55 protein-coding genes, 1 tRNA gene and 3 pseudogenes (1 of these 59 running past the window's edge) are annotated in these 57,671 nt (G+C 44.1%); 38 read left to right on the forward strand and 21 right to left on the reverse strand.

The window, feature by feature from the left end; translation table 11 throughout:
• The 9 genes and pseudogenes from DW793_RS04330 to DW793_RS04370 form a co-directional block, all read left to right on the forward strand.
• Positions 1-213, forward strand: a pseudogene (locus tag DW793_RS04330) (IS3 family transposase); the annotation flags it as partial.
• Positions 214-231: 18 nt separating this feature from the next.
• Positions 232-3,318, forward strand: coding sequence for an SNF2-related protein (locus DW793_RS04335; RefSeq protein WP_252969663.1), 3,087 nt, complete (start codon positions 232-234; stop codon positions 3,316-3,318).
• A 14-nt stretch (positions 3,319-3,332) separates the two neighbouring features.
• Positions 3,333-7,253, forward strand: coding sequence for a YodL domain-containing protein (locus tag DW793_RS04340; RefSeq protein WP_181988282.1), 3,921 nt, complete (start codon positions 3,333-3,335; stop codon positions 7,251-7,253).
• A 16-nt stretch (positions 7,254-7,269) separates the two neighbouring features.
• The gene (locus DW793_RS04345) at positions 7,270-7,503 is read left to right on the forward strand and encodes a hypothetical protein (RefSeq protein WP_118157160.1); all 234 of its coding nucleotides are present in this window, start codon (positions 7,270-7,272) and stop codon (positions 7,501-7,503) included.
• Between the two features lie 133 nt (positions 7,504-7,636).
• Positions 7,637-9,637: an AAA family ATPase gene (locus tag DW793_RS04350; RefSeq protein ID WP_118157161.1), complete on the forward strand. Its 2,001-nt coding sequence runs from the start codon at positions 7,637-7,639 to the stop codon at positions 9,635-9,637.
• Between the two features lie 24 nt (positions 9,638-9,661).
• Complete coding sequence (locus DW793_RS04355) at positions 9,662-11,581, forward strand: UvrD-helicase domain-containing protein (RefSeq protein WP_118157162.1); 1,920 nt, start codon at positions 9,662-9,664, stop codon at positions 11,579-11,581.
• Between the two features lie 44 nt (positions 11,582-11,625).
• Positions 11,626-11,820: a hypothetical protein gene (locus tag DW793_RS04360; protein WP_118157163.1), complete on the forward strand. Its 195-nt coding sequence runs from the start codon at positions 11,626-11,628 to the stop codon at positions 11,818-11,820.
• Between the two features lie 16 nt (positions 11,821-11,836).
• Positions 11,837-12,409: a hypothetical protein gene (locus DW793_RS04365; protein WP_147342154.1), complete on the forward strand. Its 573-nt coding sequence runs from the start codon at positions 11,837-11,839 to the stop codon at positions 12,407-12,409.
• 18 nt (positions 12,410-12,427) lie between these two features.
• The gene (locus DW793_RS04370; RefSeq protein ID WP_118157165.1) at positions 12,428-13,123 is read left to right on the forward strand and encodes a pentapeptide repeat-containing protein; all 696 of its coding nucleotides are present in this window, start codon (positions 12,428-12,430) and stop codon (positions 13,121-13,123) included.
• Between the two features lie 247 nt (positions 13,124-13,370).
• Here DW793_RS04370 and DW793_RS04375 read toward each other — a convergent pair whose 3' ends face one another.
• Complete coding sequence (locus DW793_RS04375) at positions 13,371-14,798, reverse strand: relaxase/mobilization nuclease domain-containing protein (RefSeq protein WP_118157166.1); 1,428 nt, start codon at positions 14,796-14,798, stop codon at positions 13,371-13,373.
• Positions 14,747-15,085 carry a plasmid mobilization protein gene (mobC, locus tag DW793_RS04380; RefSeq protein ID WP_118157167.1) on the reverse strand — a complete coding sequence of 113 codons (339 nt, stop codon included), beginning with the start codon at positions 15,083-15,085 and terminating at the stop codon, positions 14,747-14,749. Before mobC ends, DW793_RS04375 begins: the two co-directional genes overlap by 52 nt.
• Before the next feature lie 529 nt (positions 15,086-15,614).
• On the opposite strand from mobC, the gene DW793_RS04385 reads away from it, so the two are divergent.
• The 5 genes from DW793_RS04385 to DW793_RS14555 are packed head-to-tail and all read left to right on the forward strand — an operon-like array spanning position 15,615 to position 16,923.
• Entirely contained in the window at positions 15,615-15,989 is a 375-nt protein-coding gene (locus tag DW793_RS04385; RefSeq protein WP_181988283.1) for a CHC2 zinc finger domain-containing protein, read from the forward strand.
• A gap of 59 nt (positions 15,990-16,048) precedes the next feature.
• A complete protein-coding gene (locus DW793_RS14550; protein WP_181988284.1) occupies positions 16,049-16,225 on the forward strand; it encodes a hypothetical protein in 177 nt (58 codons plus the stop codon).
• A 15-nt stretch (positions 16,226-16,240) separates the two neighbouring features.
• Positions 16,241-16,345 (forward strand): DUF3789 domain-containing protein, encoded by a 105-nt coding sequence (locus DW793_RS04390; protein ID WP_118157169.1) that lies wholly within the window; start codon positions 16,241-16,243, stop codon positions 16,343-16,345.
• Complete coding sequence (locus DW793_RS04395) at positions 16,332-16,730, forward strand: hypothetical protein (RefSeq protein ID WP_118157170.1); 399 nt, start codon at positions 16,332-16,334, stop codon at positions 16,728-16,730. The genes DW793_RS04390 and DW793_RS04395 overlap by 14 nt, the downstream gene beginning before the upstream one ends.
• 25 nt (positions 16,731-16,755) lie before the next feature.
• Positions 16,756-16,923, forward strand: a complete 168-nt coding sequence (locus tag DW793_RS14555) for a hypothetical protein (protein ID WP_181988285.1) — start codon at positions 16,756-16,758, stop codon at positions 16,921-16,923.
• 223 nt (positions 16,924-17,146) lie between these two features.
• Here DW793_RS14555 and DW793_RS04400 read toward each other — a convergent pair whose 3' ends face one another.
• The gene (locus DW793_RS04400) at positions 17,147-18,427 is read right to left on the reverse strand and encodes an IS30 family transposase (protein ID WP_118157171.1); all 1,281 of its coding nucleotides are present in this window, start codon (positions 18,425-18,427) and stop codon (positions 17,147-17,149) included.
• A gap of 363 nt (positions 18,428-18,790) precedes the next feature.
• Between DW793_RS04400 and DW793_RS04405 the strand changes: the two genes are divergently transcribed.
• Positions 18,791-20,005 carry a recombinase family protein gene (locus tag DW793_RS04405; RefSeq protein WP_118157172.1) on the forward strand — a complete coding sequence of 405 codons (1,215 nt, stop codon included), beginning with the start codon at positions 18,791-18,793 and terminating at the stop codon, positions 20,003-20,005.
• Between the two features lie 436 nt (positions 20,006-20,441).
• On the opposite strand, the gene DW793_RS04415 is transcribed toward DW793_RS04405, so the two are convergent.
• The 3 genes and pseudogenes from DW793_RS04415 to DW793_RS04425 all read right to left on the reverse strand — a co-directional run bounded on the left by DW793_RS04415 (position 20,442) and on the right by DW793_RS04425 (position 22,506).
• Entirely contained in the window at positions 20,442-21,014 is a 573-nt protein-coding gene (locus DW793_RS04415; RefSeq protein WP_118157174.1) for a hypothetical protein, read from the reverse strand.
• Positions 21,015-21,096: 82 nt separating this feature from the next.
• Positions 21,097-21,585 (reverse strand): annotated as a pseudogene (locus tag DW793_RS04420) (GNAT family N-acetyltransferase); the annotation flags it as partial.
• Positions 21,586-21,750: 165 nt separating this feature from the next.
• Positions 21,751-22,506, reverse strand: a complete 756-nt coding sequence (locus DW793_RS04425; protein WP_118157176.1) for a tRNA threonylcarbamoyladenosine dehydratase — start codon at positions 22,504-22,506, stop codon at positions 21,751-21,753.
• Between the two features lie 226 nt (positions 22,507-22,732).
• On the opposite strand from DW793_RS04425, the gene DW793_RS04430 reads away from it, so the two are divergent.
• From DW793_RS04430 to DW793_RS04450, 5 genes are all read left to right on the forward strand, one after another.
• Entirely contained in the window at positions 22,733-24,883 is a 2,151-nt protein-coding gene (locus DW793_RS04430) for a Tex family protein (protein WP_118157177.1), read from the forward strand.
• A 221-nt stretch (positions 24,884-25,104) separates the two neighbouring features.
• Positions 25,105-25,830, forward strand: a complete 726-nt coding sequence (locus DW793_RS04435) for a LytR/AlgR family response regulator transcription factor (RefSeq protein ID WP_117927824.1) — start codon at positions 25,105-25,107, stop codon at positions 25,828-25,830.
• Complete coding sequence (locus DW793_RS04440; RefSeq protein WP_118157178.1) at positions 25,830-27,155, forward strand: sensor histidine kinase; 1,326 nt, start codon at positions 25,830-25,832, stop codon at positions 27,153-27,155. Before DW793_RS04435 ends, DW793_RS04440 begins: the two co-directional genes overlap by 1 nt.
• A 122-nt stretch (positions 27,156-27,277) precedes the next feature.
• Entirely contained in the window at positions 27,278-27,874 is a 597-nt protein-coding gene (locus DW793_RS04445) for an accessory gene regulator B family protein (protein ID WP_118157179.1), read from the forward strand.
• Positions 27,861-28,076 carry a hypothetical protein gene (locus DW793_RS04450; RefSeq protein ID WP_118157180.1) on the forward strand — a complete coding sequence of 72 codons (216 nt, stop codon included), beginning with the start codon at positions 27,861-27,863 and terminating at the stop codon, positions 28,074-28,076. Before DW793_RS04445 ends, DW793_RS04450 begins: the two co-directional genes overlap by 14 nt.
• Before the next feature lie 432 nt (positions 28,077-28,508).
• Here DW793_RS04450 and DW793_RS04455 read toward each other — a convergent pair whose 3' ends face one another.
• The 14 genes from DW793_RS04455 to DW793_RS04510 form a co-directional block, all read right to left on the reverse strand.
• The gene (locus tag DW793_RS04455; RefSeq protein WP_147342155.1) at positions 28,509-31,763 is read right to left on the reverse strand and encodes an InlB B-repeat-containing protein; all 3,255 of its coding nucleotides are present in this window, start codon (positions 31,761-31,763) and stop codon (positions 28,509-28,511) included.
• A gap of 421 nt (positions 31,764-32,184) precedes the next feature.
• Positions 32,185-32,412 carry a hypothetical protein gene (locus DW793_RS14430; protein ID WP_147342156.1) on the reverse strand — a complete coding sequence of 76 codons (228 nt, stop codon included), beginning with the start codon at positions 32,410-32,412 and terminating at the stop codon, positions 32,185-32,187.
• Between the two features lie 224 nt (positions 32,413-32,636).
• Positions 32,637-33,023: a hypothetical protein gene (locus tag DW793_RS04465; protein WP_117925392.1), complete on the reverse strand. Its 387-nt coding sequence runs from the start codon at positions 33,021-33,023 to the stop codon at positions 32,637-32,639.
• A 179-nt stretch (positions 33,024-33,202) separates the two neighbouring features.
• Complete coding sequence (locus DW793_RS04470; protein ID WP_118157183.1) at positions 33,203-33,832, reverse strand: response regulator transcription factor; 630 nt, start codon at positions 33,830-33,832, stop codon at positions 33,203-33,205.
• Positions 33,829-34,848 carry a sensor histidine kinase gene (locus DW793_RS04475; RefSeq protein WP_252969664.1) on the reverse strand — a complete coding sequence of 340 codons (1,020 nt, stop codon included), beginning with the start codon at positions 34,846-34,848 and terminating at the stop codon, positions 33,829-33,831. The genes DW793_RS04470 and DW793_RS04475 overlap by 4 nt, the downstream gene beginning before the upstream one ends.
• Entirely contained in the window at positions 34,842-35,078 is a 237-nt protein-coding gene (locus DW793_RS15160; RefSeq protein ID WP_252967800.1) for a hypothetical protein, read from the reverse strand. The genes DW793_RS04475 and DW793_RS15160 overlap by 7 nt, the downstream gene beginning before the upstream one ends.
• Entirely contained in the window at positions 35,075-36,094 is a 1,020-nt protein-coding gene (locus DW793_RS15165; RefSeq protein WP_252969665.1) for a hypothetical protein, read from the reverse strand. Before DW793_RS15165 ends, DW793_RS15160 begins: the two co-directional genes overlap by 4 nt.
• 113 nt (positions 36,095-36,207) lie before the next feature.
• On the reverse strand, positions 36,208-36,747 hold the full coding sequence (locus DW793_RS15170) for a hypothetical protein (RefSeq protein ID WP_252969666.1): 540 nt from the start codon (positions 36,745-36,747) through the stop codon (positions 36,208-36,210).
• Between the two features lie 94 nt (positions 36,748-36,841).
• A tRNA-Arg gene (locus tag DW793_RS04485) sits at positions 36,842-36,918 on the reverse strand.
• A 238-nt stretch (positions 36,919-37,156) separates the two neighbouring features.
• A complete protein-coding gene (locus tag DW793_RS04490; protein WP_181988286.1) occupies positions 37,157-39,043 on the reverse strand; it encodes a substrate-binding and GGDEF domain-containing protein in 1,887 nt (628 codons plus the stop codon).
• Positions 39,044-39,361: 318 nt separating this feature from the next.
• On the reverse strand, positions 39,362-40,291 hold the full coding sequence (locus DW793_RS04495; RefSeq protein WP_117877871.1) for an acyl-CoA thioester hydrolase/BAAT C-terminal domain-containing protein: 930 nt from the start codon (positions 40,289-40,291) through the stop codon (positions 39,362-39,364).
• A 242-nt stretch (positions 40,292-40,533) separates the two neighbouring features.
• Positions 40,534-40,674, reverse strand: a complete 141-nt coding sequence (locus tag DW793_RS04500; RefSeq protein WP_181981505.1) for a FeoB-associated Cys-rich membrane protein — start codon at positions 40,672-40,674, stop codon at positions 40,534-40,536.
• Positions 40,671-42,677, reverse strand: a complete 2,007-nt coding sequence (feoB, locus tag DW793_RS04505) for a ferrous iron transport protein B (RefSeq protein WP_117896533.1) — start codon at positions 42,675-42,677, stop codon at positions 40,671-40,673. Before feoB ends, DW793_RS04500 begins: the two co-directional genes overlap by 4 nt.
• The gene (locus tag DW793_RS04510) at positions 42,674-42,880 is read right to left on the reverse strand and encodes a FeoA family protein (RefSeq protein ID WP_390624623.1); all 207 of its coding nucleotides are present in this window, start codon (positions 42,878-42,880) and stop codon (positions 42,674-42,676) included. Before DW793_RS04510 ends, feoB begins: the two co-directional genes overlap by 4 nt.
• A gap of 261 nt (positions 42,881-43,141) precedes the next feature.
• On the opposite strand from DW793_RS04510, the gene DW793_RS04515 reads away from it, so the two are divergent.
• From DW793_RS04515 to hypE, 18 genes and pseudogenes are all read left to right on the forward strand, one after another.
• Positions 43,142-43,387: a TM1266 family iron-only hydrogenase system putative regulator gene (locus DW793_RS04515; RefSeq protein WP_022287112.1), complete on the forward strand. Its 246-nt coding sequence runs from the start codon at positions 43,142-43,144 to the stop codon at positions 43,385-43,387.
• A gap of 166 nt (positions 43,388-43,553) precedes the next feature.
• Positions 43,554-44,777, forward strand: coding sequence for a [FeFe] hydrogenase H-cluster maturation GTPase HydF (gene hydF / locus DW793_RS04520; protein WP_118157185.1), 1,224 nt, complete (start codon positions 43,554-43,556; stop codon positions 44,775-44,777).
• Positions 44,755-45,795 (forward strand): [FeFe] hydrogenase H-cluster radical SAM maturase HydE, encoded by a 1,041-nt coding sequence (hydE, locus tag DW793_RS04525; protein WP_118157186.1) that lies wholly within the window; start codon positions 44,755-44,757, stop codon positions 45,793-45,795. Before hydF ends, hydE begins: the two co-directional genes overlap by 23 nt.
• Positions 45,795-46,558: pseudogene (locus DW793_RS04530) on the forward strand (nitrogenase iron protein NifH). The gene hydE and the pseudogene DW793_RS04530 overlap by 1 nt, the downstream one beginning before the upstream one ends.
• On the forward strand, positions 46,555-46,929 hold the full coding sequence (locus tag DW793_RS15175) for a hypothetical protein (protein WP_252969667.1): 375 nt from the start codon (positions 46,555-46,557) through the stop codon (positions 46,927-46,929). Before DW793_RS04530 ends, DW793_RS15175 begins: the two are co-directional and overlap by 4 nt.
• Positions 46,926-47,324 carry a hypothetical protein gene (locus tag DW793_RS15180; RefSeq protein ID WP_252969668.1) on the forward strand — a complete coding sequence of 133 codons (399 nt, stop codon included), beginning with the start codon at positions 46,926-46,928 and terminating at the stop codon, positions 47,322-47,324. Before DW793_RS15175 ends, DW793_RS15180 begins: the two co-directional genes overlap by 4 nt.
• A complete protein-coding gene (locus DW793_RS15185) occupies positions 47,300-47,845 on the forward strand; it encodes a hypothetical protein (protein ID WP_252969669.1) in 546 nt (181 codons plus the stop codon). Before DW793_RS15180 ends, DW793_RS15185 begins: the two co-directional genes overlap by 25 nt.
• The gene (locus DW793_RS04540; RefSeq protein ID WP_118157187.1) at positions 47,842-48,960 is read left to right on the forward strand and encodes a nitrogenase component 1; all 1,119 of its coding nucleotides are present in this window, start codon (positions 47,842-47,844) and stop codon (positions 48,958-48,960) included. Before DW793_RS15185 ends, DW793_RS04540 begins: the two co-directional genes overlap by 4 nt.
• Before the next feature lie 33 nt (positions 48,961-48,993).
• Complete coding sequence (locus DW793_RS04545) at positions 48,994-49,755, forward strand: nucleotide-binding protein (RefSeq protein WP_118157188.1); 762 nt, start codon at positions 48,994-48,996, stop codon at positions 49,753-49,755.
• On the forward strand, positions 49,748-50,536 hold the full coding sequence (locus DW793_RS15840) for a nitrogenase component 1 (protein ID WP_390624624.1): 789 nt from the start codon (positions 49,748-49,750) through the stop codon (positions 50,534-50,536). Before DW793_RS04545 ends, DW793_RS15840 begins: the two co-directional genes overlap by 8 nt.
• Positions 50,446-51,048, forward strand: coding sequence for a hypothetical protein (locus DW793_RS15845; RefSeq protein ID WP_390624625.1), 603 nt, complete (start codon positions 50,446-50,448; stop codon positions 51,046-51,048). The genes DW793_RS15840 and DW793_RS15845 overlap by 91 nt, the downstream gene beginning before the upstream one ends.
• On the forward strand, positions 51,045-52,112 hold the full coding sequence (locus DW793_RS04555; protein WP_118157189.1) for a nitrogenase component 1: 1,068 nt from the start codon (positions 51,045-51,047) through the stop codon (positions 52,110-52,112). Before DW793_RS15845 ends, DW793_RS04555 begins: the two co-directional genes overlap by 4 nt.
• A complete protein-coding gene (locus tag DW793_RS04560) occupies positions 52,109-52,510 on the forward strand; it encodes a hypothetical protein (protein ID WP_022287103.1) in 402 nt (133 codons plus the stop codon). Before DW793_RS04555 ends, DW793_RS04560 begins: the two co-directional genes overlap by 4 nt.
• Positions 52,511-52,520: 10 nt before the next feature.
• The gene (gene hypF / locus DW793_RS04565; protein WP_390624626.1) at positions 52,521-54,638 is read left to right on the forward strand and encodes a carbamoyltransferase HypF; all 2,118 of its coding nucleotides are present in this window, start codon (positions 52,521-52,523) and stop codon (positions 54,636-54,638) included.
• Positions 54,593-54,787, forward strand: coding sequence for a Kae1-like domain-containing protein (locus DW793_RS15850; protein WP_390624627.1), 195 nt, complete (start codon positions 54,593-54,595; stop codon positions 54,785-54,787). Before hypF ends, DW793_RS15850 begins: the two co-directional genes overlap by 46 nt.
• Before the next feature lie 274 nt (positions 54,788-55,061).
• A complete protein-coding gene (locus DW793_RS04570) occupies positions 55,062-55,271 on the forward strand; it encodes a HypC/HybG/HupF family hydrogenase formation chaperone (protein ID WP_022287101.1) in 210 nt (69 codons plus the stop codon).
• On the forward strand, positions 55,268-56,320 hold the full coding sequence (gene hypD, locus DW793_RS04575; RefSeq protein WP_118157190.1) for a hydrogenase formation protein HypD: 1,053 nt from the start codon (positions 55,268-55,270) through the stop codon (positions 56,318-56,320). The genes DW793_RS04570 and hypD overlap by 4 nt, the downstream gene beginning before the upstream one ends.
• A gap of 28 nt (positions 56,321-56,348) precedes the next feature.
• Positions 56,349-57,356, forward strand: a complete 1,008-nt coding sequence (gene hypE, locus DW793_RS04580) for a hydrogenase expression/formation protein HypE (protein ID WP_118157191.1) — start codon at positions 56,349-56,351, stop codon at positions 57,354-57,356.
• A gap of 294 nt (positions 57,357-57,650) precedes the next feature.
• Here the strand turns inward: hypE and hemL are convergent, their stop codons facing one another.
• On the reverse strand, positions 57,651-57,671 hold the end of the coding sequence (gene hemL / locus DW793_RS04585) for a glutamate-1-semialdehyde 2,1-aminomutase (RefSeq protein WP_118157192.1). It continues 1,239 nt past the right edge of the window; the window shows 21 of its 1,260 coding nt (coding positions 1,240-1,260); the start codon falls outside the window, past its right edge — the gene reads right to left on this strand; the stop codon is at positions 57,651-57,653.

A 57,671-nucleotide genomic window follows, 5' to 3' on the forward strand; every position in this document is an offset into this window, starting at 1 on the left:
CGCTGTGAAAGTATGTGGGCAAGAATGAAAGAAGAGCTGTTCTACAGCCGTGAGGACAAGCCGGAGAACTACACTATGAAAGAGTTGAAGACCATGATCTGGAGATATTTTATGAGTTACTGGGCCAACAGAAGAATCTGCACCGCCAACGGTGGTCTGCCTCCGGCAGCCCGAAGAAAGCTCTACTATGATCATATCTTTCTCGTTGCATAATTCTTGTTCGAATAAAATGTGTCAAGTGATATTGACAAAACCAGTGCGAACTGGATTGATGTTGAGGATTACAACAGATTTCTGAAAGAGTACGCAAAGGCTGATACAAGTATGTTCGGACATCCCGTAACCCGTACAAAAATGGGCGAATACAAGATTGAGGGTAAGTATCAAGACCACTCTATTGCCGCAAATCAGACCTACGGCACAAGCCGTATGAGCAGTTATCATATCTTTGAAAATCTGCTCAATCAGCGTGATGTGGTTATCCGTGACAGAAAAGAGGTTGACGGAAAGGTATATTATGAGGTCAATGCAAAGGAAACACAGCTTGCAAAAGAAAAGGCAAGACAGATGAAGGAAGCCTTTAAAAGCTGGGTATGGGAAGATATTGACCGCCGTGAAAAGTATGTTGAAAGGTACAATGAGCTTTTCAATGCAATTCGTGGCAGAGAGTATGACGGTTCACACCAGACATTTCCCGGTATGAACCCTGCAATTAAACTGCGACCACATCAGGAGAACGCTGTACTGCGTGGAAAGTTGGGCGGCAATACGCTTCTTGCTCACTGTGTAGGTGCAGGCAAGAGTTTTGAGATGATTGCAACAACAATGGAAAAGAAAAGGCTGGGACTTATCAACAAAGGCTGTGTTGTAGTTCCGAAGCACCTTACCTTGCAGATGGCAAGCGAGTGGATGAGATTGTATCCAAACGCAAAACTGTTGGTTGCCCGTCCCGAAGATTTTACAAAGGACAACCGACAGAAATTTATCGCCCGTTGCGTGACAGGAGATTATGACGCAGTAATTATGTCTTTCACACAGTTTGAAAGAATACCGATGTCAGACCAGTCCCGCAAGCAGTTTATGGAGCGTGAGCTGAACGAAATTATGGATGCTCTTGAGGAAGTCGATGATACCGACAGAGTTTCCGTAAAGGCTCTTGAACGTCAGAAAAGGCAGATTGAGGAACGCTTGGAAAAGCTGTTGTCCTCCAAAAAGGATAACTCCCTTTGCTTTGAAAAGCTGGGATTTGATTACCTTGTCTGCGATGAGGCTCACAACTACAAGAACTGCTTTGTAACAACAAAAATGTCAAACGTTGCAGGTGTGCAGACAACAGCCGCACAGAAGTCAGAGGATATGCTTATGAAAACGCAGTATCTCAATGACAAGTACGGCTGTAACAATATCCTCTTTGCAACAGGAACTCCCGTCAGCAATTCAATGGTAGAGTTTTACGTTATGCAGAGATACCTCCGCCCCGATTTGCTTAAAAACGCAGGACTCCAGACCTTTGACGATTGGGCGAGTACATTCGGTGAGGTGGTGTCACAGCTTGAAATCAAGCCTGCGGGCAACGGCTTTCAGATGAAGAACCGTTTCAGCAAGTTTGTGAATATTCCTGAGCTTATGCAGATGTATAAGGAATTTGCAGATATTCAGACGCCTGATATGATTAAACTCCCTGTGCCGAAGCTGAAAACAGGAGAGCCGATTGTTGTTACTGCGAAACCCGATGACAGACAAAAGGCATATATGAAAGAGCTTGCGGCACGTTCCGAAGCTATCCACAACGGCAATATTGACCCGTCAGTTGACAATATGCTGAAAATAACGCACGAAGCAAGGCTTTTGGGACTTGATTCACGCTGTATTTTCAAGGAAGCAGAGCCTACTCCCGACAGTAAGGTTATGAAGCTGCTTGATAACCTTGAACAGAACTACCGTGACACTATGGAGCAGAAAGGCGTACAGATTGTATTCTGCGACATTGCAATCAACGAGGATTCGGAACATTTCTCGGTATATGAAGCAATCAAGGCTGACCTTGTGAAGCGTGGTATTCCGAAAGAGGAAATCTGCTTTGCAGGTGACGCACAGACGGATAAAGCGAGAGCCGAAATGTTTGAACAGCTCCGAAAGGGTGAAAAGCGTTTTATCATCGCTTCGACCTCAAAGCTGGGAACAGGTGCTAACGTTCAGGACAAGATTTGTGCTATTCACCATTTGGATATTCCGTGGAAGCCTGCCGACCTTACACAGCAGGACGGACGAGGTATAAGACAGGGCAACAGCTTTGACGAGGTAGGTATTTATCACTATCTGACAGAGGAAACCTTTGACGCATATATGATGGGCATTATAACTAACAAGGCAAAGTTCATCAATCAGATTATGACATCAAAAGACCCTGTGCGTGTTTCCGAGGACGTGGACGAAATGGTGCTTACATATTCGCAAATGCAGGCAATCGCTTCGGGAAACCCTATGATTAAGGAGAAAATTCAGCTTGACAATGATGTTGCAAATCTGAAAAACCTTGAAGCGGAGCATAAGAAAATGGTGTTTTCAATGCAGGAGCTTGCGGAACGTAAGCTGCCGCAGACCATTGACAATTATGCGGATTTGCTCCAGAAGGCAAGCGGAGATTTAAAGGCGTTTCAGGAACAGCACCCTGACAATGCCGAATTTAAAATGGAAATCGGCGGAAAGATTTTTGATGAAAGAGCCGATGTAGGCGAGCAGATTGAAAAAGCAATCATAAAATGCTCAACTACGGGAGAAACGGTAAAGCTGGGCAAGTATTTCGGCTTTGACGTTTCCATTGAGAAAAATCCTGCTAACAGCAATTTCTTCAACAGTGGAACTCCTTGTATTGCGGTATTGCAGGGCAATCTGAAATACACCTCCGAGGTTTCCCTCGGAAACAATGTAGGTAATGTCCGCCGTATCGAAAACCTTGCAGGTATTCAGATAAATCAGAAAATTCAGCAGCTTTCCGCTAATCTTGATAAGGCGAAAAGCGACCTTGAAGAAGCAAAAGCGAATGTTGCAAAGCCTTTCGGACGTGCAGAGGAACTGGCAGAAAAATTAAAGCGGCTTGAATATGTAAATGCACAGCTCAGTACAGACAAAAATGATGATGAGCCTATGCCTGTATCGGATATTCCGACAGAGAATGAGCCTGTGCAAGCCGCAAGTGTTGTGGTTGCTATGCCTGTTTCCGCATATACGGCGGACAAGATAAATCCTAAACCGCAGACTCCGCCTGTTCCTCAGAACAATATTCCGAAGCCTGTGTATAACAAGATGAAACGATGATTGGAGGTAAAACTATGGCATACACAAGAAAAGAATACACCCCCGAAGAAAGAGCCGCCTATAACGCACAGAAACAGGCGGAAATGGACGAAATGATAGAACGTATCGACGAGGGTGTCAAAGCGGTATTTCAGTCCGAAAAGTACAAGGAATATCTGAAATTCGCTTCAAAGTTCACCGACTATTCCGCAAGAAATACGCTCCTTATAAACTTACAGCGTCCCGACGCTACTCTTGTAGCGGCATACGGGAAGTGGAAACAGCTTGGCAGACAAGTTGAACGAGGTCAGACAGGCATTGAAATCCTTGCACCTGTGGCATACAAGACAAATCAGGTGCTTGAAACGGAACGTCCCGCCGTTGACGAGTTCGGCAATCAGTTATACAACCCTGACGGAACAGAGAAAATGGAAACGGTTGAAAAGCCGATGACAGGACTTGCGTTCAAGAAAGTCTATGTTTTCGATGTTTCGCAGACAAGTGGCAAGGAGCTTCCCGACCCTGTTACTGAACTGACAGGGGATATAGACAGTGCAAGAAAAGAAGCTGTTTTTGCGGCTCTCAAAAAGGTTACTGGCATTGACATTGAGTTTAAGGACATCAAAGGCGGTGCAAAGGGATATTACAGCGCCACTAACAATGAAATTGTAATCAAAAGCGGTATGAGCGACGCACAGACCTTGAAAACCGCCTTTCACGAAGCCGCACATAATCTCTTGCACGACCCTGCAAAGGATATTGTAACGAACAAATCTCCCCGAAACGAAAAAGAGGTTCAGGCTGAATCCGTTGCCTTTATGGTAGCGGAAAGGTTCGGCATTGATACCTCGGAATATTCTTTCCCGTACATAGCTTCTTGGAGTGACGGAAAACAGCTTGAACAGCTTAAAAGTGCGTTACAGGAAATACAGGAAGCGGCGAAGAAGATTTCTTCCGAAATCGAATCGGAACTGCTGAAATTGCAGAAACGCAATCTCACAATGGACGAAAAGCTGGCTGATACAGAGCTGAACAATATTCAGAAAGCGGAGTTTCTTATTGAAGATTGTGCCGACAGAGGTGTGAATTTCTCAAAGGAAGATACCGACAAAATTCTTGATTTTGCAGGCAATCACGAAAATATATCCGATACGGTACAGCTTGTAACGGATATGGAAGAAATTCAAAGACAGCGTGACAGCTACGGCTATGATTTTACATATATGACGCCCATTGACACAAAGGAAGCTGCTCTTGAAGCCTATGACAGAGGTGAAGCGGTATATCTTCTTTATCCCGATAATACGGAGGGAATGGCAGAGTCACGCTCCGAAATTGAAAATTTTGAGGGATATTTCGGTATCGAAAAAGAGCCGAGCCGTGATGTTTCCCGTGAGCAGAACAGCGAGCTGATACCTGTTTCAAAGGAAATTGCCCTTGAAATGTGGGATAAGGATTTGGATGTATATGTTGACGGTGTTCGTGCTGAAAGCCGAGAAGATATTGAAAACGCTCCCGAAACTGCAAAGCTGTATCTGTCTGAATTTCAGTACACAGCACAGCTTGAATTTGAAAAGTCCCAGCGTGGTAATGTTGACAGAACAGCCGAACCCGCAAGCAAAAATCCGAATGTTATCGGTAATACACCATACAAGGAGCTTGGTGAAAAGGGTCAGCTTGAATATTTCAAAGACCTTAAAACCCGTCACGCTCTGAACATTGCAAAACAGCTTGACGAGGACGGGGTAAAATTCAGCGGACTTAAAAAGGGCAATGTTACTACAATAACCATAAACAAGGCTGATAAGGAAAAGTACGAAGCGGCTGTTGCAAAGGTCAAAGCAAGCTATTCCAAGAGTAAGGAGCAGGCTGCTGAACCGAAAGAGCAGAAAGTTAATGATAAAAAGCCAAAGGCTGAGCCTGTCAGCAAAAATCCCAACGTCATCGGTAATACCCCGTATGATGAGTTAGGCGAAAAGGGTCAGCTTGAATATATTACAAAACTCAAAACCCGTCACGCTCTGAACATTGCAAAACAGCTTGACGAGGATGGTGTAAAATTCAGCGGTCTTAAAAAAGGCACTGTTACCACAATAACCATTAACAAGGCTGATAAGGCGAAATATGAGGCGGCTGTTGCAAAGGTCAAGGAAAGCTATTCAAAGAGCAAGGAACAGACCGCCGAGCCGCTTGCAGACAAAGCTCCTGTTCCAAAGCCTGCACCCCAAAAGCCTGTGAACATAGCGGCTGATATTGACAAGGCAATTTCAGATAGCAATTATGAGTTGTACCGATATAACTTGAAACAGGCGGCTGCAACGGTTATTGAGGAACACGGTGCGGAAAAGGTAAGCAGAACCCTTGCGGAATATATTTCTCGTCACGATTATGACGGACGGATTTCTGAAAAGAACAAGGAATGGGCAAAGAGCTTTGATATTCCCGAAAACAGGTATCCTCCCGTATTCCATACGCACCCTGCTGTGCTGGATGGCTTCATTACAGAAGCACAGGTGCAGATAAAGGTACTTGAAAAGTCCGTCAGTCAGCCTGAGTTGCCTGACGTTTGCAAGGATAAGTTCCTGTTGCCTGTTGAACGTGTAGAGCTTCGTGACGATCATCGTGGTATTCCTGAAACAAAATACTACGATTCGTCAGTGAACGAATACTTTGTTGACGGTATAGGCTGGCTTGACAATGCCGCTTATGACCGTGAGCAGAAATTTTCAGAACTAAGTCCAAAGGACTTTTATGCAAAGGTTACTCAAATGAACATTTCCTATGTGGATACAGATGGCAGAACAGGGCAGATGGACGTTTCCAAAAAGGACTATGACATTTTGACCGAAAAGACCTATTCAAAGGAAAACAGCGAAGCATACAAGGCGGCAAAGGACAAGCTGGAGCAGAGAAAACAGGAAGCAGGGATAAAGCCGAAGCCTGTTGAGTATTACGCTGTCCGTCAGACCGCTGACCGTAAATTTGCGGTAGCAACAATAAGTGCAGACGGACTTGTAACAGTTGCAAGGTCGGGTATTGCTACTATTGAGGAAGCTAAAAAGGCTCTGCTTGATATTTATAAAAGCAAGAAGAGTACAGTTAAGTGTGAATTTGTTCATCCGCAGACCCTTGATGAGAAATCAGCGGAGATTTACAGAAGTCAGACAAAGGAGCTTCCTGCTGTAACATATCGCATTACTGCTAATCCTGATAAGAAATCGCCCGATACTCATATCTTGCAGGAGTATGTGAAAAAAGGTGATGATACCTATGCGGTGGGAAAGGTTATGGCAAAGGGGGATTATGAGAAATGCAACAGCAGGCTTGCAAATCTCATCAATCCTCCGAAGATTGAAGCACCCGTCAAGACCTTTGAAATCTATCAGATACGTCGAGTTGATGAAACCCGTGATGTAAGGTTTGAGCCTTACGAAAGGCTGTTAAAGGCAGGTTTGAAGCCTGATTTCAAGACTTATGACAAGATGTATGAAGCTGATGTTTCAATGTTAAGCGGCAAAAGCACGGGCGAAAAGCTGGAGTCAGCGTTCTATGTTTTCAATCAGGAGCGTCCCGAAGATTTTAAGGGACACTCGTTAAGCGTTTCCGATGTGGTAGTGCTTGACGATACGGCGTATTATGTTGACAGCGTGGGATTTAAGCCGCTGAAAGACTTTATACCGCTTGAAATTCAGCAGAGCCGTTTTCTTGATACGTTCCCACAGACCTTGCAGGGTATATACGATAATACCGTAGAACTTGAAGCCGTTTCAGATAAGGCTTTGAAGCTGAATATACCGCCCGAAATTATCCGAGAAGCCTGTGATATGGTAAAGGGCGGCGAAAACCTTGATAATATGGCAAATGCTTATGAAGAAAAATTCACAGAGAAAAATGCTCCTGCGGAAGAAGCTCCCGAAATCGAAAAGCCGAAGCCGCAGAAGAAACCGAAATTATGATTGGAGGATTGATAATATGATTATGATGAACAGCGTACTTACAGTCGAGGAAAGATGTATGTTACAGTCCCTCGGCTGCAAGGATAAGACTCAGGCTCTCTCAGTGCTTGGAGAAATGAAGATGATACTCCCTATTCGTTCAGAACTGTTCGCACAGGTTGTACGGCTCTCTGATAAGCTGGAGAAAGAGAAGATTGATTATGCTTACGAGATGTCGGCGGTTGGGGTATTAGATGATGAAATTGCATAAATAGTTATGGCGGTATCGTTTTTTGGCGATACCGCTATACTTTTGTTGAAATATGAGGGATAATGTGGTATAATAATATAATAAAATTACGAAATATATAACATTACGCTATTATATATATGAGGTGATAGTTGTGCATTTATCTAAATTGAGAATTGAAAATATGCGGTTATTTAAAAAACCTGTTACTATTAATCTGCACAAAGGGTTAAATCTTCTTGTCGGAGAAAATGGTTGTGGAAAGAGTACAGTTATTGATGCTATTCGTATGCTTTTAAATGAGTCGGAATTTTCTCATAAAGGGATAACTGCAGAAGATTTTAATTCTTCGGGATGTGCTGAAAATACGTCGCCTTGCCGACTTTTCATTATTGGTGTTTTTTCAGAGTTAACAGATGAACAGAAAGTGGAATATTTAACGTGGCTTAATCACAATTTTGATGCCAGACTTAATGTTGAATATTTACATAGCACTAATGTTAGAGGAAATTATAAACAGAAAAGATGGGGCGGTTGTTCAAGTAATAGCGCATTTGATTGGGAACCTTTAAATGATATTCAGTGCGTGTATTTACCGGCATTGCGTGATGCTGAGAGATACTTGAGAGCCGGTCGTGGTTCTAGACTTTCTAGATTATTAACTAATTTATCAGCGGATGAGTTAAAAGAAAAGCGTAAAAACAAAGAAAAAATGGAATTAGAAACAGAAGTTGCTGCTTTTAATCATACAATAGAACAGAAAACAGATATAGAGCGTGCCAATAAATTGATTAATGATAGTTTAAAAGAGTCAGCGGGTTCTGTTTTTGCTCAAAGTACCAGCATAAGGTTTAATGAGCTGTCATATGAACGCATTGTTGAGTCGCTTCAGCTATTGTTTTCAAATGAACTTGATGTAAAAGAAGATACTGCTTTTTTCAGTCTTTGTGAAAACAGTTTAGGATACAATAATTTGATATACATAGCTACTATCTTAGCTGAATTTGAGGGGTTGAAGGAAAAATATTCATCGCCTAGAATATTACTTGTTGAAGAATTAGAGGCACATTTACACCCACAGTTGCAGATAAAATTGCTTAAATATTTAAGTAAGCAGGCAGCGGAACACGATATACAAGTTATAATTACAACACATTCTGCAATTTTGGCAGCAGCAACACCTATAAATCAAATTATATGCTTTAATCGTTGTAAAGATGGAATATCAATAACTCCAATTTCAAAATGCGAATTAGAGAATGACAGCGAGAATTTTATAAATAGATGGCTTGATGCAACTAAATCAATGCTGCTTTTTTCAAAAGGTAATATTTTTGTTGAGGGAATTGCTGAAGCAATACTTGTACCAAAACTTGCAGAAATCTATTTAAAAAGCAAAGGGTCATTAGGAGTGACTTCATTAGAAGATGCGGGCGTTTCTGTAATAAATTTGAATGGAATTTATTTTCAACATTTTATTAAAATGTATAGTGGATATAGAATATCCATTCCTGAACAAGAAGAAAGAGAAACCAAGACAGCGTATAAGGAACGTGTGGATGAATTTAAGAAAAAGAATTCATTTGCCGAAGGCGAATTTAGAAAGGTAAAATATATTAAAGTAAAGTGTGCGGTAATAACTGATAATGACCCTGTTGATAATCAAGAAAAATTTATCAATCCTGATAATGGGGAAGAAGTAGTAAAAAAGGAACCAGCTACACCTACTAAGGATAACTGTTTACCGAGTGGAAATCCGCAAATTTATCTAAAGGAACAACTTGAAAATATGACCGATAATTGCCGTGTATATTCAAATTTAAAAACGTTTGAATATGATTTAGCAATCGAGAGTCACAGCAATGCAAGAATAATGCTTGAAATAATTCTTGATTTAATAACGACCAATGGAGATATTGCGGATAAAGCACAGAAATATATTGATGAGATTGACAAAGAAAAGCGTGAAGATGAATTTTCAATAAATGACGCTGAAATGGCATTGTTTATCTTAAAGCAAATTGATAGCTCTTATCTAGGCAAAGGTCTGTTTGCACAATTATTATGTGATAAAATAGATGATAGTTTTATTGTGCCTGATTATATATGTAAAGCTATTGATTTTGTCTTGGGGTTGGAGGAAAATAATGGCTAGAAGAAAAGCTTTGTTAGAGCAAATTTGTGGTTTTGTGATATTCCCCAAACAACGGGAATATGTAATGGGGTACTTGCAAACAAGAGCAAAGAAACAAATAAATGTATATTTGATTGTCTTTCAGAAGAACAAATTGATTATATTTACTCGGATATTAAGTCTAATGTGTATTTAAACGCCTGTCCCGGAAGTGGCAAAACAGAGGTAATAGGTTTAAAGGGTGCAATCGAAATAAAAAAATGGGATGAACCTAATTCTGGGATTGCTATATTAACTTTTACTAATTCAGCAGAAGATGAAATTAGAAGCCGGACTGTAGAGTATCTTGGGCACCAAATAGATTATCCCCATTTTATAGGTACATTTACAAGTTGGTTGCATGGATATGTTGCCAATCCATTTTTAAGTTTGGTTACAGGATATAAAAATAAAGAAACATTCGATAACAGCATTAAATTAATTGACTCAAAATGTACAAGTGATTTTCTCTTTTCTTTTGAAACAAAATATAAATATCACTCTCTAGGTAATATCAAAGCAAATGAAATCTATTTTGATTTGAAAAGCAAAAAATATATGTATTGCGGTTTTGAGTCTAATGGACAAAGTGTTTTGGATGGGCTACTATCTCAGGATAAATGGAGAGAGGAAGAATTAAGTGCATTAAAATCAAAATTTTGGAAAGCAGGATTTGCACTATATGAAGATGTGGAATATCTTTCTCTAAATCTATTAATTAAAGAAGAGAATATAGCAACATATATTGCCAAAAGGTTTCCTGTGATATTTATAGATGAGTGTCAAGATTTGTCATTTGTTGAATTGCAAATTCTAAAATGTCTTAACTCTCATGGTTGCAATATTCATATTATCGGAGATTTAGACCAATCTATTTATGGATTTAGGAATATTGATCCTTCTGACACAAATGCTTTTGTAAGTGAGTTATCAATGGATGAAATGCGTTTATCCCAAAATCATAGAAGTTGTAGTCCAATTGTTGAATCATCAATGTTTGTATTGAATAAAAAAGACAAGATTACTTCAACGCAATCCCAAAAATTAGATAGACCGTTAATCGCAATTCTTTATAAAAAAGGCGAAGAATCAAAAGTCGTTTCAAAATTTGAGTATTTAGTTGATGTATATGGATTGAATAAAAATAACAGTCGCATAATAGTTCGCAATAATAATTTAAGGAATAAAATGTATGGCTCAAAAGATGTAATCAAGTCCATTAATACCATTGAAGAATTTGCAAAAGCCTTATATTGGCATTATAATGGGTGTTCAGTTGAAGATTTTCAGCGTAGCACTCAAAGTTTAGCGAGAGCAATTCAAAGATCCTTTTTCTCTGAATCGGAACATCAAAATATTACATATTTATATAAACCGGTCGAGATGGAAAGTTCAGAATGGCGTAGATGTATAAATGATATAAAAAATGCACTTGTATCTAGTACGGAACTTAATAATTTTGACCTTACTTGGGAAAATTGGAAGAAAGCTTTACAAAAAGCCTTGACGTCCGATTGTGCAAGTAAATGGAATCAAGGTACATTGAAACTAGGAAAACTCAGAAATAATTGTACAAAGAAAAAAGTGCAAATTGATATCGGCTCTGGAAGACAAGCTGAATTTAATTGTGCCATTGAAACTATTCATAGCTGTAAGGGAATGAGTTTAGATGCCGTATTATTTATGTCGACATATCATAAAAGTAGTAGCGGCGAAAACTCACAGAATAATGGTTCGCATTGGCATAGCTGGTTTGTAGATGATAGTGGAATTGCAAGGGAAAGCAATAGATTAGCGTATGTAGCATTTTCTCGTGCAAAGCATTTACTTGTTCTTGGAATTCCTAACCCTCAGACATCACCGATTGATGAAGAACATAAACAGTTACTTATTGATGCTGGTTTTGAAATTATTTCAGTAAGTTAGCAACGGAAATAAATATTAATCTGATTAATTTAAGGAGAATTGTTATGTCAGCTGAAACTGAAATCAAATATTTGTTGGAAACATTGTCCGCAGTTAAGTATGATAGAAATAGATTTACATTGTTTTGTGGTGATAATAAATTTATATTTGGAGTTTTTTCGGCTAAAGGTGAAGATTTTCCCATTGCTAAATCATTGCAGTATAAGACGATATATGATACTTTGATAATTGCAGTATAAGACGATATATGATACTTTGATAGACATAAATCATAAGATACATTATTCTTTTAAAAAAGCTATTGAATATTCATATTCGGATGCTTTGCAAAATAATTTTAACATAATAAGTAATGAAATATCTGAAGAAGAAATGCTTGCTTTTTATTATCTTGAAAATGCTATGTTCAGGACATCAAGCTCTTGGGATATGCTTGCTCAATTATATCGTCTATATTTTGATATTGATATTTCAGCGGACAAAGTATATTATAAAAAGATTTTTAATCCTCAAGAGCGTTTTTGCAAAGGTTTTGAGGATAAGGCAAGGATAATACACGCATACATTGAAGAATCTGACGATACGGAATGTGATGGTATGTGGAAAGGAAATCATTCATTTGTAAATGGTATGCGAAATAAAATGACGCATAGAAATTCTCCGAATGTTTCAGTTGCAAGTGATTTTGATATGAATTTAAAATCGCACCCTTGTATTGTTTTAAAACGAACTATTGAAGATTATGCTGTTTCCTTTAAATACATAAGTGAGATATTAATTGATATTGAAGCGAAATGCCAAGAAGAAATCACGAAAACTCTATTGTAATTAAAGAAAGGTAAATATATGGGACGTGCAAAAAGAAAGAGGAAAGCAAAAGAAAAGGCAAAACGTAAGGCAAAAATTAAAGCAGGCAAATTGGTGAGGTTTGTTTTATCAAATTCTCCTGTAAAATATAATGGGTGGTCTAACAGATATAATTATCAAAGTAATCTTCACCATCTTATTTATAAAGATGCTACTTTTACAAATGATAAATTCCAAAATTGCATTATAACAGACTGCAACTTTAAGCAAACTTCTTTTACAGATGTTGACTTTGCACATTGCAACCTTAAAGGTTCTACATTTAAAAATTCTCGATTAAAAAATGTAACTTTTTTTAATTGTAAAATGAAATCGGTTGATTTTAGTGGAGCGACTTTTGATAATGTTGCATTTATTTGTATGAGTATTGATGCGACAAAAAATCTTCCGTCCAGCGGATATGTGATTATAAACAAATATCCGCAAATCACTCATCAGCGGTTGTTAGAAAATGCTATGGCATTATCGCAATATTCTCAATATTATAAATATCATATATTAAATGTAGATAAAAACAAGGTTAATAATTGGTATCTCTACTTATTAGCAGAGCAATATCAAAGCTATGATGATGTGGCAAGAGGTTTATATGCTTTGCGAAATAGATATAATAAGAGAGGCTTTATTACTGTTGGAGCATACAAAAAACACCTTGACACATATTTGAAAATATGATAAAATACTATTGTTCCGCTCCGGATAAGGATAACCTTTGAAACGCCATAGAACAAATGGGAACAAGTGATAGTGGCTAGTATTCAGGGAGGGATGCCTATGATAAATAACATTCTTACGATTCTTGCTTTTGCTGGTTTTGTGTTTGAAAAATTTTTGAATAGTTCCATTCCGTCCCGATTACTCGGGGTATGTTAATAGTACAAAAAGGTATCATTGAGAATTCAACAATGATACCTTTCTTTGTTTATAATGATTTCCTCTTTTTCTTATCCTGCTCCCGTTCCAGCCTACGTTTTTCTTCCTCAACGAGCTTGGAAATATAATCCCCATTAGAAATCTGATAATAGGTGCTGGCAATATCGGCATACACCTCATAAAGCTGTTTGCAGTTCTCAAAGCTATATTTGAGAGCTGCAATTTTTTTGTCCGTTTCTTGCTTGATAGATTTTATGCGTTCAAGGTCAGTACGGCTCTGAATATTGCTGCCGTTTACAGCCTGCCTGCAAATGTTCAGTTTCAACTTTTCTGACAGAGTAAGCTGCGGCTTGTCCGCAAGCTCAAAGTAGCGTTCAGCCTGTTCAATGAGGCTGTCCATACTGTCCTGTTTGGCTGTTAGCTGGTTCAGCTCTTTCCTTGCCTTTTCATATTCCGCTTTCAGATTTTCAATCTTGCCCTCCAACTCCCCAATAGAATAGATATTGTCACGGTTTATAATCGTAAGCTGGGCGGACAGCTTGTAAATATCCATATCATTATCAGGGGAGTGTGGCGCATTGAGGTCACGTTTCCTTTGAACCTTTTTGCCCATAGCGGCAAGCTGCGTCACTTCATCAATAGTTCTGATATAATCCGAACGAATCGGAGCAGGTTCTCCGTTCAGGGTAATACCTGCCCCTACGTCACGCCAACGAATACGGGAAATAAGACTTTCTGCTGTGTAATCTTCTCCGAGCGTTTTGGTTCTGACAAATCGCTGTTGTCCCTCTGCTTTTATGGAAATGTATTTTCCTTGTTTTATTGAGTATCCCATAAGTTCAAGTTCACACAACAGTTCATCAATGTTTTTTGCAGAACCTATAAGCCTGTCAATATCAAGACGGATTTTCTGTTTCCACGATGTGCCACGCTTTTTATGTTCCCATTCGTTGTAAGCAATATTTTTGCTTTGCCCTCTATTTTCCTTTATCGACTGAATGTCAAAGGCAAGGCATACTCTGTCAGAATATTCTCGCACCCTTTTCAAGGTGGTCTGATTATCATAAAATTTCTTTCCCGATACGGAGTAGCTGTTCAGAATAAAGTGGTTGTGCAGATGTCCTTTGTCAAGATGTGTGGCAATTACTATCTGACAATCATCTCCGAAAGTCTTTCTTGCAAAAGCCTTTGCAATTCGGTGAGCCTGTTCGGGAGTGATATTTTCGTTTGGGTCAAAAGACTGGATATAATGAATAGCCTTAACGCTGCCTTTGCCGTCTATCGGCGGAGGGGCGTTATATTTTTTGCCCGAAAAATATTCGTATACCATTTTCATATCATTATATGCGTCTTTAGCATTTGCCATACAGTTCAGGGCGGTGGTATAAATCATATCTTCCGTCTTTTCGAGATTTAATATGTAGGCTATGCTGCGGTTGACGGTAGAGTGGATAGGAATAGATTTAACGTATGGCATATATCTTCGTAGTTCTCCTTTAAATTTTCAATATCACTTGCATAAATGCTATTGATTTCATTTGCTTTTTTAGCAATCTGATTGATATTGTTGCCGATAATACGCAAAGCGTTCATAACGGGAGTGACTTCATTCAGGTCAATGACGTTGATTTTTCCGTTGAGGGATATTCGCTTTATATATGTACCTGTTTTGAGTGAAGCGGTTTCGGCAAGTCTTTTTATTTCTTCCCATTCTTCAATGCTGTATATTACTTCTTTGCGTTTAATCTGTTTTGTTTTTCTCAAAAATACACCTCCACTATTGTTTTCGGTCTTAGGCAGAGCCTAAAAATATGAGAGAGCCACATTCAGGGTAAGGGTTCCCTGAATGTGCATTTTTGAGGGGTAATCCTCGAAAATGCGGCGATTTGTGAAAGAATACGTATTCTTTCTGTGCTTGCTATGCATACTAAAAACAAAAAAATACGTATTCCTCATTTTCAGAGGATTTTGCCCGTATGGGCGGCACCTATAAATTCATTTTGCTGTGGCGAGTAGCGAAAAGATTTATCCCCTCTAATAGTTAAGGTCAGTTACACCGTTAAAATATAACCTGTTCCTGCAACTTTGTATAAAGCTACAATCAGAGTAAGCTGAATATATGTTTTTGTTGTGCAAATAGCGGAAATTGTAGATTAGGGTTATAAAACAGGGGTCTGAGTGACCGGAATATATGAAAGGGATAATTCCGCAGACAATCACTTGCCGAATTGTTCTGTACCTCGCCAAAATATTACCCCTTTCAGATTCAGAGAAAAAGAAAGGGGTTGTGTTATTGAATAATGTCTTTGGTGAAATAAGGGACAGGGTATCAATGCAGGACGTTGCAAAGTTCTATGGATTGCAGATGAACCGTTCGGGTATGGCTTGCTGTCCTTTTCACGAGGACGGTACACCAAGCCTGAAAATCTATGACGATCATTTTTATTGCTTCGGTTGTGGGGAAACTGGAGATTGCACAGGTTTTACCGCAAAGCTCTTTGGGCTTACACAGATTGAAGCCGCAAAGAAAATCAGCTATGATTTTGGTCTGCACCTTTTCGACGGGGAAATCGCCGTTCCTGTGAACAAGGTAATGCAGGCAGAAAATGAGTACAAGGCGTGGCTTAAAAATGCAACTGCCATTGTAGATGAATACCTTAATAGCTGATTGAATGGAGAAAAATATACGCTCCTAAAAATCCTTCTGAAAGTCTGCACCCGCTTTTCGTGGAGAGCCTGAAAAAGCAGGGTTACATAGAATACCTTTCAGATTATCTCAGGTTTGGTACTGATAAAGAAAAGCGTGAGCTTTTTAACGAGGATAGAAAAAGCATTTCGGATATACGGGAACGTCTTGACAAACTCGCCGCAGATGGACGAACCGTAAAACGCAAAGCAATTTAATGGAGGAATACCTTTATGATACATTTTATATTAGGTGCTGTTTTCGGCGGTACTGTCGGAATACTGACGATGGCATTGCTTGTTGCAGAAAAGAGAGGTGGCAAGTATGAAGATGAATAAAGAGGTTTGCAGCTTTATGAATACCATTAGTTATATTATGAGAAGCGATGGATATTATCTTCTGCACATCAGTAAGAAAGATGATGTTATTCGTCATAAAATCCTTGCTGGGTATTATGACGATAAATATGTTTATTTTATTCCGAGTGTGGTTATTGCCGCAAATGATATGGTTTCATTTGCCGAAAAGGAATGCAAGGTAAATATGCAGAGAGTTCTCAGAATGCTTGCAAAGGGTAGGTTTATAAAATCAACCAAACATAAGTCAGGGGAAGTGAGATACCGTTTAGAAAAGAGGATAGGTAAGACCCGATACAGATACATAACCTTTCATAAAAATATCTTCCTGATATGGATTGCCAAAGAAATGCTTGGCTGGGTGTGACGAAAAGGATTTGGAGGTGACGATTATGACGCACCAGACAGAGTATAAAGAAAATCTTTCTCAGGAAGAAATAGAATCACTGGCTTCTGTTTTGATGACAGAGATAGCTGCCTTTTATAAAACGGAACGTGGTAAGCGTTTTTGGGAAGAATATCTTCGTAAAAAGGAGAAAGAGGCTCAAAAAACAGCCTGAATTCTATCCTCTATGGTCAAATGCAAAAGTAAGTGCAACCCCTGAGATCAAAACGCAAACATAAACCATAAAAACAGGTAAAATCAGCAGAAAAAAGTAACGAACCCATCAAAAAAACGCACAAAAACGCCAAAAAGGGTATAGCAAAGCTGAGGTCAGCCCAAAGTTGTGCAAAAGTAAGTGCGACCCCTGATTTGATAATATTGAAATAATGATTTTTCAGTTATCTGAGCAGCGACGGACGAAGAGTAACATCATCCGGCTTGATTTTCCTCAGATCCAAAAGACGAATGGTTTTCGGTCCTAAAAAATCCTTCGCCATATCATATGGACAATTCATATTAAGGCTCTCCCTGATAAAGCTGTTGATATGATTGGTAAGCTTGGTAATGTCGTTCTGTGTAAAGCTGTCAAACGACTTTTCCTTTGGAATGACCTGACGTATATACTCATGGTTACGTTCAATATGAGGTTTCTGGTATGATGCCATAGGATCGCAATAGAAAATTTTAGTACGCATAATGCCATACTCCGAATTTTCAAGAGCATATGGATTTTTAAATTCACCGCCGTTATCTGTAAGTATCACCGGGAAAAGTCTGTGAAAAATCGTGCCGCCCAAAGCATTCCAAAGGAAATCAAACACTTCTTCAACACATGCCTGCGAGCAGTTGTCCAATAGAAAGATAAGCATAAAATCGTACTTGGTAAAAATCATTGTCAGCAGACATTTACCCTTTTCCCGCTTGCCTTTTACGGTATCCATTTCTACATAACCAAGCTCAGGATTATCAGACATATATGCTTTAAAATCTTCGTATGTACGTCCGACACGATATTGATAATTGACTGTATTCTTGTTCTTTTTCTTTCTGGGTTTGTACCTCACCTTGCGTGGCAAGTCGATGTTTTTAGCTTCGATAAGGCAGTTGTCAATGTAATTATACATTGTTCTTTTGCAGATCATCAGTTCATCTGAATGAGTTACAAAAATATGATTGACAGACTGTCCTTTTTTAATAAGCGGTGATACTAGCCTATCAATTTTAGCCAGCTGTTCATCATCTGTATGAACGCCTTTCCTTGATTCAGATAACTCTGAAAGATACAGAGCGTGAGCATTCTGTGCATGATAATATGCATGTTCAAATCTGCATTTATTCTGCCGTGAACAATTTATGCAGGTGTATGGTGCTTTGTTCAGACGAGGACAGATATTGAGTGTAAAATCGGTACACATTGTACTGCAATCAACAGATTTACATGATTTGCAGTAGTATGTGCAGCTGTCGTTGCCGCAAACAGAATTTTTACGGCAAAACGAAAAGTTTGCACAAGGGTGTTGACCGCTCTTGATAAATGTGCGGTGATTTTGGATTTCACGTGATACGGTAGAAGTGTGCCGTCCGATAAGTCCGGCAACTTCTTTAAAGCTGTATCCGTTGGACAGACAGCGCTCAATAGTGCATCGGTCTGTCAGAGTAAGATGTGTGTAGTTATTCATGGTATTTTCTCCTGTATAGATTTAGCCTGTCGGCTGTTTTAATTATACACGGGAAATTCGCCGCAGCATAAAGAAATTTCACTCGCCACCGGCTCGGAATTTTCTTTATGCTGCTTAGTACACATCCTGCTGTCTTTTGCATAACTTACTGCAACTGAACTTGTTCATTTTTAGGCACTTTTGCAAATGTTACTGCAACTTTTTGGGCTGCTTGTTGCACTTACTTTTGCATTTGACCTTCTATCCTCTATTAATTAAATAAAAAATGCGGTTTAGTGCTTTAAAGCGTTGACAAAATCTTTTGAAAGTGATATACTATTAAATAAAGAAAACCAACAACGCAACGACAATAAGGAGGTAGCAATGAAGGCAGTAATTTATGCTCGTTACTCATGTGATAACCAACGTGAAGAGAGTATCGAAGGTCAGCTCCGTGAATGTAAGGCATTTGCGGAACGCAAAGGTTTTAAACTGGTTGGTACATACATAGATAGGGCGATGTCCGCTAAAACAGACAACCGCCCTGAGTTCCAGAGAATGATTAAGGAGAGTTCAAATGAGCTTTTCGATGTAGTCATTGTTTGGAAGCTGGACAGATTTGCAAGGAACAGATATGACTCAGCACATTATAAGGCTACGCTTAGTAAGAACGGAGTTAAGGTAATATCCGCAACTGAGGTTATCTCGGAAGGTGCAGAGGGTATCATTCTTGAATCTGTGCTTGAAGGTTACGCTGAATATTATTCCGCAGAGCTTTCGGAAAAGGTTATAAGGGGTATGACGGATAACGCACTCAAATGTCAGTATAACGGCGGTTCTCTGACAATAGGGTACACAATTGACGAGAACAAACATTATCAGCTTGACACGTTGGTTGCACCTTTTATAAAGGAAGCCTTTGAAATGTATTCAAGCGGTAAGATGGTAAAGGATATTGTAAAATATCTGAATGACAATGGGGTGCGAAGCGGTAAGGGAAAACCTATAACCAAGACAAGTGCCACATCAATGCTCAGTAATGTAAAATACAAGGGTCAGTATAAATACCGTGACATAATTATTGACGGCGGTGTTCCGAGAATTGTTTCCGACGCTCTATTTAATAAGGTACAGGAACGATTGAAGAAAAACAAATACTCTCGTTCAAGATTTAAGGCAAAGATTGAGTATTTTCTTTCAACCAAGCTGATTTGCGGATACTGCGGTGAGTTTATGATAGGAGAGAGTGGTACAAGCAGACAAAAGATTAAGTACAACTATTATAAATGTACCAGTGTAAAAAGGCACAAAGGTTGTCACAAGAAAACTGTACGAAAGGCAGATATTGAAGAAATCGTACTGAATGATGTTATGGACAAGATGTTCAAGGAAGATTTGATAAACGATATTGCCGACAGTGTAATGAGATTACAGGAGAAAGAAAACACTACTATACCTCTTATGCAGAAGCAGTTGGCTGAAATTCATCAGAGTATAAATAATTTAGTCAAGGCTATGGAGATGGGTATTGTTTCAAGAGAAACCAAGCAGCGTTTTGAAGAGCTGGAAGCTCAGAGGACGGAACTGAAACAGATATAATCAAGCAGGAAATCCAAGAGGAGATAATTACGAGAGAGCAGGTGGTGGAATGGTTGAAAGAGATGAAAAGGCTTGACCTTTCATTAGATGACAGCAAACGCAAACTTGTAGATACCTTTGTAAATTCAGTTTATCTTTACGATGACAAGGTTGTCATCATCTTTAATTGCAGGGAAGGGGCGAGTACACTCGCCCTCCCTTTGGACGATACTTCGGCTTGTATGCGAATTGGGGAGCCAGAGAGCTGTAGCTTTTGCTATGGCTCTTTTTTGTATATATGATCTAGTATTGCAGTTTGTAAATGTAATGTATGGAAACAGTGCTTTCGTATGCTTACGTTAATGTAGGTGTGCGGAAGCACTGTTTGTCTAAAAATAATCACAGCACACGTCATGAGTGCTGTGATGAGGGAGCTGTTCGATAAATGGGAAACTATTTATGGATTGTCTTTGATTTCAATTTCTACTGAATAATCAACATTTTTTGAGTTGAGGTCTGTAAGCAGAATAGTATTATTATCAAAAGGAACTATTTCAATGTTGCTTTTTCTTTGGCATTTATCAATAAGTAAAAATTTCTTTCCATTTTGGTCTGTACAAACAGCATATAACAGCTTAGGCACTTTGAGTACATAAACTAAATTCGTAATATACGGCTGTACCCATTCTTCATTTCTTTCAGAAATTCTGATACGTAATTCTTTTGATTCATCACTGATGCGTTGTTCAAAATTCTGCTGCATATATATCTTTTTGAATTTTTTGTTGTTATAATAATCCATAATCAATACATATGGCAGGAGCCACAAACCATAATCAATGAAGCCCAGAAAAGCTAACCATTTAATAGGAGAGAATAGAAATGCAACAGCAAGAATAAACCCACCGAAAAATGGAAATCCAGATATGTGTTTTTTGCTTTTTTTGCTTTGATATAATGCGGCATATGTAACAGCTATCAAAAATACTCCGATTATTCCAAGCGTTATAGTCATGAGCCATTCTTGCATAACAGTTTTTCCTTTCTGAAAAATTCAAATAATAGTGCTGCGATAAGTGAATTGCTTGATAAATGGAAAGTTTTCAGTTAAGTTATAATAACTTGTTTTGAAAATAATCAGAATTCAAAATTGAATAGCACACCGCATCAAAAACTTGTCCATCGTATCTTGTAGAGCCTTGTTCTATTGTAATCTCATACTCAAACCCACATTTTTCAAGGACTTTTTTGGACTGATCATTATTAGGATAATGGAAAGCGGAAAGTAAATCTATATTTAATTCTTCAAACAAATATTCAATAATCCGTTTAACCGCCTCCGTCATATATCCGTTTCCCCAATAATCTTCGGATAAAACATAGTTAATAGTTTTAGCGAATAATTTACCACGATTATTGTCAGGATAAACCCTTATACTGCCAATTACTTTTCCAGTATCCTTTAGCTCAACAGCCCATCGTTCATCACTTTCAATATACTCATTCAAAACCTCGATAGAAGTATTTATGTTTGAATGAGGTTTCCATCCGCCGATGGTGACAGAAGGATTTTTCATAATATCAAATAAATCTTCAACATCATTTTTTTGCCATTATCGTAAAAATAATCGCTCTGTTTCTAATGCTTTCATTTACAAACCACCTCAATGGTTATCGCAAAAATTTCGATTTGTCTGGCAGTTTATTCCGACCAATTTCCGAAACCATTATACCATAGCTGATCAATGGTTCGTCCTTTGTTTGTATTATTTCTTTGCAAGATCTTTAATAACTTCTCCTGCCACGATAAGTCCCACAACTGACGGCACAAATGCTGTTGAGCCTGGAATATCACGGCGCACTGTGCATTTTCTTGCCGTACCAGGAGGACAAATGCAGTCCTGACGGCATGAAATAGCCATATCTTCTATCGGTCTGATAGGCTGTTCTTCTGAGTAAACAACTTTAAGCGACTTTATGCCTGCCTTTTTAAGCTCTCGTCGCATGACTTTCGCAAGTGGGCAGACCTTTGTCTCATAAATGTCCGCCACACGGAATGCTGTAGGGTCAAGCTTGTTGCCTGCACCCATTGAGGATATAACAGGTACTCCTGCGACGTCTGCTCGCTTTATTATCTCCAGCTTGCCTGTAACAGTGTCAATGGCGTCGATAATGTAATCATACTGAGTAAAATCAAACTGATCCGCTGTGTCAGGCATATAAAAACACTTGTATGTGTTCACTTTTATGTCAGGGCAGATGTCGTGAACACGCTCCTCCGCCACGTCTACCTTGTATTTTCCTACTGTTTTTCTTGTGGCAATTATCTGACGATTGATGTTGGTCAGACACACTTTGTCATCATCTATAAGGTCAAGCTCGCCTACACCGCTTCGTGCAAGGGCTTCAACTGCATATCCGCCTACACCGCCTATGCCGAAAATCGCAACCCTGCTGTTGCTGAGCTTTTCCATTGCTTCTTTGCCGAATAAAAGCTCGGTTCTTGAAAACTGATTTAGCATATAAACACTCCTGAATACTGTTTTATTCTTTTATGATAACATATCCAAGTCCTTTTTTCAAGTGCATTTTTGCCTGCTTTTATTAATTTTCTGATAAAACCTATATGTATTATATAATATCTTTGTTACAGTTTTCGACCGCATTTTCGTTGCGTTTTTATCGAAAATGTGCTATAATATTATATATGATAATACGCAAAAAGTAATAAAAAGGATTGGTAAAAACATGGACATTAACAAGACCCTTGCGGAAGAATTTAAGCTCAGACAGGAGCAGATCGACAACACTGTAGCACTCCTTGATGACGATAAAACTATACCGTTTATTGCACGATACAGAAAAGAGCTGACAGGCTCGCTGGACGATCAGGTGCTTAGAGAGATCGCTGACAGGCTCACATATCTTAGAAATCTCGAAAAACGTAAAGGCGAGATAATCTCTTCTATCACTGAGCAGGAGAAAATGACAGATGATATAATGTCTGCTATCGAAAATGCAAAGACCCTTGTGGAGGTGGAGGATATCTACAGACCTTTCAAGCCGAAGCGTAAAACAAGGGCTTCGGTGGCAAGAGAAAAGGGGCTTGAACCACTGGCTGAACTTATCTTGACCCAGGATAAGAAATGCGACCCGCAGGTCGAGGGGTCAAAATTTATCAACGAGGACAAGGGCGTAAAGTCTGCGGACGAAGCTTTGCAGGGTGCAATGGACATAATCGCAGAGGATATCTCTGACGACGCTGACCTTAGAAAATACATAAGAACGCTGTTTTCGCAGATAGGCGTGATAAGCTCAAAGGCGTCTGACGAGAACGCCGAGTCAGTGTACGAGAACTATTACGACTATGCCGAGGCTGTGGGAAAGATAGCAGGTCACAGAGTTTTGGCTTTGGACAGAGGCGAAAAAGAGGGCGTTCTGAAAGTATCAGTGAATGTCCCAGAGGGTGCAGGAGAGAGAGCATGCGTTTCAAAATATGTAAAAAACAAGTCAGAGTGCGGACAGCTTGTTACGGCTGCCTGTGAGGATGGCTATAAAAGGCTTATTTATCCGTCCATAGAGCGTGAGATAAGGGCGGAGCTTTCGGCAAATGCTCAGGAGGGGGCAATAAAGGTGTTCTCTTCAAATCTCAGACAGCTTCTTATGCAGCCGCCTGTTAAAGACACTGTTACCCTTGGTCTTGACCCAGGATATGCTCACGGCTGTAAGACCGCTGTAGTGGACGCTACGGGCAAGGTGCTTGACACTGCGATAATCTACATTACTCCGCCAAAGAAGGATACAGAGCGTGCTAAGCGTATTCTGACGGGCTTTATAAAGAAATATGGAGTTACGACTATCTCCATAGGCAATGGCACTGCTTCAAGAGAAACGGAGCAGTTCACAGCCGAGCTTATCAAAGAAATTCCGCAGAAAGTTTCTTACATGGTGGTATCTGAGGCTGGCGCTTCCGTTTACTCCGCTTCCAAGCTTGCGGCTGAGGAGTTTCCTGAATATGACGTTTCACTGCGTTCAGCAGTATCAATAGCACGCCGTTTGCAGGACCCTCTTGCAGAGCTTGTAAAGATAGACCCAAAGGCAATAGGCGTTGGACAGTATCAGCATGATATGCCAAAGGCGAGAATGGACGAGGCTTTAAAGGGCGTTGTTGAGGACTGCGTAAACTCAGTAGGCGTTGACCTTAATACGGCTTCATACTCATTGTTGTCATATATATCGGGCATAAATATGACAGTTGCAAAGAATATTGTTTCCTATCGTGAGGAAAACGGAGCTTTCACCGAAAGAAAGCAACTTATGAAAGTTCCGAAGCTTGGCGCAAAGGCTTTTGAGCAGTGCGCAGGCTTTTTGAGAGTGCGTGGCGGAAAAAATCCGCTGGATAACACCGCTGTTCACCCTGAGTCATATAAGGCAGCGCAGGCGCTTATTGACAGGTGCGGGCTGAGCCTTGCGGACATGGGCGACGTAAAGCAGATAGCTGAGAAAGTCAATGCAATGGGCATGAAGAAGCTTGCCACAGATATCGGCATTGGTGCTCCGACGTTAAAGGACATAGTAGGGGAGCTTGAAAAGCCGGGTCGTGACCCTCGTGACGAGCTGCCTCCACCGCTTATGAGAAGCGGCGACATCATGGAGCTTAAAGACTTGAAGCCGGGCATGGAGCTTATGGGCACTGTGAGAAACGTTATAGACTTCGGAGCGTTCGTTGATATCGGCGTCCATGAGGACGGTCTTGTACATATTTCTCAGATGTGCGACAGATATATAAAGCACCCTCTTGAGGTCGTAAAGGTCGGGGAGGTAGTTAAGGTTTGGGTACTTAACGTTGATCTGAAGAAAAAGCGTATTTCGCTTACTATGAAAAAGCCTAAGGTGTAGGGATCCAAAACGAAATAAGTTGGAAAAGTCCTAAATAAGTGGGACGTTGGTTTTACACTTTTGCGGCAGACTAAAGGGCTGTTAGAGCAGCCCTTTTTTTGTTTGCCGCCAGGTGTGGTCTTGCCGCAGGGAGCTGTGAAACGCCTTATGGCTTGACCTTACGGTATAATTATGGTAATATAAAATCGTACATAGACTATGTTATAAAAGGACGTGAAAAAATGCGGATCGCAGTTTGTGATGATAATGCTGTTTTTCTTCAGTTTTTTAAATCTATGCTGGCAAATGAACTTGAATCAAGGTCGGTCAAGGCTGATATAGAAACGTTTACCAAAGCTGAGAGCTTTTTTTACTGCCATGGTAAAAAGCCTTTTTCGGCTATATTTCTTGACCTTGATATGCCTGAAATGACCGGTTTTGAAGTCGCACGGCAGCTAGGTCAGAATGGTAATTGCTTCGTGATCTTTGTGACAAGTCATCAGGAGCTGGTTTATGACAGCTTTAATTTCAGACCGCTGAATTTTATATGCAAAGATCCTGACGCTGATGTTATGAAGGATAGGCTCCATATGGTAGCAGGACAGTTGACGGACGCATTGAAGCAGGAAAAGACAGTGGTTTTGGAGAACAGGGAGCAGGGAAGGATCTCTGTAAAGCTTCGGGATGTAACTTATATAGAGAGCAATAGCCACAGCATCATATATCATTTTGCAAATAATAAGGATACTATTGCAGTCAGAGATAGCATTGGCGAGATAGAAGAAGCTTATCGTAAATTTGATTTTATACGGGTGCATAAAAAATATATCGTCAATCTGAAATATGTTTTTAACATAAGCCGTTCAAATGAAACAGTGATCTTCAAAAGCGGTTCAGAGCTTCCCATGAGCCGAGGATATAAGAATGCAGTTGACGACGCTTTGACTGAATATCTGAGGAGAAAGTGATGACTATTACATTGTGGACGATATTTGAGATCTTGATAAACTTTTATCAGGGCGGTCTGGAAACATGGTTTATATATAGATTTCTTACGCCAAGATCTCATGAAAGGGCTAAGATATGGGCTGTTATATTTGCAGTTTGTGAAGGCTGTCTGGTCACTGTTTTTAATTATTTCACTGTATTTGAGGGCTTTGGAAGTGCTTTGTACTGGGCAAGTCTGCTTGTTTTTGCGTTTTGCTTTTTTAGTGACAATGCAGTAAAGAAATTTCTTTCCATATCCCTCTCGCAGGTTGCGATCTTGTTGATAACGTCATTGGAACTAAATGTTGTATCGTCATTTTTTAAAATATCCCTCAGGGAACTTGTGGTCGAACAAAGCTTGCTTAGATTTGTGACGCTTATAATGATCCAGATCTCTATATTCATTGTATTTAGATTAATACTGATGGTATTTAAACACACAGATGATTATACGGCTTCAGATTGGGTTACGATAATTGCAGTGCTTATTATTTCGTTTTCTCTCGTTATGGTAATACATGAACTGTCCCTTTTGGCAGACGATGGCCATAGGCTGTATATAAATCTGTCATATATGCTTGTCTTTGTTCTTAATATACTTATATTCTGGATAATAAATTCTTTGATAAAAAAGAATCGGAAGCTCAAGGAAATGGAGATAGTCAAACTAAGAGAGCAGTATCTTGAGCAGTTTATCGGAAACGCCGAGTCGCAATATGACGCCATGAGAAAACTAAGGCATGATATAAAAGACAAATATGAAACGGTCAATGAACTGTTGAAAGTCCAAAAAATAGATGAAACGAGAAAATTTATCTCAGAAAGCTTTGACCTTATCGAGAAGTCGGAGTCCTATGTTAAAACGAAAAATAATATTGTAAATGCTATCGTTAACGCAAAGCTTACGATGGCTTCTTCCTTGGGGATAAAAATATCGTGTATAACAGTTTCGGATTTTGAGGGAATAAAGGGAACTGACCTTTGCGACCTGTTGAGCAACACGTTGGAGAATGCTATAACGGCATGCAAGGAAATAGCCGACGACGCAAATAAATTTCTGTATCTGAAGATCGACCGAGAAACGGATACATATACGTTTTTGATAAAAAATTCAATAGATCATTCTGTTATGGATAGTAATCCAAGGCTTACGACCACAAAGGCTGATAAAAAACAGCATGGTCTGGGGACCTCCATAATCAGAGAGATAGCAAGAAAATATAATGGCAGATGCGATTTCTATGAGTCGGAGGGAATGTTTTGCTGTCAGGTAACATTGATGGCAGATACAACGGTCCTGAACTGATTGTTCTGGGCCGTTGCTGCATTTCGTGACAAAAACCTGCAACTCATTCCAAAAAGCTTGACATATTGCTGTTATTCTATTAAAATTCAAATTAGGGTAAGACAAAAGCGAGGCGATAGTTTATGGATCTTGTTGTATCGGGTATACTTAATTTTTTGACCGAGCAGGAAGCTATCGGCAAAGCAGGTGAGGTACAGGATTTTTATCGGTATGGCATAGAAATAACTATCTCATCAATGTTAAACGTTGTGCTTGTATTGCTTATGGGAGCATTGACAGGGCATTTGCTGGAAAGCGTAATATATTTGGCAGTGTTTATTGCTGTCAGGGTTATTACCGGAGGGTATCATGCAGATACATATTTCAGATGCAATCTGTTGATGTGTTCGACATTTATTGCCACAGCTTTTCTTAATGACAAGGTATGCGGATATATAAATATATGGGTGATCGCTGCCTTGGTTGTGTTTGAAGAGATAATAGCTTTTGTATTCTGCCCTGTGGAGAACAAAAATAAGCCTATAGAAAAAGAAAAAAAGCCAAAGTTCAAAGCGATGGGAATGATAGTTTTTCTGTTGCTTGATCTGTTTGGCGGGGCGATTATCAATAGATATCAGACGGCTGGATCTATGATCCTGTTAACAAATCTATTAATTGCAGTTTTAATAATATCAGCGAAGATCAAAGAAAAGAGGTGTGATAAGAATGAGATCATTTAAGAAATTGCTTGCCAGCCTTATTGCCAGAGCAACTAAGAGAATGGGTATAGCTGCCTGCGGATGTGCATCAATGTATGGTGGCTATCAAACTAAAGAGCCAAAAAACATTTACAAGAATTACGATAAGCATTACAAAGACTTTATCATTTCCCCTTTAAATCTTGTGATACTTGTAAATGAGGTAACATTAGCAGGAAGATAACTTCCTGCTGGTGTTACCATTTTTTGTAGTGAGTTCAAGCTTTTGACAGTGAGTAAATTTGCTTTTAGGTAACAAAAAAATCCGCCATACAAAAGGATGCGCTGTACTATTCGGTTTTCAAAGAACGGGCGGAGGCTATAGAGAAAGCCCCCTCACTTTCCATGACGAAAAGTTGAGGGGGCTACAACCAAGCTTTTTAATTTTCTAAAAGATTTTTGAGCTTTGCTCTGATTTTTGTCGAAGGCATAAAGAAAGAGCGTCGGAGATTGCCGTCCCCGTTCGGCTGGGGATATATGGTCAGAATGTGGGTGTCGCTTGCCGCCTTTCGGAAAGGGACTTGCTGCCAAGCCCACTTTCAAGAAAATAGGCGGTGGCGGAATGATCCGTCACCGCCTATTGTGTTTAGGCTATTTCGATTTCGGAAGCGTCGGCTTATTTAACCTCGGATTTCTTTCTCTTTTTGCCGCTTACGCCTAGCAGAGTCAGAACGCCGCCGCTGACGTACAGAGCAGCCAGCCAACCCATGTGGTTGCTGCTGTCACCGGTCTGAGGACACTTGGTGGAGTCGTCATTTCCTGTCTTATTGGTGTTATTATCACTGCTGCCTGTATTGTCGGTATTGCCGCCGTCGGGGAGCTTGTCGATGACCGTATTCTCGCTGCGCTTGGCGCCGCAAACGGTGCATTCCTCGTGCTTGATGCCGGTGGCCTCCTTGGTAGCGGCCTTGTCGATCACCCACTGGAAGCTGTGTGCTGCCGTGTCGGCCTTGTCGCCGCACTCGCACTCATGCCAGTGGTTGGTGCCGTCATACTTCCACTCTGTACCGTAGCTGTGGGTATGATTGCTGCCTGTTGCGGGGATCGGTGCGGTTTCAAGAACCTTCTTGCAGACGGTGCATTCCTTATGCTTAGTGCCGTCGGCGGTTTCGGTAGCTGCCGTGTCAACGATCCATTCGCTGGCACTGTGAGCCTCAATATTGGCCTTATCGCCGCATTCGCACTCATGCCAGTGATCGGTGTCGTCATACTTCCACTCGGTGCCGTAGCTGTGGGTATGGCTTGGAGGAGCATCCTTATAGGTGACCTCGAGCTTCACATCATTGCCGGGCATGGTGAAGGTGGTAGTCGCCTTGGTGGCGTCTGCCAGAGTGACATTGCCCTCCAGCACGACCCACTTGTCAAAGACCTTGCCTGCTTCCGGTGCGTCCGCCGTAACGGTCACAACGGTGTTCTGCGCGATCTTGTCTGTGATGAGTGTCCCTGCGGCAAGGGAGGCCGTGCCCTTGATGACCGTGACCGTGAACTCGGTCGCGGCGGAGCTTCTGACGAACCTTGTCTCGCCGCAGTCGGCACGCTGGCAGGTGTAGAGAATTCCTTCGCTCTTGCCCTGTTTTGCGGGTTTGCCGCCGTCCCAGTCGTGGCTGAGCTTATTAACGACATGACCGTAGCGGATAATCTGTCCGCAGCCGGCTGTGCACTGCTGGTCGCCGCTATAGCCTGAGGTGGTGCATCCTGGCTTAACCTCATTGATCAGCTTGTAGTTATCGGCAATTTCGTGGAGGGACGGGGTAGAGACGCCCTTCTGCGCGATCCTGTCGCACGATGTGCAGTACTGGTTGCCGGAATAGCCCCTCTCTGTACAGGTCGCCGTTCTTACATCCCGCAGTTCAAGGGGACCGCTATGCCTGAAGTCGCCGGTCTCGCCCTTTACGGTGCCGCCGCAAGCCGTGCAGCGGTAGTCGCCCTCATAGGCGCGGTGTCGGCAGTCTCCCGATTTGGCGTTATAGCGTTTGCCGCCATGGCTCGCGTCTGTGGTTGCCGAGTTGGCCGTGCCGTAGTAGTACAGCGGCTGCAGTGGACCGGTATGACCGGCGTTTGCAGGTGGGTAGATGTCCGAACCGGCACTGATGACATGGCCGCAGTCTGCGCAGGCGGTGTCGCCGGTGTAGCCCTTACGGTCGCAGATCTGCTCCTTCGCATTGAGCACCGTGGTGCCGCCGCTGTGGTCACAGCCTGCATAGACAGGCTCAAAGAAGAAACTGCCGCCGCCGGGGGCACCCATGGCGCTGAACTCTGGGATCGTGCAGCCCCACTCAAGGGCGGAGCCGTTGGTCACCAGCTTGAACAGGGTCTTTGCCTCGTTGACGCTCCAATTTTTAGAAACAGGTAATCCCGTACCGCTGATGATGTCATACTCATTGTATTCGCGGCGATACTCCACCTTCCAGCCTATGGCTTTCTGACCGGTTCTCTCCTCGGGATAAAGCCTGATCTTGTCGCCTGGCTTGACGATCATACGGGTTGCCCGGCCGTTTTTCACCGTCACAAGGGCGGTGTCCTTTGTCCAATCGCCGTCAATTTCTTTCGTCTCTTTGTATTCGCATACGCTGCATTCAGCTTCCATGCCGCCTTTATCGCCCTCGGTATCAGGGTTTTTGACCACATTCCAGCGGCCCCAACTATGGGGAACCATGATGAACTCCTCGCAGCCGGGAACCTTGCACTTTTCTGGGTGGGCATAGCCGGATTCAAGGATGAGCTCCTCCACCGTCTTGGTCGAGCCGCCGATGTTGAAGGTATACTCATAGATACTGCCGAAGCCGGTGCAGTCCCAGTTCCAGCCGTAATCATGGACATGGCTCTTCACAGGAACGATATAGTCGCAGACGGAACATCTGAGCACATCGACTCTGCCGCCGCCTACCGCGTCAAGGCTTCTGTCAAGCTCAAAGGTATGCGGGAAGATGCGCTCCTTGGAGCCGGTGGTCATATAATGCGCTTCGTAAGAGCCTGCTTCAAACAGACACGGGAGCTTGTGGCCGTCGCATTTCGGGTCGCCGCCCACGACACCGTCATGGGTAACCCCATGCTTATCGACCCAAGTGACATTGTATTTCGGCGTTCTCTCGCTGTCTTCCGTGGGCACACGCACACCCGCCTGCTTATGGCTGTAGGCATGGGTGGCAGTCAGCTTTGCCTCCGCCGTTTTCATGGTGTCCGAAGGGTCACCCTTTCTGCCGATGACGCAGTAGTAGGAGTAGTCATCCATGCAGGCCTCGGCGGAAACCGACAGCCTCAGCGTTGGGGTGTTCACGTCCACATAGTAATCTTTCTCCGGCAGCTTGTAGGGCGCCGCCGTGGGATTCGCATTATTCTTCTGATACCACTGATAGGTCAGCTCGTCGCCTTTCAGGCTCTTTGCCGAGACAGAGAAGGTGACCCAGTTATGTTCGCTGTACAGCAGGTCGTTTTCCGGCTCTTCGTCATAATCGCCGCTGCTGTAGATAGAGGTCTTACACTTGACGCCCCTCGGCTGGCGGTTGATGACGATGGAACTGCCGCTGATGTAGCCGCAGACCTTGCACACGCCCTTGGCGTCAAATTCATGGTTGGCGGCATTCAGCTTTTTATCGTCACAATAGCGGCAGGGGTGCCAGTGCTGCGTTCCGTCAGCCGCCCAGGTGGCGGAGGCTATGTGGGTATGTCCGGCGCCGGAATGCTCCGTCTTCAGATGATCCTCAAAATCAGAGTCGCTGAAGCACCAGTCGTCATGATCGCAGCCCATAGCGCTTACGGCATCTCGGCAGCAGTCCTTGCAACGCTGATCGCAGCCGTCCTCGCAGGGATCGCTGTCGTGGAAGCACAGGCCGCAGTCCTCACAGAAGTGATCCGCATAGTCAGTGTCCATTGCGCACATTCCCTCGGAGCAGTCGGAGTTGCCCTCGCAGCACTCCTTGCACATCTCGCAGGTTTCGCAGACTCGTCCTCGTCCTCCTTATCCGTGACCCAGCCGTCGCAGCCCTGACAGATGTGCTCGTCCCACTCGGCGCTTTCCACGCAGGTCTCGCCGTCTGGGCAGCCGCCGCCCTCGGAGTTATCTCGGCAGCACTCAAGGCACAAGCCGCAGTCCTCGCAGGATTCCTGGTTCAGCAGGCATTCCTCACACTGCTCGCAGGCCGTGTGGCAATCGATGCAGTGGATGACGCCGGTATCATCGTCGTCCACGCACTCGTCCACCGAACCGAAGCAGGCGTTACACAGTGAGCAGTGCATCGGGTCGCTGTCATCGTTTGCGCAGTCATCGCAGAAGCCGCAGGAGTCGCAGATGGTTATGGAGCAGCAGGGACCCTTATGGCATTCGCCGCACAGCTGGTCATCCTCGCCAATGTAGCACTTGGCGCAGGTGGAGCAGTGCGTGTCCTCCATGCACTCTGCGCATTTATAGCACTCCTCGCACCAGTAGGCGTGTCGCCCAGGCACACACCGCAGTCGTTGCAATGGGTTTCAACCCAGCAATCGTAGTTGCAGTCAATGGTGCAGAACTGGCAGTCGCACAAATTCTCACCCCAGTGGTAGTGGTCGCAGTTGGGGCAATCTCCGCCGGTGTCGTAGTCATCCCAAAAGGCGTGGGCGGGAAGCTCCAGACCCGGCATCAGTGAGAGCAGCATCACAAGCGCCAACAGGACGCTGGCGACGCGCCTTCGTTTGTTCGTTTTTGTCATACTATTATTCCTCCCTCATAATTATTTTGAAGATTTTTATGCTTTTTGTGTTGCCTGATTTAAACACTGTCGATGACCGAAGCAAAGTAGTTTTCGGATACCGAACCGAAGAGAAAAGCGTCTATCAGCCCCTCACGCTTTGCCTGCCGTACCTTTTCGGTCAAATCTTCATCTGTATCATCATCCACAAAGAGAATGACACGACAGCTTTCCGTGTTCCGTTTTACCTTGTCACGGATCGCCATTCGTTCTTTGAACATCCATGGCGAATACGCCTTGACTTCCATTAAAAGCACATCCGGTCGATGCGTTTTGCACCACTCGGCGGTTGCGTCCGGCGACTCGGAAATCACAACTTGGCAATCGTCCAATTTTTGCATCAGCATTCGCTCCATGGTGTGCGCATGGATATCGCTTTGAATGTCCAGAACGATTTTTTTCATCATTCATCACCACCTTCTAAAAGCACAATCCTAATCTTACATTATCTATTATACTGATTTTTTGGCGTTTGTCACTGGCACTTGTGCCAGTAACAGAAGAAAGATCTCGATTTTTTAAAAAAATTTTTGCCTTTTGGGCGCGAAAAACCCCTTGACCGTACAGCCAAGGGGTTCAGTTTTGCTTATTCGTCTTTTAAGGTGATCACCATGAGCTTGTTTTCAATGGCGGTTGCAACCAGCGCTTCTCTGCTTTCAAAGCCGCTCTTTTCCACCATATCGTCCAGGTTCCAGCGAACGCCGTTTTTGGAGATGCCCAGTTTATCGGCAATTTCCTGATAGGTAAAGCCCTTTATATAAAGGCGTAGTATGTCTAACTGCCGGGGCGAGAAGACATCGGACATCGTACCCTCCATTTCAATGGCCGGAGCGGTATCGGGGAATACCTTTTCGCCTGCCAGAGTGCGCTTTACCACGCTCATCAGCTCCTCTGTTCCGTGGTCCTTATACCACAGGCTGTCGGCAGCACCCATTTTGGCTCTTTGCAAAACTTCGGGATCGACAAGCGAGGTAGCCACAACGATTTTGATTTGCGGAAAAGCCTTTTTGATGCGCTCTGCGGCGGCAAGACCGGAATGCTTATGCTGCGTCTGCACATCCATAAGGACGAGCTTTACGGTGGCGTCGCAGTGCTTTTCCGCTTCAAAGGCGTCACGGAAAACGCCGACAAGATGAAACTCGCCGTCTGCCGCAAGACGATCGACAAAGTGCTTTTGGATGTATAGATCATCTTCTACAAGTATGGTGTTTATCATAGGCTCATCTCCTTTGTGGGAATCGTAATAAGAAGAGCAAAGCGTGGATTGTGCGAAATATGCATTTCACCGCCGGAGCTTTCAATACTGCGGCGAAGCGTTGACAGGCCGCTGCCTTCCTTTATCGGCTCTGTGGGTATTTTGCCATTGTTGGTTATGGTAACATCATAGCGTTCGCCGCGCTGGGCAATGCGGATATATACCTCATTCCCGTCTGCGTGCTTGATGCAGTTGGTCACGCACTCCTTGGCGGCAGCAACGGTCAGCTCCTCGGCTGCGGTATCACGGGGCAGGTAGCCGTCGATTTTTACAGCCACGCCAAGCTGCTGTGCGGTTCTTTTTACCTCGTCCATTGTGCTGACAGAGGTGACACGGTTGCTTGCCAGCATACCGATGGCATTTTGCAGCGCCTCAAGCTTTCGCTCGGTATCCTCTCCACTGTCTATGATGTCACGGATGGTCAGGAGGCTTCGCCCGATGGTATCGTGAATATAGACCTTTAGGTCAAGGCTTTCCTTCTCTTTGACATCGTTCTCCATGCGAGCGTACATTTTCCTGAGCTTTCGATTGACTTCTGCCAGTTCTTCATTTATTTCCTCTTGCTTTTGGTAGCCGTTATACAGCTCGGTTACATTGTGCGCCGTTATCTGCTGCCAGCGGTCATCGCTGTCCACGGTGATATTTTGTGTGCGAAACTGCCAGACGGTCTTGTCGGGCAGGATGTAGCAATCATCCTTGACGGTTACGGATCTGTCCGGTGCGCTCAGGGCATTTTCCATATCGCTTTTGATTTGCAGCTCGTGGCCGCAAAGGGCAAAGGAGAGCCTGCGCATACGGTTGTTGCACAGGATGATCCTGCCGTTCGGGTCGGCAAAGCAGATGCCCATAGGCAGCTTATCGGTTGCTTCCTTAATGGAGAACGGCGAGAGCTCGTTCTTTTTACGGCGGTATTCCCGCGGCAGAGCAATGGCAAAGTGAACTGCCGCAAGGAAAATGGCAGCGGCAAATATCAGCACGGTGCGTCCAGCAGAAATGCGTCCCCGATATTATCGGGATCAGCCTGAGAAACGGAGAATAGCAGCGGGATCATCACCGCCATGACCGCCAGACTCAGCAGGCTGCGCACCGGCTTATTGCTGCGAAGAAGCTGATACATAAACAGCCCGATCTCAAGGACGATCTCCACAAGCATGATAAACGGCAGCATGGTCTGCCAAAATTCAGAAAGGGAAGAAAATGCACTCATTTCCTGTCACCTTCTTTCGCTTCAAATACAAGGTGCTGGTATTCCTCGTCATCCTCTTTTTCACAGCGGATACCGTCTCCGCTTACCAAAGCGGAAAGGTCGGCTTTGCAGCACACATTCAGTGACAAGCGCAAGCCGTTTGCCTTTATGAGACTAACCTGTATGCCTGTTAAATTCAAAATGTCGGCTTCAATAACAGATTCATAAAAATCAAATACAGCAGTCGCCGTTTTGCCGGAGAGCATGGAAAGAGACTCGTCCACATAGAGCGAGCTGCGGACGCCCAACAGCTTCAGCGTTTGGAGGGACTCATTGAAGGCACGGTGGAGTTCCGTTTCCGCTATTTTAATATCTCGGTCGGTAAGGAGCGTCAGATGCTTGCGGCGTTTAATATAGCTGCACAGCACGGCGATCTCGGCAAGGAGCGTTTTGGCACTGTCGGGATCGGTGCTTGAGATTCGGCGGTATTCCTTAGTGAGCTCTGCAATGCGGTCGATCTGCGTCTGTGTAGCGGAACGCAGGAGATCATACAGGCGGTTTTGCTCCTCCACCTTGCGGCGCTTGGCTTCACGCTTGTATTCATAACGGAGTATTTCGTTCCTGTCGGCAAGCTCGTCTGCAAGAAGCTCGGAGTCCTCCTTGATGTCACGCAAAGCCGACACGTCCTCTGTCCATACGGCATAGCCGCCATCAATGGGCATGGTGTGAACGGTCAAGCCGCCCATCGTGACCGGGCTTTGCTCGGCTTTTTTCATCGTTTCCTTTGAGATAGGCGCAGTGTTTACAGCTGCATACCGAACGGTAAAGTCCTTGTCGGTGATCTCTGCCGATGTGCCGACAGAGGAGGCAAACAAGTCCACATAACGGCTGTTTGAATGTATATATCCACAGGCGATGCAAAACTCAAAGGTCAGAATATACATCACACTTTGGAATGCGGCAATATCGCCGAACAAGTGGAGCAGCCAATCCGCACCCGCATAGTAAAGCACGCTGTAAACGATCGTCAGCAGCATAGGAACAATGGGCAGAAAGTGGAGCCTTCCTTTTTGCACACGGCATTTTAAAAACATAATTACGAGTGCGGCAAAGGCACACAGCACCTGCCAGCCTACAATAATGAAGTAGCCTATCGAGTAGCCGTTGTTTTTGTCTGTCCACACGGCGGCGTCCTCGGAAAGGTAAATACGAATTGGTGCAGGTCATTTGTGAGCACGAGCAGAAGCAATGTGCCGGAGATGATCCACAGAATCGACATTCCCTTGGGAAATTTGTATTCGTCCGGCTTTCCCAATGACATGGCGATCAGCAGCGCCAGCATAGGCACAAACAGCATGGGCAGATAGAACAGATACCACAGGTAACGGACGCATCCGGCTGCCAGAATATAAAATACTTTGCCGAACGGACTACCATCCATATGATGAGCAGTACTGCGGTGACCGTCATAAACCTGCACACCTGCTTTTGCACGATCCGCTGACGGACGGAGAGCCCCCAGGCGGCGAACAGACCGATATAGATAAAGCTGCGCAGATAGGAAAACAGCATCGGGTAGAAGCTGCCCCTGCCCACAATTCGGAAGCAATATGCCAGTATCACGGCAAGTACAGCGATGCCGCTTGTTATGATAGTATTCTTTTTCTGTTCGGTCATAAACAGACCCCATTTCGCCTTCATTCGTTTTTGTTTATCTTTGGGTAGCAAAAAAGCCCGATATATTCGGGCTTTTCGCAGGAGACATCTTTTTTGTCTCCACATTATGGCGTTCCCGAGGTGATTCGAACACCCGACCTACCGCTTAGGAGGCGGTCGCTCTATCCAGCTGAGCTACGGAAACACATTACAATCGTTATTATATCACAGTTTTGCAATTTTGTCAAATGTTTATTTGACAAAAAAGTTGACTCGCCATAGCAACAGGTTCGGCTCAAAATATAAGAGCAAGGCAGAAACAGCAGGCGGCATTATACTCGTTTTGATCGTGCTGAAGATCTTTCTTGAGGGAGTTGGCATACTCAAATAGCATAAAAACAAGGGCGGAAGTTTTCAAACTATCCGCCCTCTTGTTATGTCTGTTAGTCCCGTCGACTATGATGTTTACGCTTTTGCGTGTACATCTCACGATCTGACGCTTTCATAAGATCGTCGATCTCTTTCAATGTTTTCGGTTTTCCAGCTTTGTAGCCACAGCTTATCGACACATCATATGGCGACTTGCTTCTGCGATTGTATTCTGCGATGCTGCGGAATACCTTTTCGTAAAAGCTGTCTGCACCGTCTGTTTCAGCGATAACAGCCACAAATTCATCACCACCGAAGCGTGAGCATATCCCACCTTCTGCAGTGCATTTTGTCATCAGCGACGCCACTGCCTTTATCGCCTTGTCACCCTCGTTGTGACCATAGAGGTCATTTATCTTTTTAAGGTTGTCCATGTCAATGGAGAATACCCATACGCCTACGCCCTGCTTCTCAGCCTTTGAAATAAGCTTTCTTACGTTCTTGTAAAAGCCCCTGCGATTATATATCCCTGTCATGGGGTCAAGCATATGTATCCTTGCAAGCTCTGCATTTGCCCTTTCAAGCCGCTGGCGGTTTTTAAAGCTCTCCATTATCTGATTGGTGTTGTTTATAAAACGTCTTGTGTTCTGGAAAAGAAAATATATAGGACTATATGAATTTGCCGCATATCCTATGACCTCGTCCTGAAAATGGAGCGGTGAGAACATTAAGCAGTTATGGCGTCCAAGGACTTGCTCCATATCAGGCAAAAGATCCTTGGTGTCAAATACTTCACCGGTCTTGTATTTGTTGTCAAAAGTCTGCATGAAAACTCTCATCTGCTTTGTAAAGCTGTTATTAAAGCGTTCTCTCTGCCTCGTGTTTGACAGAAAATCAGAGTTTGTGCATACCCAGCTATAATAATCTCCCGAACGTGCCATTACCTTTGCCATTTCTTCTACAGTGTGACATTCCACTGTTTTTGCAAGATAAGAGAACATATGCTGTTCGTGACCATCAGAATTGTTCATTCTGTGGTAAAGCTCAAGGATCTTGTCGCCTACTTCTCTCGGGTCTATTTTCTTACAGCCGCAAGACTGGGATATCCTCATGGTGTAGCTGACCTCTATTTTTTCAGGAAGAGGAACTCCGTTCATCATATGGTCTATGGCGTTTATTATCTTTTCGCCAAGCACATCATTGTCTACAGCCGCCGTTGTAAGACGAGGGCTGTTATACTGTTCAAGCTCGATGCCGTCAAAGCCCGTTACAATAACGTCTTCAGGCACTTTTATGCCGCGTTCTCTCAGTATGCTGCAAGCTGTTATCGCCATAGCGTCGTTTGCACATATTATCGCCTGCGGAAATTCCAAACTGCTTTCTAAAAATTTCTGCAATACTCCTTTTGTTGGCATATCCCAGAAGTCACCATAGCCAAGACGCTCAGGCTCAAATTCTATGCTGTTTTCTGCAAGCACCTTTTTGTATGCTTCTATACGCTCTTCTGAGAAAGCATTACCCTTTACGCCAGCAATGAAATTAACTCTTCTGCAGCCGTGAAATTCGATCACATGGCGAACTATCTTTTCAAAAACGTCAGAGTAATTGAATGTCACACTGCAGCAATTATCCATTGTACTGTCAACGCATATGACAGGAACACCGTGTTCATGGGCACGCTTGCTTATCTCGTTGGAAATGCTGTCTCTTTTTATTGCCTCGGGCATTATTATAAGTACGTGAAGAATGTCATAATTTATAAGATCAAAAATGCTTGCTTCACCATGGTTGTAGGAGCTGTTGTGATAAAGGTCGCAAAAGGTGTTGAAAAGAAGCACCTTGTAGCCCTCTTTTACACCCTTTCGGCTTATGGAAGATACTATCTCTCTCACATAGTCAGATTGTACGCATGAAGTGCAGATACCTATTATTTTATATTTCGCTGTATCGCTTGTAAACATAGCTTGCTCCTTCGTCAGGGTCATGACGACCCACCACTATCTATATAAAATAATTGCTTTTTTGCTTTGATATGTGATTGCTATTAGAAAATATTCACACACCGTTAATGTTACCATATCCGCACTATAATGTCAATAGAAAACTCACAAAATTCACAAAAATCTTCTTTTTGAAAGCATTTATGCTGTTGTAAAAAAATGACAGACCGACTTTCAGCTTTTTTCGCTGGAAGTCGGTCTTTGTTTATCGTAAAACATATCGAGCATGGGGCGACAAGAGGTCGCCCCTACACAAAATAGCGTATTTTATGGGCTTTTTTATTCAGCTACCCACTGTTTTAAAGCCGCAGAAAGTCGTCTGTCGATATCCTTTCTTGTCTGCTCGCACTCCTTAGGATAGTCCTTTGCAGCCTTGAAAATAAATTTCATTACGAATTTAAGTCCCACAGGAAGTGCTTTTCTGAGCATTGTCTCAGGAAGCACAAAGTGCGTTCCATGCTCGTAAGTCAGGGCTTCGTAATCGCACTCGTGAGGGCGTTCTTTCAAGCGCTTATCCATGCGGCGGACGTATTTTCCTGCCTCCCAGAAGCTGTCGTCATCAGCACCCACCATTATAAGCTTGCCCTTGATGTTCTCAACCTTTATCATTTCTTCCTCTGTATGTTCTCTTGCCTTTTCAGAGTCAATAAAAAGGTGCGTGCTTCGTGTTATATCTCCCGAGCCTTTGGTTTCTTCTTCTATTTTGTGATAGTATTCAGGGTGGGCATAAACGAACGGCATATAGGCAAGCGGCTTGCCCTGCCATGAAAGTGTGGAAGCGTCAGGGATAGGCCATTCCTTGCAGCCGTCTTTTTCGCCCTGCTCAAAGCCCTGCCATACAAAGTCGCTTGGCGTAAGACCGAAAGTGAGTGTTATGTCAGGGAAATATGAAGCTGCCACAAGGGAATCCATTCCTGCCGTACTCATTCCCATTATGCCTATCTTCTTGTTTCCATGGCTTTTGAGCCACTTTATGGCGGTCTCTATCCTTTCAAGCGGGAAGTTCACATGGCCGTAGTTCTTCACGTCAGGTGACATACACATAACGTTCACGCCATTTTTGTGAAGCCATTTTGCTCCGCACTTTGCCATAAAGTCATTAGGATCGTCGCCGAACAGACCTATCATTGCGCAGTTTGCACCCTTTGGATTTTCATAATATGTACCATAAAAACCGTCTTTCTCATTGCTAAAAAATTGTTTCTTCATAATACCGACCTTTCTAAGTTGGTTTTCTTTATAAAGTTAGATTAAACTAACCATATTTCAAAAAAAACAGGGTAGATTACTTCGCCCTAAGCTATATTATATCACACTTTTGCTTATTTGTCAGGTATATTAACGAAAAAAGTCAGATGTATTGTAAATTTTTGATTTTCTTAGTGTTGCTTATATATTAATAAAATGGCGGAGAACGCATTCTTTTTGCAGTTCTCCGCTACTTTTATGCCTTATTTTTTGCCGCATCTGCTGTGACAGTGTGAGCAACAGCCACAGCATTTACCTTTTTTCTTTTGCTTTGATATACTTATTGCCGCCGCCACTGCCCATAAAAGCAGAAGTATCACCACTATCCAGTCGGCTGTATTCATAATAATGCTCCTATCTGATATACCGCACAGCCGCAAAGCCATGCCACCATGCACTGCATTATCACAACGCCTACTGTCTGTATCCTTGAATCAAGCTCTCTCTTTATGGTCGCCACCGCCGCAACACATGGGGTGTAAAGCAGGGTGAATACGAGAAAGCTCAGTGCGGAAAGGGTGGAAAATGCTCCCGAAAGAGCAGTGCCAAGATTTGCAGTGCTTGTGTTCATCAGTACCGCCATTGTGCTTACTACCGCCTCTTTTGCAGTGAAGCCCGAAATAAGCGAGGTGGTCACTCTCCAATCTGCAAAGCCCAATGGCTTGAATATTGGCGATATAGCCTGACCGATAAGAGCGAGCAGGCTGTCAGAGGAGTCTTTCACAACGTTGAGCTTTGCGTCAAAGGTCTCCAAAAACCATATTATGATAGTCGCAAAGAATATAACTGTGAAAGCTCTTTGTATAAAGTCCTTTGCCTTGTCCCAAAGAAGAAGTCCTACGCTTTTTGCCGAAGGAAGACGATAGTTTGGAAGCTCCATTACAAACGGCACAGGCTTGCCACGGAAAGCTGTATTTTTCAGTATCAGTGCAACTATTATCCCAAGCACTATGCCCGTTATGTATAAGCCTATCATCACAAGCGCCTGATATTTTTTGAAAAATGCTGCACAGAAAACTGCGTAAATAGGTATCTTTGCTGAACAGCTCATGTAAGGGGTAAGAAGTATGGTCATTTTTCTGTCACGGTCTGATACAAGCGTTCTCGTTGCCATTATGGCAGGCACTGAACAGCCGAAGCCTATGAGCATAGGCACAAAGCTTCGTCCCGAAAGACCGATCTTTCTTAGAAGCTTGTCCATTACGAATGCCACTCGTGCCATGTAGCCCGTGTCCTCCAGTATGGAAAGGAAAAAGAACAGCGTCACTATTATAGGCAAAAAGCTTAGAACGCTTCCAACGCCTGCAAAAACTCCGTCTATTATAAGGCTGTGTACAACAGGGTTTATGCCGTAGGCTGTAAGCCCTTTGTCTGCTAGGTCGGTGAGCTTGTCTATACCAAGGGAAAGCCAATCGGAAAGGGTCGAGCCGATAACATTGAATGTGAGGAAAAATACAAGAAACATTATGCCGAAAAATACAGGCAGTGCAGTGTATTTTCCCGTTAAAATGCGGTCTATTTTTACGCTCCGCTTGTGTTCTCGGCTCTCGTGGCATTTCACAACGCTTATGGCAACGACTTTCTCGATAAAGTCGTATCGCATATCTGCAAGCGCCGCATTTCTGTCAAGCTTTGATTCGTCCTCCATTTCCACTATGCAGTGTTCGAGAAGCTCCAGCTCGTTTTGATTAAGCTCAAGCTGATCCTCGATATTCTTATCACCCTCAATAAGCTTTGAAGCACAAAATCTCGGCGGTATGCCCACTCGATTAGCGTGATCCATGATGAGATGAACAACTGCGTGTATACATCTGTGAACAGGGGAGTCGTCAGCACAAAAGTCTGTGACAACAGGCTTTGTCTTGTTTCGGGCGGTTTCTACAGCCTTGTCGATAAGGTCTGAGATACCCTCGCCCTTTGCCGCACTTACTGGTATAACAGGTATGCCAAGTGCGTCGCTCATCATTTTTACGTCTATCGTTCCACCGTTGGCTCTTACCTCGTCCATCATGTTTAAGGCAAGCACCATTGGCACACGCAGTTCAAGAAGCTGTAAAGTGAGATACAGATTTCGTTCTATATTGGTGGCGTCAACAATGTTTATAATGCCGTCAGGCTTTTCGTTTATTATGTAGTCACGGGTGACGATCTCTTCCTGCGTGTAAGGGCGCAGTGAGTATATTCCCGGCAGATCCACCACAGTGCAGTTTTTCTGCCCCTTTATGTCACCGACCTTCTGCTCGACTGTTACACCGGGAAAGTTTCCAACGTGCTGATTAGACCCTGTAAGGGCGTTAAAAAGCGTGGTCTTTCCGCAGTTCTGATTTCCTGCAAGGGCAAATCTCATATATGGTCATTCTCCTCTGTTTTTTCTATCTCTATGTTTTTTGCGTCCTCTATCCTAAGCGTCAGCTCGTAGCCTCTCAGCACGATATCAAGAGGGTCGCCCATTGGCGCACGCTTTAGCATTTTCACCTTTGTTTTGGGTATAAGTCCCATGTCGAGAAAACGCAGTCTAAGCGCACCCTCGCCACCTACCGCTTTTATCACGCAGACTCACCCGTTTTAAGCTTATCAAGAGTCATTGTCTTTTCCTCCATAGCTATATTTTATTCTTATGTTTTATCTAAAAGAACTTCACAAAATAAGTTTACCATGGCTAACTTTACTTGTCAATAGCATATGTCATATATTTTATTCGATTGTTATCTAAAAAATTTATTCAAATAGATAACTTCCAATTGACAACGCCAACAAATCGTGCTATCATAAAGTAAGACAAAGTACACTTTTATATTACGGGGGTGTTTTATGGATACCCGTGTGGCAATACTTGCAATAATCGCACACGATAACGGTTCTGCGCAGGAGATAAACGCAATTCTTCATGAGCATGCCGAGTATATAATAGGACGAATGGGTCTGCCATACCGAGAGCGTGGCATGAACATAATAAGCGTGGCAGTTGACGCTCCGCAGGACGTTATAAATTCTCTTGCAGGCAAGATAGGCAGGCTTGAGGGAGTGACCGCCAAGACCCTTTATTCGCCACAGTAAAAATTTAATAAATATTTGTGACCCTGACGCCGAAAACGAGTTTTCTCCTTTAAGGCGAAAGAATACACATCAAGCAGAAAGCTGCACTATCGTGTGGTCTTGTTTTGCTATAGAAAAGCTGTATCCATAGGGGTATGGCTTATTTTTTTTGAGAGGAGCTTTTGCAATGGGACTTAATGACGCACCAAGCGGAGAACGTATACATATAGGATTTTTCGGCAGACGAAACGCAGGAAAATCAAGCGTTGTGAATGCAGTAACAAATCAGGATCTTGCAGTGGTATCCGATACGAAAGGCACTACCACCGACCCTGTTACAAAGGCAATGGAGCTTTTGCCCCTTGGCCCTGTTGTGATAATAGATACCCCAGGCTTTGACGACGAGGGCAAGCTTGGAGAGCTTCGTGTTAAGAAAACTAAGCAGATACTAAACAGAACAGATTGCGCAGTTCTTGTTACCGATTGCACCTTGCCCCTTGGCGACTGCGAAAAACAGCTTATCTCAATATTCAAAGAGAAAAACATACCTTTTATCATAGCCAAAAACAAAGCCGACCTGCTCACTGATATCCCAAAAGAGGAGGGGACAGTGTACGTCAGCGCAAAAGAGAAAACAGGCATAGAGGAGCTTAAAAACGCCGTTGCAAAGCTCACTGAAACAGACACCATGACAATGAAGCTTGTGGGCGACCTTATAAAGCCTGACGATATGGTGGTGCTTGTCACCCCTATCGACAGCGCCGCACCAAAGGGCAGGCTTATCCTGCCACAACAGCAGGCCATAAGAGATGTTCTTGAAGCAAACGCCTGTGCAGTGGTGGTAAGAGAAACTGAGCTTTCAGGAGTGCTTGGCAGGATAGAGAAGCCTGCACTTGTTATAACGGATAGTCAGGCTTTCTCAAGAGTTTCAAAGGATACTCCCGAGGATATCCCTCTCACCTCGTTTTCTATCCTTATGGCTAGATATAAGGGCTTTCTTGACGCCGCAGTAAAGGGCGTGAAAGCTATCGACAATCTTAAAGATGGTGACAAGGTGCTTATTTCAGAGGGCTGTACACATCACAGACAGTGCGGTGATATAGGCTCTGTGAAGCTTCCGAACTGGCTGAAAGAATACACAGGCAAGGAACTTGATATAACATTGTCCTCAGGTCATGGCTTTCCGGAGGAGCTTTCAGACTTTGCGCTTTGCATACACTGTGGCGGCTGTATGCTCGGCTCAAAAGAGCTTACCTACAGAATGAAATGTGCTTGTGACGCAGGCGTGCCGTTCACAAATTACGGCATTGCAATTGCCTATATGAAAGGTATTCTCAAACGTAGCATAGAAGTGTTTCCACATCTTGTAAAGGAGCTTGAAGATCACAATGGCGGTCAGAGAACTTATTGATAAACTAAACTGCGAGAAAAAGCTTTCCCACGATGAATGGGTGAAGCTTATAAAAGAATATGACGAGAGCGACAGAGCCTATGCCGCCGGGCTTGCAAGGGTCATTTCGCAGGAGATGTTCGGCAGGGATATCTACATAAGGGGCATAGTGGAGTTTTCAAACATCTGCAAAAATGATTGCCTTTACTGTGGCATAAGGCGTTCAAACGGCAACGTGAGCAGATACAGGCTCACCGCCGAGGAGATCTTGCAGTGCTGTGACGAGGGCTACGGCTATGGCTTCCGTACCTTTGTGCTTCAAAGCGGTGAGGACGCTTTCTATGACAGAGAAATGCTCTGTGGTATCGTCAGCGAGATAAAAAAACGCCACTCTGACTGTGCGGTAACGTTATCCCTAGGTGAGAAAAGCCGTGAGGACTATGAGGCGTTTTTTAAGGCAGGTGCAGACCGGTATCTTCTCAGGCACGAAACTGCCGACGAGGAGCATTACAAAAAGCTCCACCCAGCCGAAATGTCTTGGAAAAACCGAATGGAGTGCCTTTCAGATCTAAAAGAGATAGGCTATCAGACAGGCTGTGGGATGATGATAGGCTCGCCTTATCAGACGGTGGAGTGCCTTGCTGAGGATATGGAGTTTATGTGCGATTTCAAGCCCGAAATGATAGGCATTGGACCTTTTCTCCCACATAAGGACACGCCTTTCAGAAGCTGTCCACAAGGCTCATATGAGCTTACTCTCTTTCTGCTGAGCATTTGCAGGATAATGCTCCCCGACGTTCTTTTGCCTGCCACCACAGCCCTTGGCACTATTGATCCCAAAGGGAGAGAACAAGGGGTGCTGTCAGGTGCGAACGTTATAATGCCGAATCTGTCCCCTGTGGCAGTGAGAAAAAAATATATGCTCTATGACAACAAGATATGCACAGGTGACGAGTCTGCACGGTGCAGGGCTTGCCTTGAAAGACGAATGGAGTCCATAGGCTATAAAATAAAGATATCAAGAGGAGATCACAGATAATGATAAAGCTTGCTTTTTACGGAAAAGGCGGAATAGGAAAGTCAACGGCGGCATCAAACGTCAGTGCTGCACTTGCACAAAAAGGGCTGAAGGTCATGCAGATAGGCTGTGACCCAAAGGCTGACTCCACCATATTTCTACATGGGGGAGAGAGGATACCCACCGTTCTTGACCTTGTGCGAAAAGGCGAAAGCTTTGACCTTGAAGATATGGTAAGGGTAGGCTATAACGGTGTTGTGTGCGTTGAAGCAGGCGGTCCGGTCCCGGGGCTTGGCTGTGCAGGCAGAGGTATAATCGCCGCTTTGGAGGAGCTTGAAAAAAAGGGCGCATATGAAAAATATCAGCCTGACGTTGTTATCTATGACGTTCTCGGAGACGTGGTGTGCGGAGGTTTTTCAATGCCAATGCGAAAGGCTATGCCGATAAGGTGTTTATTATAACATCAGGTGAGAGTATGTCTGTATATGCCGCCGCAAACATCGCAATGGCGGTGGAAAATTTCAAAAGCCGTGGATATGCTTCTCTTGGCGGTTTTATCCTCAATAAACGCAACGTAAAAAACGAGGAGGAAAAAGCGGCAGAGCTTGCGGCTGATTTTCACAGCTCTGTGATAGCAGAGATAGACCGAAGCGACCTTGTGAGCGAAGCTGAGGATATGCGCAAAACTGTCATGGAAGCTTTCCCTGACAGCACTGCGGCAGAGCAGTATAGGGCATTGGCGGATAAGATAGCCGAGCTTTGCGGTATGGGAGAAGAAAAATGATAAAAGACAACGGCATAAATATAACGAAGGCGGCTTTTCCTGCGCCTTTTGAAAGCGGTCTTGAATATAATCCCCCCACAAGGGGCGTGTGGAATATCGTCCATACCGGTATGCTTATCCCTGAGTCACGGCAGATATTTGTCTGCGCACAGGGCTGTTTAAGGGGTGTTATCCTCACTGCGGCAGAGATGAATGCCATGGACAGAATGTCATGGGTGACTGTTTCTGAGCAGGATCTGTATGACGGCACAATGGAGCAGGACGTTATAGACGGAGTGAGGGATATAATAAACAGGCTTGAGGAAAAGCCAAAATGCGTTTTGATTTTTCTAAGCTGTGTTCACCTTTTTGCAGGCTGTGACTATAAATGATAATAGACGAGCTTTCGGCATTGTTTCCGCAGGTGCATTTTATAGATTGCTACATGACGCCTACCATGAGAAAGTCTATCTCCCCCGACAGCCTTATGAGAAAACAGCTTTACGAGCCACTTGAAAAGTGCGAAAAGAAGCCTAAAACGGCGGCAATAATAGGCTGTGACAGAGCCACGGACGAAGCCTCCGAGCTTGTAAAAATAATAAACTCAGCAGGCTTTGAGCTTCTTGACATAACAAAGTGCAAGACCTATGAGGAGTATCTCTCCATGGCGGAAAGCTCTTTGAATATCACCTATATCTCCACGGCAAAGCCGTCAGGAGAGGAGCTTGAAAAGCGACTTGGCACAAAGCATTTGTATCTGCCTTGTGCTATGGCTATGATGAGATAGAGGAAAATTACAGCAGGCTTTGCACCCAGCTTGGTGTGAAAATGCCTGACTTTTCTGCTGACAGAGAAGCCGCCGACAAGGCTCTTGCAAATGCCCTTGAGATAGTGGAAAATATGCCTATAGCCGTGGATTATACCGCTCTGCCAAGACCCCTTGGCTTTTGCAGACTTCTTGCAGAGAAAGGCTTCAATGTGAAGCGTTGCTACGCCGACAGCTTTTCAGAGGAGGAAAGGGCAGATTTTGAGTGGCTGAAAGCCCATTGCCACGACCTTGAAATTCTCCCTACTGTGAATGTGAAAATGGAGTTTTCACAGTGTAAAGAAAAATATCTTGCAGTAGGTCAGAAAGCAGCGTTTTTCTGCCAGACCGATAACTTTGTTGATATAGTCGCAGGGGGCGGCGGATACGGCTTCGAGGGCATAAAAAGGCTTGCAGAGCTTATGGCTGAGGGAGCAGTAAACAAAAAGGACAGACGTAAGGTGATACAACACAAGGGCTGGGGGTGTGAAAGCTGTCTATGAATGCAAAAGTGATATCCATATATGCGGCGGATACTTCGGGAGTATGCTCGGCGCTTTATGAACTTGGCGGAATGACCGTCGTCCATGACGCTTCGGGCTGTAACTCCACCTATGCCACACACGATGAACCTCGTTGGTATGACCGCAAAAGCATGATATATATTTCTGCACTAACAGAAGCGGACGCCGTTATGGGCAATGACGGCAAGTTCATTCGTGATGTGGCAAAAGCGTCAGGTGAGCTTTCACCCAAATTCATAGCCATTTGCGGTTCGCCAATGCCTGCAATGACAGGCTTTGACTACAGTTCAGCCGCTGAGGAGATAGAGCGTGAAACGGGTCTGACCACATTTTTCGTTGATACCAACGGCACTCATTCCTATCTTCAAGGAGCAGAGGGGGCTTTTCTTAGTATCGCAAAGCTTTTCTGCAGTGAGGGAAAAGAAAAGCAGGCAAATTCAGTGAATATTATTGGTGCAACGCCTCTTGACTTTTCAGTGAATACAAGCGTAAGCTCCATAAAAAAGTGGCTTTTGGATAACAGCTTTTCAGTGCAAAGCTGTTTTGCTATGGACAGCAGTCTTGATGAGATTTCTACCGCACCACAGGCGGCTGTAAGCCTTGTTATATCCTCAGACGGGATAGCTGCGGCAAAGTATCTTTTTGATACCTATGGAGTGCCTTATGTTGTGGGCGTGCCTGTGGGAAAAAGCTTTTCCAAAAAGCTTTCCGCTGACCTGAAAAGAGCAGTGTCAGAGGGCGTTTGTATCAATTCCTGCGGTGAAAAAGCTGTAGAGAATGCTCATATGATAGTTGCAGGGGAAAGCGTTTTTGCTTCTTCACTTGGGGCTGAACTTGGCGCAAAAACTGTGGCGACAGTTGGCATAAGAAACAGCGAGGTGTTGTCAGGGGCAGACATTTTCTGCGAGGAAGAAGCAGAGCTTGAAAAGCTTTTTTCACAGCATAAGACCGTCATAGCAGACCCGCTTTTCAGACCCATATGCAAAGAGGCAAGCTTTATTTCACTGCCACACGTTGCTTTTTCGGGAAGATGTTTTCTTAAAGATATTCCCGATCTGATAGATAAAGATGTAAGCAAAATACTTAACATATAAAAAGGAGGAACGTGCTTTCGCACGGATACTTTTATGATAAAAATAGCCGTTTACGGAAAGGGCGGAATAGGAAAATCCACTGTTACGGGAAACCTTGCCGCCGCATTTGCAAGCCTTGGGAAAAGAGTTATACAAATAGGCTGTGACCCAAAGGCTGACTCCACCATAAATCTTCTTGGGGGCGAGCCTGTTATGCCTGTGATGAATTATCTCAGAGAGCATGACGATGAGCCTGAAAGTATCGAGGAGATATCCAAAGAGGGCTACGGCGGAGTGCTTTGTATCGAAACAGGCGGTCCTACCCCTGGGCTTGGCTGTGCAGGCAGAGGTATAATCACCACGTTCAGTCTGCTTGAGGACTTGAAACTATTTGAAAAATATAAGCCTGACGTGGTGCTTTATGACGTTCTTGGCGACGTCGTGTGCGGAGGCTTTGCTGCACCTATCAGAGAGGGCTATGCCTCAAAGGTGCTTATTGTCACCTCAGGCGAGAAAATGGCATTGTATGCCGCAAATAATATAAACAGTGCGGTGAAAAATTTTGCCGACAGGAGCTATGCGAAAGTCCGTGGTATCGTCATGAACAGGCGAAACGTTGAGGGCGAGGAAGAAAAGGTCAGAGCCTTTGCAGACAACGCAGGGCTTGATATCGTTGCGGATATTCCAAGAAGTGACGATATCATAAGATGTGAGGATAAGGGCATGACCGTCATTGAGGGCGAGCCTGACTGTCAGGCGGCAAGGTGCTTTTTAAAGCTTGCACAGACCCTTATTCAGGAGGATAACAATGAGTAAAGCCTTTTACATAACAGCGGCGGAGCTTGCAAAAATGGGAAAAGACAATATCCCTGACGAACTGCTCTCTGCAAAGCACCTTATCTATAGCTCTCCTGCAACGCTGGCGTTTAATTCACCCGGTGCACAGGGCTTTGGCGTGAAAAGAGCAGGCCTTGCAGTGCCTGGCTCTGTTATGCTCCTTGTTGCACCTGCCTGCTGCGGACGAAACACAACCATGCTCAGTGCGGAAAGCGTCTATGGGGACAGATTTTTCTACCTGCTGCTTGACGATACCGATATCGTCACAGGCAGGCACCTCACAAAGATACCGAAAGCCGTGGAGGAGGTATGTCAAAGCCTTGATTACACTCCCTCGGCGGTGATGATATGTATAACCTGCGTTGACGCTCTCCTCGGCACTGATATGGACAGAGTGTGCAGAAAATCCAGCGACCGAGCAGGCGTGCCTGTTGTGCCGTGCTATATGTATGCCCTTACAAGGGAAAAGCGTCTGCCCCCTATGGCTTCAGTGCGAAAATCGGTGTATTCCCTTTTGAAACCTCGCAAGAGAAAGTCTGACGAGGTGAATATCCTCGGTTATTTCTCACCCTTGCAGGAGGATTGCGAGCTTTACAGCCTGCTGAAAAGTGCAGGCGTAAAGACCATAAGGGAGCTTTCAAGGTGTGATACCTCGAGGAATATGAAAAAATGTCGCAGGCAAATTTTTCTCTTGTACTCAATGCGGAAGCAAGATATGCCGCCCAGCAAATGGAGCAGGAGCTTAACATACCTTTTATAGAGCTTGCGAGAGTTTTTCAGGCTGACAAGATATCTACACAGTATCGTCTGCTGGGTCAGGCGATAGGAGCGGAGCTTTGCGATAAAGAGTATTATGAGCAGACCATGGCTCTTATAGATGATTTCAGAGAAAAGCATAAAGGGCTGTGCTTTGCAGTGGGCGAGTTTTCAAACTGCGACCCTATAGAAATGGCACTTGCGCTTATAAGATACGGCTTCAAGGTGGCGGAGATATTCGGCACTGTGGGGGAGCGAAATTTCGGCTTTGTGAAAAAGATAGCCCAGCTTTCCCCTGAAACAAAAATATATTCAAACCTCTCACCAACAATGCTCTTTTATGAGCCTGACGAGAGGGTGAACGTTTATATCGGCAAGGACTGTGCCTATTACCACCCTGACATAGCAGGAGCGGACTTCAATGACGAGATCCAGCCTTTTGGCTATGCAGGCGTAAAAAAGCTGTTTTGCGACCTTGAAAATGCGCTTGATTGGAAAGGAGCGGAGGATAAATGAAAAATCTTTTGAAGCTTTTGTCGCCCTTTGCTCCTGACCAATCAGGTGCGGCGGCAGTGCTTTACGAGCTTGGAGGACTAATGGTAATATGCGACGCAGGCGGCTGTGCAGGCAACGTCTGTGGCTTTGACGAGCCAAGGTGGTTTACCAAAAAGAGCGCAGTTTTCAGCGCAGGGCTTCGTGATATGGACGCAATTCTTGGACGTGACGACAGGCTCATCGAAAAGCTCTCCAAAGCCTGTGGGCAGATAAGACCAGCCTTCACCGCCATAATAGGCACGCCTGTGCCTGCGGTCATTGCCACGGATATGAGAGCGTTGAAACGAATGGCAGAGAAGAAAACAGGACTTCCTTGCATAACAGCCGAGTGTACAGGCACGAACTATTATGACAGCGGCTCAGAGCCGGTGTGGATAGAGCTTTTCAAGACCTTTGCCACTGAGAGCAAGCCTGTTCAGAAAGGCAGGCTTGGCATTATCGGTGCAACGCCTTTGGAACTTAGTATCATAAGCCCCGAGAGGATAGTTGCGGAATATAAGGCAAAGGGTTGGGAGAATGTTATATGCTACGGCATGGGAAGCACCCTTGATGATGTGAAAAATGCGGCTGCGGCAGAGATGAACATAGTCTGTTCAGCGGCGGCAATAAAGGCGGCGGAGTATCTCAAAGAAAAGTTCGGCACGCCTTATGAGATAGAATATCCACGAAGCTGTCTGCCTGAGGAGATAGTGCAAAAAGCTCATAACTTTGCGGATAAAAACGTCCTTGTGATACATAACCAAACAGCGGCTGACGCTGTGAGAAAGCTTATCACAGAAAAAAGCGGCAAGTGTCATTGCACATCGGCAACGTTTTTTATGCAGAAAAAGGAGCTTTCACAGCAGAGTGATTTTTTCCTTGCAGACGAAAGCGACCTTTGCGGCAATGTTGGTGATAACTATGACGTTGTTATCGCAGACAAGACCCTCAGACGTGTTATGAAAAATTTCAGCGGCGAGTTTATAGACTTTCCGCATTTCGGACTTTCAGGCAGACTTTTGCAGGGAGAGAGTGAGAAGATATGACAGAAGAAATTATAGAGCGTCTTGAAGAATATCTCGGCTCAGAGGAGTTTGAATATGAAGCCGAAAACTGCATGGAGGAGCTTGACGAAAGCGGCGAGGGCATAAACGCAGTTTTGCCCCTGCTTAGATTTCTCGAAAGACACCCCATGGCTGATATCAGCATGACAAGTGCCGTGGTAAGATATATGGAGCAGTTTTACGGCAGAGGTTATGAGAACATTCTCATGGACTCCGTTCGTCGCAGACCTACTGTCCATACCGTCAGAATGTTAGGCAGGCTCAGAAATGCTGCCATAGATGAGGGTCAGGACGGTGAGGAGTTTGAGGACGTGCTTATAGACGTTCTCAGCAGTGAAGCAGAGGACGAGATAAAGGATACCGTCAGGGAGCTTATCTGATGAAACTGAGATGATTCGTGTTTATGGTATCGTTCAGGGCGTGGGCTTCCGACCTTTTGTTAGCCGTGAAGCGTCAGACCTTGGACTTTTCGGCACTGTGGCAAACAAAGGCTCTTACGTTGAGATACACGCACAGGGCAGTGAAAAGGCTGTGGAGGATTTGAAAAAAGCCCTTGAAAGCCGTCCCCCTGAGCGTGCAATGATAATGGAGATGATCTCCGCCCATTTGGACGAACCGCCTTTTGACAGCTTTGAGATAATCGACAGCGAAAAGGAAAAAGGTGATATTTTCGTATCCCCTGACATCGCTGTGTGCGAAAAATGCAAGGGAGAGCTTTTCGACAAAACAAACAGAAGATATCTCCACCCTTTTATAAACTGTACTCAGTGTGGTCCAAGGCTCACTATTATGGACTCTATGCCCTATGACAGAGTTCGCACCACAATGGCTGACTTTCCAATGTGCAAAGACTGCGAGGAGGAGTACACCGACCCTGCCACAAGGCGTTATGACGCCCAGCCTGTGTGCTGTAACAAATGCGGTCCTGAGGTCTATATCATAGGCAGTGAAAAGAAAGGCGCTGAGGCTATCACCGCCGCAAGAGAAGCCGTCATGGCAGGGAAGATAATCGCTGTCAAAGGCATAGGCGGTTTTCACCTTTGCTGTGACGCAAAAAACGAGAGCGCAGTGAAAAGGCTCAGAGAGCTTAAAAACCGCCCTTCAAAGCCCCTTGCCGTTATGCTTAAAGATATATCTGCCGCAAGGCGTGAGTGCGATTTTGGCGAAGTGCAGGAAAAGCTTCTCACAGGCTGGCAAAAGCCTATCGTGCTTCTTGATAAAAAAACTAGCGGAAGCCTTTGCGAAAGCGTTGCACCCGATAATCCTACAGTGGGAGTAATGCTCCCCTATGCCCCTTTGCACCTGCTTCTTTTTGATTACGATGACGGCGTGGAAATGACCGACAGCCTTGTTATGACCAGCGGAAATGTCCGTGGCGCACCTATTTGTCGAAGCGACGAGGACGCACTCAGCGAAATAGCAGGCTTCTGCAACCTGATATTATCCCACAACAGACGTATCTTGATACGCTCAGACGATACTGTCATGGATACATTTGAGGGCAAGCCTTACATAATAAGGCGTTCAAGAGGATATGCACCATTGCCTGTTATGACATCATGCAGTGATAAGGGTCAGACCCTTGCCATAGGCGGTGAGCTTAAAAATACGTTCTGTATCAGAAAGGGAAGCCTTTATTATCTCTCTTCCTATGTGGGGGATATGGCTGATATCCGCACCGTAAAGGCACTTGAGGAGTCAGTAAAGCGTATGTGCGAACTTCTGGAAACAACACCGCAGAACGTAGTCTGTGATATGCACCCTAAATACAATACAGTTGCATTTGCCGAGGGGCTGGACCTGCCTCTGAAAAAAGTCCAGCACCACTATGCTCATATCCTTTCCTGCATGGCAGAAAACGACTATAGCCAAAAGGTCATAGGCATATCATATGACGGCACAGGCTTTGGCACAGACGGCACCATATGGGGAGGAGAGATACTTCTCTGCGACCGCACAGGCTTTGAGCGTATGGGAAGCATAAAGCCCTTCATGCATGTGGGCGGTGATCTTTCCTCTAAAGAGGGCTGGCGTATTGCCGCAATGATAGCAGGCTCAGCCTATGGGGAAAGGGGCGGAGAGATCTGTGAAAAGCTTGGTATTTGTACAGCGAAAGAGTACAAGCTTCTGTCCATAATGGCAGAGAAAAAAGTGAACGCAGTAAGCTCCACAAGCGCAGGACGGCTTTTTGACGCCGCCTCAGCAGTGCTCGGCATAAGGCGTTTTTCCACCTTTGAGGGCGAAGCTTCCATGGCGTTGCAGTTTGCGGCAGAAAAATTCAGCCGTGAGCCTTTCGGTATTTACGAGCTTATGGAAAAGCTCACTGCCGAAAAAGAGGGCAGGATAATGCTCTGCACTCAGGCTCTTATCAAGCGTCTTTGCCAGGGTATGCAAAATGGTGAAGACAAAAACCGCCTTGCCTATGAGTTCCACTCACTTCTTGCGGATATGACGGTGCAGGCGTGCAGGACCATAAGCGAGAGAACAGGCGTAAAGGTCTGTGCCTGAGCGGGGGAGTTTTTCAGAACAAGCTTCTGCTTAAAATGGTGAAGTGCCGCCTTGAAAAAATGGGGCTTAGAGTGCTTATCCACAGCCTTGTGCCAGCCAATGACGGTGGTATAGCTTTGGGACAAGCGTTTTATCTGAATGAGGAATGAGGAGTGAGGAATTAAGGTATCGCCTGCGGCGATGATTTTCTTATTCTGTAGGGGCGACCTTTGGTCGCCTGAGACTGTTGAAAAATACCAAAATAACAGGCGAACGCTGTTCGCCCCTACATATAAACAGCGTATTTACGCCAATTGTAGGGGACGGCGCCCTCGACGTCCCGCTTTTGTCGAACTTTTTCAATAAGCTGGGGCGACCTTTGGTCGCCTGTGTATCTCATTTCTGATTTTGTGATATAGATTAAATTTTTTTGGAGGTATTGATATGTGTGTAGGTTTATCTGCAAAGGTAGTAAGTGTAAACGAGGGCACTGCTGTTATTGACGCAAGCGGTGCAAAAAGAGAGGTATCTGCTGACCTTATCGACGATCTCGAGGTAGGGGATTATGTCATGGTACACGCAGGGGTGGCTATCGCAAAGATAACCTCTGACGATAGCGAAGAAACTGACGAGATAATGGAGAGTATCCAATGAACACTATAGAAAATGCAAAGGAGATAATAAGCTCCTACAAACGTGATGACGGCAAAAAGCTTCGCATAATGGAGGTCTGCGGCACTCACACCCACGAGATTTTCAGGCTTGGCATAAGAAAGCTCCTCCCTGAGAGCGTTGAGCTTATCTCAGGTCCCGGCTGTCCTGTGTGCGTTACCCCCGTTGGATTTATCGACGAGGCTTGTATGCTCGCTCTTGAAAAAGGTGCGGTGATATGCACTTTCGGCGACCTTATAAGAGTACCCGGTACAGAAATGAGTCTTGCAGGAGCAAGGTCAAAGGGTGCTGTGATAAAGACAGTCTATTCGCCCCTTGACGCAGTTTCATATGCCGAAAGCCATAGAGATGAGCAGGTGGTATTTCTCGCCGTCGGTTTTGAGACCACCACCCCTTCAGCCTGCCTTGCAGTAGAAAAAGCGAAAAAGCTGGGGCTTGAAAACTTCTCTATTCTTGGTGCAAACAAGACCATGCCTAACGCCTATAAGGCTTTGGAGGGAAGTGCAGACGCATTTTTGTACCCCGGTCATGTCAACGCTATCACAGGCACAGCCGTGTGCGAGGAGCTTGTGAAAAAGGGCGTTTCAGGCGTTGTTACGGGCTTCACGGCTGCTGAACTTCTTACGGCTCTTGCTGTTACCATAGAACTTTCTCAGCGTGGCGAGCCGTTTTTCAGAAACTGCTATCCTAGAGTAGTAAAGCCCGAGGGCAATCCTGCCGCCATAAAGCTTATGGAAAAGGTCATGACCCCCTGCGACAGCGAGTGGCGTGGACTTGGTATCATACCAATGTCAGGCATGATACTCCGTGACGAGTATGCTGACTTTGACGCACGAAAGAAATTCTCCCTGCCGAAAATAACAGGCAAGCCAAACCCAGCCTGCCGCTGTGGAGATGTTTTGCAGGGCAAGTGCAAGCCCTCAGACTGTAAAGTTTTCGGCAAGGTCTGCACACCGCTGCACCCTATAGGTGCGTGCATGGTGTCAAATGAGGGCGCTTGCTCGGCATATTATCAGTATGGCAATTTGTAAAATAAACTATCCGAAAAGAGGAATAATTATGACAGATAAATTTGTTACCCTTGCCCACGGCGCAGGAGGAAAGCAGACTTCCGAGCTTATCGACCGTGTTTTTAAGGAGCATTTCGCTAACCCTGACCTGACCGCCGACGATGCCGCCGTGCTTTCCATGGAAAAGGGCAAGATAGCATTCACCACAGACGGCTTTATAGTTTCCCCATACGAATTTGCAGGAGGAAATATCGGCAAGCTTAGTATTTGCGGCACTGTGAACGACCTTTCCTGCATGGGCGCAAAGCCTTTGTATCTCTCCTGTGCTTTCGTTATCGAAGAGGGCTTTCCAATGGATAAGCTTGAGGAGATAGCCGCCGCCATGGCAAAGACCGCCAAGGAAGCAGGTGTCGAGATATGTGCAGGTGACACAAAGGTGGCAGGAAAAGGTCAGGTGGACGGCGTTTTCATCACCACCACGGGCATAGGCAGGATAATGGACAACGCCAACACCTCACGGCAATGCTGCAAAGCAGGCGACGCTGTTATAGTGTCAGGTGATATCGGCAGACACGGCTGTACCATACTTTTGGCTCGTGACGAGTTCGGCATAGAGGCAGACGTAACAAGCGACTGTGCACCCCTTTGGGCTAACGTAAAAGCAATGTTCGACGTTACAAACGATATCCACGTTATCCGTGACGCAACAAGAGGCGGTGTAGGCACTGTTCTTTACGAGATAGCAGGTCAAAGCGGTGTGGGAATAACCCTTGATGCTGAGAAAATACCGGTGGCAGACGAGGTGAAAGGCGTGTGCGGTATGCTGGGCTTAGAACCATTGTATCTTGCCTGCGAGGGCAGACTTGTTATATTCGCACCAAAGGACAAAGCGGAGGATATCGTTTCTGCCCTTAGAAAGTGCAAAAACTCAGAGAACGCCGCTGTCATAGGCGAAGTCACAGAGGATAACGCAGGCAGAGTTGTAATGAAAACAGAGATAGGCTCACAGACCCTTCTTCCACAGCCGGGCGGAGAGCTTCTCCCTAGAATTTGCTGATAGTAATGTAGGGGAGCAGCGCAATTTCTGCTTTGCAGAAATACGGCGTCCCGTTTAGCGTTTGCCTGTTTTCCATGAATTTCTGCACTGTTACATCGTAGGGGCGAACAGTGTTCGCCCGCCTGATTTTCTCGCAAACTTATGTTGAAAGCCGCATTTGGGAATATTGAGCCAAAAATTGCGTGGATATCATGAGTTTGTCAGGCAAACAAAACGGGCGAACACTGTTCGCCCCTACATATATGGAATATAAAAAAGCGGAACTGTTCAGCATGATTTGAACAGTTCCGTTTTTTATCTGTAAGACCCTATCGC

Source organism: Ruminococcus sp. AM31-15AC (assembly GCF_003462045.1).
In the GTDB taxonomy this organism is placed as follows: domain Bacteria; phylum Bacillota; class Clostridia; order Oscillospirales; family Ruminococcaceae; genus Hominimerdicola; species Hominimerdicola aceti.

What these genes read in the sequence shown, in the direction of transcription:
- DW793_RS04445 (WP_118157179.1), top strand. Translation starts at nt 27,278, where the DNA reads ATGGATCTTGTTGTATCGGGTATACTTAATTTTTTGACCGAGCAGGAA.
- DW793_RS04415 (WP_118157174.1), bottom strand. Translation starts at nt 21,014, where the DNA reads ATGCAAGAATGGCTCATGACTATAACGCTTGGAATAATCGGAGTATTT.
- DW793_RS04435 (WP_117927824.1), top strand. Translation starts at nt 25,105, where the DNA reads ATGCGGATCGCAGTTTGTGATGATAATGCTGTTTTTCTTCAGTTTTTT.
- hypF (WP_390624626.1), top strand. Translation starts at nt 52,521, where the DNA reads ATGATTCGTGTTTATGGTATCGTTCAGGGCGTGGGCTTCCGACCTTTT.
- DW793_RS15180 (WP_252969668.1), top strand. Translation starts at nt 46,926, where the DNA reads ATGATAATAGACGAGCTTTCGGCATTGTTTCCGCAGGTGCATTTTATA.
- DW793_RS04370 (WP_118157165.1), top strand. Translation starts at nt 12,428, where the DNA reads ATGGGACGTGCAAAAAGAAAGAGGAAAGCAAAAGAAAAGGCAAAACGT.
- DW793_RS04450 (WP_118157180.1), top strand. Translation starts at nt 27,861, where the DNA reads ATGAGATCATTTAAGAAATTGCTTGCCAGCCTTATTGCCAGAGCAACT.
- DW793_RS04515 (WP_022287112.1), top strand. Translation starts at nt 43,142, where the DNA reads ATGGATACCCGTGTGGCAATACTTGCAATAATCGCACACGATAACGGT.
- DW793_RS15165 (WP_252969665.1), bottom strand. Translation starts at nt 36,094, where the DNA reads ATGCTGCTGACGATCGTTTACAGCGTGCTTTACTATGCGGGTGCGGAT.
- DW793_RS04545 (WP_118157188.1), top strand. Translation starts at nt 48,994, where the DNA reads ATGATAAAAATAGCCGTTTACGGAAAGGGCGGAATAGGAAAATCCACT.
- DW793_RS04395 (WP_118157170.1), top strand. Translation starts at nt 16,332, where the DNA reads ATGAAGATGAATAAAGAGGTTTGCAGCTTTATGAATACCATTAGTTAT.
- DW793_RS04500 (WP_181981505.1), bottom strand. Translation starts at nt 40,674, where the DNA reads ATGAATACAGCCGACTGGATAGTGGTGATACTTCTGCTTTTATGGGCA.
- DW793_RS15160 (WP_252967800.1), bottom strand. Translation starts at nt 35,078, where the DNA reads ATGAGTGCATTTTCTTCCCTTTCTGAATTTTGGCAGACCATGCTGCCG.
- DW793_RS04495 (WP_117877871.1), bottom strand. Translation starts at nt 40,291, where the DNA reads ATGAAGAAACAATTTTTTAGCAATGAGAAAGACGGTTTTTATGGTACA.
- DW793_RS04345 (WP_118157160.1), top strand. Translation starts at nt 7,270, where the DNA reads ATGATTATGATGAACAGCGTACTTACAGTCGAGGAAAGATGTATGTTA.
- DW793_RS15845 (WP_390624625.1), top strand. Translation starts at nt 50,446, where the DNA reads ATGTCGCAGGCAAATTTTTCTCTTGTACTCAATGCGGAAGCAAGATAT.
- DW793_RS04430 (WP_118157177.1), top strand. Translation starts at nt 22,733, where the DNA reads ATGGACATTAACAAGACCCTTGCGGAAGAATTTAAGCTCAGACAGGAG.
- DW793_RS04405 (WP_118157172.1), top strand. Translation starts at nt 18,791, where the DNA reads ATGAAGGCAGTAATTTATGCTCGTTACTCATGTGATAACCAACGTGAA.
- hypE (WP_118157191.1), top strand. Translation starts at nt 56,349, where the DNA reads ATGACAGATAAATTTGTTACCCTTGCCCACGGCGCAGGAGGAAAGCAG.
- DW793_RS04490 (WP_181988286.1), bottom strand. Translation starts at nt 39,043, where the DNA reads ATGTTTACAAGCGATACAGCGAAATATAAAATAATAGGTATCTGCACT.
- DW793_RS04465 (WP_117925392.1), bottom strand. Translation starts at nt 33,023, where the DNA reads ATGATGAAAAAAATCGTTCTGGACATTCAAAGCGATATCCATGCGCAC.
- feoB (WP_117896533.1), bottom strand. Translation starts at nt 42,677, where the DNA reads ATGAGATTTGCCCTTGCAGGAAATCAGAACTGCGGAAAGACCACGCTT.
- DW793_RS04470 (WP_118157183.1), bottom strand. Translation starts at nt 33,832, where the DNA reads ATGATAAACACCATACTTGTAGAAGATGATCTATACATCCAAAAGCAC.
- DW793_RS04340 (WP_181988282.1), top strand. Translation starts at nt 3,333, where the DNA reads ATGGCATACACAAGAAAAGAATACACCCCCGAAGAAAGAGCCGCCTAT.
- DW793_RS04360 (WP_118157163.1), top strand. Translation starts at nt 11,626, where the DNA reads ATGTCAGCTGAAACTGAAATCAAATATTTGTTGGAAACATTGTCCGCA.
- DW793_RS15175 (WP_252969667.1), top strand. Translation starts at nt 46,555, where the DNA reads ATGATAAAAGACAACGGCATAAATATAACGAAGGCGGCTTTTCCTGCG.
- hydE (WP_118157186.1), top strand. Translation starts at nt 44,755, where the DNA reads ATGGCGGTCAGAGAACTTATTGATAAACTAAACTGCGAGAAAAAGCTT.
- DW793_RS04440 (WP_118157178.1), top strand. Translation starts at nt 25,830, where the DNA reads ATGACTATTACATTGTGGACGATATTTGAGATCTTGATAAACTTTTAT.
- DW793_RS04540 (WP_118157187.1), top strand. Translation starts at nt 47,842, where the DNA reads ATGAATGCAAAAGTGATATCCATATATGCGGCGGATACTTCGGGAGTA.
- DW793_RS15170 (WP_252969666.1), bottom strand. Translation starts at nt 36,747, where the DNA reads ATGGGGTCTGTTTATGACCGAACAGAAAAAGAATACTATCATAACAAG.
- DW793_RS04375 (WP_118157166.1), bottom strand. Translation starts at nt 14,798, where the DNA reads ATGCCATACGTTAAATCTATTCCTATCCACTCTACCGTCAACCGCAGC.
- DW793_RS04400 (WP_118157171.1), bottom strand. Translation starts at nt 18,427, where the DNA reads ATGAATAACTACACACATCTTACTCTGACAGACCGATGCACTATTGAG.
- DW793_RS04455 (WP_147342155.1), bottom strand. Translation starts at nt 31,763, where the DNA reads ATGGACACTGACTATGCGGATCACTTCTGTGAGGACTGCGGCCTGTGC.
- DW793_RS15840 (WP_390624624.1), top strand. Translation starts at nt 49,748, where the DNA reads ATGAGTAAAGCCTTTTACATAACAGCGGCGGAGCTTGCAAAAATGGGA.
- hypD (WP_118157190.1), top strand. Translation starts at nt 55,268, where the DNA reads ATGAACACTATAGAAAATGCAAAGGAGATAATAAGCTCCTACAAACGT.
- DW793_RS04555 (WP_118157189.1), top strand. Translation starts at nt 51,045, where the DNA reads ATGAAAAATCTTTTGAAGCTTTTGTCGCCCTTTGCTCCTGACCAATCA.
- DW793_RS04560 (WP_022287103.1), top strand. Translation starts at nt 52,109, where the DNA reads ATGACAGAAGAAATTATAGAGCGTCTTGAAGAATATCTCGGCTCAGAG.
- hydF (WP_118157185.1), top strand. Translation starts at nt 43,554, where the DNA reads ATGGGACTTAATGACGCACCAAGCGGAGAACGTATACATATAGGATTT.
- DW793_RS14555 (WP_181988285.1), top strand. Translation starts at nt 16,756, where the DNA reads ATGACGCACCAGACAGAGTATAAAGAAAATCTTTCTCAGGAAGAAATA.
- DW793_RS04570 (WP_022287101.1), top strand. Translation starts at nt 55,062, where the DNA reads ATGTGTGTAGGTTTATCTGCAAAGGTAGTAAGTGTAAACGAGGGCACT.
- DW793_RS04390 (WP_118157169.1), top strand. Translation starts at nt 16,241, where the DNA reads ATGATACATTTTATATTAGGTGCTGTTTTCGGCGGTACTGTCGGAATA.
- DW793_RS04425 (WP_118157176.1), bottom strand. Translation starts at nt 22,506, where the DNA reads ATGCTAAATCAGTTTTCAAGAACCGAGCTTTTATTCGGCAAAGAAGCA.